This is a genomic window from Bacillus sp. ISL-39 (genome assembly GCF_018613295.1).
GTDB lineage: Bacteria > Bacillota > Bacilli > Bacillales > Cytobacillaceae > Mesobacillus.
The window spans coordinates 115,343-173,013 of record NZ_JAGGQM010000002.1 but is presented as its reverse complement, the minus strand read 5'-3'; the positions used below and the strand labels follow the sequence as shown (position 1 = coordinate 173,013).

Annotated in this window: 54 protein-coding genes and 4 pseudogenes; 41 read left to right on the top strand and 17 right to left on the bottom strand. The window is 41.5% G+C overall.

The genetic code is table 11. The annotated features are described in order from the left end of the window. Positions 1 to 200: 200 nt before the first annotated feature. Positions 201 to 533, top strand: coding sequence for a hypothetical protein (locus tag J7E37_RS02515; RefSeq protein ID WP_215022260.1), 333 nt, complete (start codon positions 201 to 203; stop codon positions 531 to 533). 68 nt (positions 534 to 601) lie between these two features. Here the strand turns inward: J7E37_RS02515 and J7E37_RS02510 are convergent, their stop codons facing one another. Then, positions 602 to 2,056: an ATP-binding protein gene (locus tag J7E37_RS02510; RefSeq protein WP_215022258.1), complete on the bottom strand. Its 1,455-nt coding sequence runs from the start codon at positions 2,054 to 2,056 to the stop codon at positions 602 to 604. Between the two features lie 195 nt (positions 2,057 to 2,251). On the opposite strand from J7E37_RS02510, the pseudogene J7E37_RS02505 reads away from it, so the two are divergent. Together J7E37_RS02505 and J7E37_RS02500 are read left to right on the top strand one after the other, a co-directional pair. Further along, positions 2,252 to 2,781, top strand: a pseudogene (locus tag J7E37_RS02505) (sigma-70 family RNA polymerase sigma factor). 398 nt (positions 2,782 to 3,179) lie between these two features. Then, entirely contained in the window at positions 3,180 to 4,652 is a 1,473-nt protein-coding gene (locus tag J7E37_RS02500) for a substrate-binding domain-containing protein (protein ID WP_215022256.1), read from the top strand. 169 nt (positions 4,653 to 4,821) lie between these two features. Here the strand turns inward: J7E37_RS02500 and J7E37_RS02495 are convergent. Continuing rightward, a pseudogene (locus J7E37_RS02495) lies at positions 4,822 to 5,359 on the bottom strand (AIM24 family protein). A 392-nt stretch (positions 5,360 to 5,751) separates the two neighbouring features. Here J7E37_RS02495 and J7E37_RS02490 point away from each other — a divergent pair. From J7E37_RS02490 to J7E37_RS02465, 6 genes are all read left to right on the top strand, one after another. Next, positions 5,752 to 6,018, top strand: a complete 267-nt coding sequence (locus J7E37_RS02490) for a heterocycloanthracin/sonorensin family bacteriocin (protein ID WP_215022254.1) — start codon at positions 5,752 to 5,754, stop codon at positions 6,016 to 6,018. A gap of 149 nt (positions 6,019 to 6,167) precedes the next feature. Beyond that, positions 6,168 to 8,072: a putative thiazole-containing bacteriocin maturation protein gene (locus J7E37_RS02485; RefSeq protein WP_215022252.1), complete on the top strand. Its 1,905-nt coding sequence runs from the start codon at positions 6,168 to 6,170 to the stop codon at positions 8,070 to 8,072. Next, on the top strand, positions 8,069 to 10,018 hold the full coding sequence (locus tag J7E37_RS02480; protein ID WP_215022250.1) for a TOMM precursor leader peptide-binding protein: 1,950 nt from the start codon (positions 8,069 to 8,071) through the stop codon (positions 10,016 to 10,018). The genes J7E37_RS02485 and J7E37_RS02480 overlap by 4 nt, the downstream gene beginning before the upstream one ends. A gap of 11 nt (positions 10,019 to 10,029) precedes the next feature. Further along, positions 10,030 to 11,586, top strand: a complete 1,557-nt coding sequence (locus J7E37_RS02475; RefSeq protein WP_215022249.1) for a SagB family peptide dehydrogenase — start codon at positions 10,030 to 10,032, stop codon at positions 11,584 to 11,586. A gap of 169 nt (positions 11,587 to 11,755) precedes the next feature. Then, positions 11,756 to 12,052, top strand: coding sequence for a hypothetical protein (locus J7E37_RS02470; protein ID WP_215022248.1), 297 nt, complete (start codon positions 11,756 to 11,758; stop codon positions 12,050 to 12,052). Between the two features lie 163 nt (positions 12,053 to 12,215). Next, positions 12,216 to 13,730, top strand: coding sequence for a flavin-containing monooxygenase (locus J7E37_RS02465; RefSeq protein ID WP_215022247.1), 1,515 nt, complete (start codon positions 12,216 to 12,218; stop codon positions 13,728 to 13,730). Positions 13,731 to 13,742: 12 nt separating this feature from the next. Here the strand turns inward: J7E37_RS02465 and J7E37_RS02460 are convergent, their stop codons facing one another. Together J7E37_RS02460 and J7E37_RS02455 are read right to left on the bottom strand one after the other, a co-directional pair. Beyond that, positions 13,743 to 14,282: an MEDS domain-containing protein gene (locus tag J7E37_RS02460; protein ID WP_215022246.1), complete on the bottom strand. Its 540-nt coding sequence runs from the start codon at positions 14,280 to 14,282 to the stop codon at positions 13,743 to 13,745. 179 nt (positions 14,283 to 14,461) lie between these two features. Next, positions 14,462 to 15,221 (bottom strand): annotated as a pseudogene (locus J7E37_RS02455) (MBL fold metallo-hydrolase). A 118-nt stretch (positions 15,222 to 15,339) separates the two neighbouring features. Between J7E37_RS02455 and J7E37_RS02450 the strand changes: the two are divergent. The 3 genes and pseudogenes from J7E37_RS02450 (at position 15,340) to J7E37_RS02440 (ending at position 17,971) form a co-directional block, all read left to right on the top strand. Beyond that, positions 15,340 to 15,752, top strand: a pseudogene (locus tag J7E37_RS02450) (Lrp/AsnC family transcriptional regulator). A 312-nt stretch (positions 15,753 to 16,064) separates the two neighbouring features. Then, positions 16,065 to 17,312, top strand: a complete 1,248-nt coding sequence (locus tag J7E37_RS02445; RefSeq protein WP_215022245.1) for a cysteine desulfurase-like protein — start codon at positions 16,065 to 16,067, stop codon at positions 17,310 to 17,312. 269 nt (positions 17,313 to 17,581) lie between these two features. Next, entirely contained in the window at positions 17,582 to 17,971 is a 390-nt protein-coding gene (locus J7E37_RS02440; RefSeq protein ID WP_215022244.1) for a YkvA family protein, read from the top strand. A gap of 395 nt (positions 17,972 to 18,366) precedes the next feature. Here the strand turns inward: J7E37_RS02440 and J7E37_RS02435 are convergent, their stop codons facing one another. From J7E37_RS02435 to J7E37_RS02425, 3 genes are all read right to left on the bottom strand, one after another. Then, on the bottom strand, positions 18,367 to 18,675 hold the full coding sequence (locus tag J7E37_RS02435) for a hypothetical protein (RefSeq protein WP_215022242.1): 309 nt from the start codon (positions 18,673 to 18,675) through the stop codon (positions 18,367 to 18,369). A 192-nt stretch (positions 18,676 to 18,867) separates the two neighbouring features. Further along, positions 18,868 to 19,401 (bottom strand): CBO0543 family protein, encoded by a 534-nt coding sequence (locus tag J7E37_RS02430; RefSeq protein WP_215022240.1) that lies wholly within the window; start codon positions 19,399 to 19,401, stop codon positions 18,868 to 18,870. A 231-nt stretch (positions 19,402 to 19,632) separates the two neighbouring features. Beyond that, on the bottom strand, positions 19,633 to 20,325 hold the full coding sequence (locus J7E37_RS02425) for a hypothetical protein (protein ID WP_215022238.1): 693 nt from the start codon (positions 20,323 to 20,325) through the stop codon (positions 19,633 to 19,635). A 469-nt stretch (positions 20,326 to 20,794) separates the two neighbouring features. Between J7E37_RS02425 and J7E37_RS02420 the strand changes: the two genes are divergently transcribed. The 8 genes from J7E37_RS02420 to J7E37_RS02385 all read left to right on the top strand — a co-directional run bounded on the left by J7E37_RS02420 (position 20,795) and on the right by J7E37_RS02385 (position 27,015). Further along, positions 20,795 to 21,148 carry an ArsR/SmtB family transcription factor gene (locus J7E37_RS02420; protein ID WP_214783612.1) on the top strand — a complete coding sequence of 118 codons (354 nt, stop codon included), beginning with the start codon at positions 20,795 to 20,797 and terminating at the stop codon, positions 21,146 to 21,148. A 4-nt stretch (positions 21,149 to 21,152) separates the two neighbouring features. Next, positions 21,153 to 23,273, top strand: a complete 2,121-nt coding sequence (locus J7E37_RS02415; protein ID WP_215022888.1) for a heavy metal translocating P-type ATPase — start codon at positions 21,153 to 21,155, stop codon at positions 23,271 to 23,273. Between the two features lie 42 nt (positions 23,274 to 23,315). Beyond that, entirely contained in the window at positions 23,316 to 23,948 is a 633-nt protein-coding gene (locus J7E37_RS02410; protein ID WP_215022236.1) for a class I SAM-dependent methyltransferase, read from the top strand. A gap of 101 nt (positions 23,949 to 24,049) precedes the next feature. Beyond that, the gene (locus J7E37_RS02405) at positions 24,050 to 24,592 is read left to right on the top strand and encodes a copper resistance CopC family protein (RefSeq protein ID WP_214782757.1); all 543 of its coding nucleotides are present in this window, start codon (positions 24,050 to 24,052) and stop codon (positions 24,590 to 24,592) included. Between the two features lies 1 nt (position 24,593). After that, on the top strand, positions 24,594 to 25,670 hold the full coding sequence (locus J7E37_RS02400; protein ID WP_215022234.1) for a copper resistance D family protein: 1,077 nt from the start codon (positions 24,594 to 24,596) through the stop codon (positions 25,668 to 25,670). Between the two features lie 261 nt (positions 25,671 to 25,931). Continuing rightward, complete coding sequence (locus J7E37_RS02395; RefSeq protein WP_214782763.1) at positions 25,932 to 26,222, top strand: hypothetical protein; 291 nt, start codon at positions 25,932 to 25,934, stop codon at positions 26,220 to 26,222. Further along, complete coding sequence (locus J7E37_RS02390) at positions 26,206 to 26,703, top strand: glycine/sarcosine/betaine reductase selenoprotein B family protein (protein ID WP_214782766.1); 498 nt, start codon at positions 26,206 to 26,208, stop codon at positions 26,701 to 26,703. The genes J7E37_RS02395 and J7E37_RS02390 overlap by 17 nt, the downstream gene beginning before the upstream one ends. A 27-nt stretch (positions 26,704 to 26,730) precedes the next feature. Then, positions 26,731 to 27,015, top strand: a complete 285-nt coding sequence (locus J7E37_RS02385) for a hypothetical protein (protein WP_214782769.1) — start codon at positions 26,731 to 26,733, stop codon at positions 27,013 to 27,015. 284 nt (positions 27,016 to 27,299) lie between these two features. Here J7E37_RS02385 and J7E37_RS02380 read toward each other — a convergent pair whose 3' ends face one another. Continuing rightward, positions 27,300 to 28,175: a LysM peptidoglycan-binding domain-containing protein gene (locus J7E37_RS02380; RefSeq protein WP_215022233.1), complete on the bottom strand. Its 876-nt coding sequence runs from the start codon at positions 28,173 to 28,175 to the stop codon at positions 27,300 to 27,302. A gap of 234 nt (positions 28,176 to 28,409) precedes the next feature. On the opposite strand from J7E37_RS02380, the gene spxA reads away from it, so the two are divergent. The 3 genes from spxA to J7E37_RS02365 all read left to right on the top strand — a co-directional run bounded on the left by spxA (position 28,410) and on the right by J7E37_RS02365 (position 29,711). Continuing rightward, complete coding sequence (spxA, locus tag J7E37_RS02375; RefSeq protein ID WP_214782775.1) at positions 28,410 to 28,805, top strand: transcriptional regulator SpxA; 396 nt, start codon at positions 28,410 to 28,412, stop codon at positions 28,803 to 28,805. A 78-nt stretch (positions 28,806 to 28,883) separates the two neighbouring features. Further along, positions 28,884 to 29,306: an RrF2 family transcriptional regulator gene (locus tag J7E37_RS02370; protein WP_214782778.1), complete on the top strand. Its 423-nt coding sequence runs from the start codon at positions 28,884 to 28,886 to the stop codon at positions 29,304 to 29,306. Positions 29,307 to 29,378: 72 nt separating this feature from the next. Then, entirely contained in the window at positions 29,379 to 29,711 is a 333-nt protein-coding gene (locus tag J7E37_RS02365) for an IDEAL domain-containing protein (protein WP_214782781.1), read from the top strand. Between the two features lie 120 nt (positions 29,712 to 29,831). Here the strand turns inward: J7E37_RS02365 and J7E37_RS02360 are convergent, their stop codons facing one another. Continuing rightward, entirely contained in the window at positions 29,832 to 30,512 is a 681-nt protein-coding gene (locus tag J7E37_RS02360) for a L,D-transpeptidase family protein (protein WP_215022232.1), read from the bottom strand. Positions 30,513 to 30,767: 255 nt separating this feature from the next. Here J7E37_RS02360 and J7E37_RS02355 point away from each other — a divergent pair, with 255 nt between their 5' ends. From J7E37_RS02355 to J7E37_RS02340, 4 genes are all read left to right on the top strand, one after another. Then, positions 30,768 to 31,460, top strand: a complete 693-nt coding sequence (locus J7E37_RS02355; RefSeq protein WP_214782787.1) for a DUF421 domain-containing protein — start codon at positions 30,768 to 30,770, stop codon at positions 31,458 to 31,460. 881 nt (positions 31,461 to 32,341) lie between these two features. Beyond that, positions 32,342 to 32,881, top strand: coding sequence for a hypothetical protein (locus tag J7E37_RS02350; protein ID WP_215022231.1), 540 nt, complete (start codon positions 32,342 to 32,344; stop codon positions 32,879 to 32,881). Between the two features lie 79 nt (positions 32,882 to 32,960). Beyond that, the gene (locus J7E37_RS02345; RefSeq protein ID WP_214782793.1) at positions 32,961 to 33,380 is read left to right on the top strand and encodes a hypothetical protein; all 420 of its coding nucleotides are present in this window, start codon (positions 32,961 to 32,963) and stop codon (positions 33,378 to 33,380) included. Positions 33,381 to 33,524: 144 nt separating this feature from the next. Then, positions 33,525 to 34,001, top strand: coding sequence for a hypothetical protein (locus J7E37_RS02340; RefSeq protein WP_214782796.1), 477 nt, complete (start codon positions 33,525 to 33,527; stop codon positions 33,999 to 34,001). Positions 34,002 to 34,319: 318 nt separating this feature from the next. On the opposite strand, the gene J7E37_RS02335 is transcribed toward J7E37_RS02340, so the two are convergent. Beyond that, a complete protein-coding gene (locus J7E37_RS02335; RefSeq protein WP_215022230.1) occupies positions 34,320 to 35,093 on the bottom strand; it encodes a FixH family protein in 774 nt (257 codons plus the stop codon). A 215-nt stretch (positions 35,094 to 35,308) separates the two neighbouring features. On the opposite strand from J7E37_RS02335, the gene J7E37_RS02330 reads away from it, so the two are divergent. Beyond that, on the top strand, positions 35,309 to 36,661 hold the full coding sequence (locus tag J7E37_RS02330; RefSeq protein WP_214782801.1) for a 3' terminal RNA ribose 2'-O-methyltransferase Hen1: 1,353 nt from the start codon (positions 35,309 to 35,311) through the stop codon (positions 36,659 to 36,661). Next, positions 36,658 to 39,249, top strand: coding sequence for a polynucleotide kinase-phosphatase (locus J7E37_RS02325; protein WP_215022229.1), 2,592 nt, complete (start codon positions 36,658 to 36,660; stop codon positions 39,247 to 39,249). The genes J7E37_RS02330 and J7E37_RS02325 overlap by 4 nt, the downstream gene beginning before the upstream one ends. Before the next feature lie 398 nt (positions 39,250 to 39,647). On the opposite strand, the gene J7E37_RS02320 is transcribed toward J7E37_RS02325, so the two are convergent. Beyond that, on the bottom strand, positions 39,648 to 39,842 hold the full coding sequence (locus tag J7E37_RS02320; RefSeq protein WP_215022228.1) for a hypothetical protein: 195 nt from the start codon (positions 39,840 to 39,842) through the stop codon (positions 39,648 to 39,650). Between the two features lie 176 nt (positions 39,843 to 40,018). Between J7E37_RS02320 and J7E37_RS02315 the strand changes: the two genes are divergently transcribed. Continuing rightward, entirely contained in the window at positions 40,019 to 41,221 is a 1,203-nt protein-coding gene (locus J7E37_RS02315; RefSeq protein WP_215022226.1) for a translocation protein TolB, read from the top strand. Between the two features lie 94 nt (positions 41,222 to 41,315). Beyond that, positions 41,316 to 42,173 carry an alpha/beta fold hydrolase gene (locus tag J7E37_RS02310; RefSeq protein ID WP_215022224.1) on the top strand — a complete coding sequence of 286 codons (858 nt, stop codon included), beginning with the start codon at positions 41,316 to 41,318 and terminating at the stop codon, positions 42,171 to 42,173. A 58-nt stretch (positions 42,174 to 42,231) separates the two neighbouring features. On the opposite strand, the gene J7E37_RS02305 is transcribed toward J7E37_RS02310, so the two are convergent. The 5 genes from J7E37_RS02305 to J7E37_RS02285 all read right to left on the bottom strand — a co-directional run bounded on the left by J7E37_RS02305 (position 42,232) and on the right by J7E37_RS02285 (position 48,297). Continuing rightward, positions 42,232 to 43,050: an MBL fold metallo-hydrolase gene (locus J7E37_RS02305; protein ID WP_215022886.1), complete on the bottom strand. Its 819-nt coding sequence runs from the start codon at positions 43,048 to 43,050 to the stop codon at positions 42,232 to 42,234. A 337-nt stretch (positions 43,051 to 43,387) separates the two neighbouring features. Beyond that, the gene (locus tag J7E37_RS02300; RefSeq protein WP_215022223.1) at positions 43,388 to 44,689 is read right to left on the bottom strand and encodes a DUF2254 domain-containing protein; all 1,302 of its coding nucleotides are present in this window, start codon (positions 44,687 to 44,689) and stop codon (positions 43,388 to 43,390) included. Positions 44,690 to 45,433: 744 nt separating this feature from the next. Next, complete coding sequence (locus tag J7E37_RS02295) at positions 45,434 to 46,372, bottom strand: endonuclease I family protein (protein WP_215022222.1); 939 nt, start codon at positions 46,370 to 46,372, stop codon at positions 45,434 to 45,436. Positions 46,373 to 46,477: 105 nt separating this feature from the next. Next, positions 46,478 to 47,230, bottom strand: a complete 753-nt coding sequence (locus J7E37_RS02290; protein WP_215022221.1) for a PD-(D/E)XK nuclease family protein — start codon at positions 47,228 to 47,230, stop codon at positions 46,478 to 46,480. Between the two features lie 20 nt (positions 47,231 to 47,250). Further along, positions 47,251 to 48,297, bottom strand: a complete 1,047-nt coding sequence (locus J7E37_RS02285) for an NAD(P)/FAD-dependent oxidoreductase (RefSeq protein WP_215022220.1) — start codon at positions 48,295 to 48,297, stop codon at positions 47,251 to 47,253. 180 nt (positions 48,298 to 48,477) lie between these two features. Here J7E37_RS02285 and J7E37_RS02280 point away from each other — a divergent pair, with 180 nt between their 5' ends. The 4 genes from J7E37_RS02280 (at position 48,478) to J7E37_RS02265 (ending at position 52,269) form a co-directional block, all read left to right on the top strand. Next, positions 48,478 to 49,323 (top strand): ABC transporter ATP-binding protein, encoded by an 846-nt coding sequence (locus J7E37_RS02280; RefSeq protein ID WP_215022219.1) that lies wholly within the window; start codon positions 48,478 to 48,480, stop codon positions 49,321 to 49,323. Beyond that, positions 49,274 to 50,194 (top strand): iron-hydroxamate ABC transporter substrate-binding protein, encoded by a 921-nt coding sequence (locus J7E37_RS02275; RefSeq protein ID WP_215022218.1) that lies wholly within the window; start codon positions 49,274 to 49,276, stop codon positions 50,192 to 50,194. Before J7E37_RS02280 ends, J7E37_RS02275 begins: the two co-directional genes overlap by 50 nt. 63 nt (positions 50,195 to 50,257) lie before the next feature. After that, positions 50,258 to 51,265, top strand: a complete 1,008-nt coding sequence (locus J7E37_RS02270) for a FecCD family ABC transporter permease (protein ID WP_214783621.1) — start codon at positions 50,258 to 50,260, stop codon at positions 51,263 to 51,265. After that, a complete protein-coding gene (locus J7E37_RS02265; RefSeq protein ID WP_215022217.1) occupies positions 51,262 to 52,269 on the top strand; it encodes a FecCD family ABC transporter permease in 1,008 nt (335 codons plus the stop codon). Before J7E37_RS02270 ends, J7E37_RS02265 begins: the two co-directional genes overlap by 4 nt. Positions 52,270 to 52,435: 166 nt before the next feature. On the opposite strand, the gene J7E37_RS02260 is transcribed toward J7E37_RS02265, so the two are convergent. Continuing rightward, entirely contained in the window at positions 52,436 to 52,981 is a 546-nt protein-coding gene (locus J7E37_RS02260; protein WP_215022215.1) for a CBO0543 family protein, read from the bottom strand. A gap of 245 nt (positions 52,982 to 53,226) precedes the next feature. On the opposite strand from J7E37_RS02260, the gene J7E37_RS02255 reads away from it, so the two are divergent. The 6 genes from J7E37_RS02255 (at position 53,227) to J7E37_RS02230 (ending at position 57,661) form a co-directional block, all read left to right on the top strand. Then, a complete protein-coding gene (locus J7E37_RS02255; RefSeq protein ID WP_214782837.1) occupies positions 53,227 to 54,246 on the top strand; it encodes an STAS domain-containing protein in 1,020 nt (339 codons plus the stop codon). 139 nt (positions 54,247 to 54,385) lie between these two features. Then, a complete protein-coding gene (locus J7E37_RS02250) occupies positions 54,386 to 54,811 on the top strand; it encodes a DMT family transporter (protein ID WP_215022213.1) in 426 nt (141 codons plus the stop codon). A 25-nt stretch (positions 54,812 to 54,836) separates the two neighbouring features. After that, the gene (locus J7E37_RS02245) at positions 54,837 to 55,535 is read left to right on the top strand and encodes a Crp/Fnr family transcriptional regulator (protein ID WP_215022212.1); all 699 of its coding nucleotides are present in this window, start codon (positions 54,837 to 54,839) and stop codon (positions 55,533 to 55,535) included. A gap of 18 nt (positions 55,536 to 55,553) precedes the next feature. Then, on the top strand, positions 55,554 to 56,048 hold the full coding sequence (locus tag J7E37_RS02240) for a DMT family transporter (protein WP_215022211.1): 495 nt from the start codon (positions 55,554 to 55,556) through the stop codon (positions 56,046 to 56,048). Between the two features lie 130 nt (positions 56,049 to 56,178). Further along, the gene (locus J7E37_RS22415; protein WP_214782849.1) at positions 56,179 to 57,006 is read left to right on the top strand and encodes an STAS domain-containing protein; all 828 of its coding nucleotides are present in this window, start codon (positions 56,179 to 56,181) and stop codon (positions 57,004 to 57,006) included. A 148-nt stretch (positions 57,007 to 57,154) separates the two neighbouring features. Continuing rightward, on the top strand, positions 57,155 to 57,661 hold the full coding sequence (locus tag J7E37_RS02230) for a hypothetical protein (protein WP_215022210.1): 507 nt from the start codon (positions 57,155 to 57,157) through the stop codon (positions 57,659 to 57,661). Positions 57,662 to 57,671: the final 10 nt, after the last annotated feature.

Sequence of the window (57,671 nt, the reverse complement as noted above, 5' to 3'; positions counted from 1 at the left end):
TAAAAAATCAGTCGTTCTCAGTCGTTAAAGGTTAGAGTATAATTTGAAAAAGTTATGAAGAATAGCAGTTTCCCCATTCGCTAATGAATCTGGCTGCTTCATTATGATGTTGTGGATAGAAGGAAGGGCAATTACAAAGATTAGATTTAGAAGTTAAATTAGGGAATTCTGCGTAATGAAAGTAATTAGGGTGGATGTAAATGAACAAACATAAAGAATTTTATAGGAGTATGTTGTTCAGGCTATTTAAAATAAAACCTAAAAATGCAGGATGGACATCATTTGCTCCATTAAAGATTGTACCTGAATATATAGTTGATGTGAATAAAGGTCAAGTTACTGGAATTGTAAAACATGCGGAGAGAGTCTATTTGACTGTCATCGTTCACGTTCCTAATAAGAGGATAATAACAAAAGGGTGTCTTAGAGGAATTCTTAAGCACACTAAGCCATTTAAAAAGCACCATTACATAGAAATGATAAAAGACGAGGCGGAATTTTTACTGCAGAATAAAAAATATCCAAACCGCTGACTCCATGTCAGTAAAAAATGCCGAACCCGTTTCTCACACACGGGTTCGGCATTCATTTTGCCAATTTATTATAAGTCATGACTGTGATCTTCCTGGCTGGAGGGGATATCATTTAAGGGTAGTGTAATTGTAACAGTGGTCCCTTCATCAACAATGCTTGAAAAATCAATTTTCCCCCCATGGTTTTTAATGATTTTTTGGCAAATCATCAATCCTAGTCCGGTTCCTTTTTCCTTTGTGCTATAGAAGGGTTCTCCCAATTTAGTCAGCCGGTCTTCTGGAATACCGGAGCCCTGGTCAATAACCTGGATTGAAGCAAGGCCAGTGTCTTTTGATATGGCAACGAGAATTTCGCCGCCTTTTGCCATTGCCTCAAGCGAATTTTGGATGAGATTGATTAATACCTGTTTTATTTTATCTGGCTCACAATTGATATATAAATTAGGTGTATCAGTTTTGACCTTTATGAAGGCATCTGATAAGGTTGCCTGGGGATTAAGCAAATTAACAATGCCGTTTACAAGGGAAATTAAGTCTACATGAGACAGATTGGAAGCTTGAGGCTTTGCAAGGACCAGCAAGTCTCCTACGATAGACTCTATACGAGCTAGTTCATCAAGGATGATTTCTGCATAATCTTCTGCTTCTTCTGCAGGATGCTCACTCAAAAGCTGGGTAAAGCCTTTTATTGCAGTCAATGGATTCCTGATTTCATGCGCGATCCCGGCTGCCATTTGGCCGATCACAGAAAGTTTTTCAGCTACCTGCAGCTGGTCCTCTGTTTTCCTTTGTTCTGTAATATCCTTGATGATGACAAGGGAAACATCCCTATTCTTGAAGACCGTTGGAATGAGCTGCACCTCAGCCCTCTTCGAATCATTATCTTTACGGATTAAACTGATTTCAAGGTCACTGGAGTCTCTTGAATCCAGGCTTTCTTTAAGCAGCTTATAGTCCTGGGGGTCAGTATAGTCATACAATGACGTGCCAATTATTTCTTCAAAACTGGTTGCGCCCATTAATTTTTTACCTTGTTCATTAATGTAAGTCCACACTCCGTTTTTTGTGATAATGCCCATGGTATCCTTGGAATGCTCAAGGAACAATCGATCTCTCCTTTGATGTTCTTTTAATTTTTCCTCCCGATTTACGCGATTCGTAACATTTCTAGAAATAAGCACGATTTCAGTCTGACAAAGACCCTTCGTGCTGCTTGATTCCAGCCACAGATAATCGCCTTCTTTCCGTCTGAAACGAAACAGGATCTCTCCATAACGAAATGCAGAGAAATATTGCTCTAATTTTTCCTGGTCCAATGGATGGCAAAAACTGAAAATGGATTGATCATTAAGCTCTGCCGATGTGTAACCAAAAAGAGTTTCACAGGAAGGCGATGAATATGTAAATCTTCCATCCAGGGAATGACAGGAGAGAAAATCTCTTGCGTTGATCAGTGCAAAGCTTAAATCACGGATATCTTTTATAACTGGGGCATAGGCTTGTTGAGTTTCTGCTTTCATCATTAAAAAGCCTCCCTAACAATTTATTTCTGAATAATATGTTAATGCGATTGAAATCCTCTTTCTATTTTACTAGACGAAAGAGAAATAGGACGAATATTATTTAAAATTTTTAAAAATTAGAACTTTTATCCTGTTTTGAATCACTAAAAATTTTTTGAAAAGTACGTCGTCTATAACTATGAAGGGGGAACGGTTGTGGATGAAATAACAGCAGAGATTAAAGAAATCGAGAATGCTGCAGAGGCTATAGATGAAATCCTGAACAAATATGGGAAAGAAATTCTGCAGCTCCCGTTTTCGTATGTAAAAAATAAGCAAATCGCCAAGGATTTGACTCTGGAAATTTTCGTAAAATGCTATAAATCACTTCATACATACAGCGGTAATCAAAGTTTCGGACCTGGCAGTGGAGAATTGCTTCCAATCACTGCAAGGATTATTTAAAAAGGTGGTATAACAAGAATGTCTTTACGACCGATTACCAGCCTATTTATGATTCAATACAAAGTGAAAGTGTCGAGCAATCGGTGATCCAGGGCGAAGAAGATGGGCAACTGGCATCAGCCGTCATGGAGCTGCCGGTTAACTATCGGGAAGCAATTTATCTTTTCTATTTTGAGGAGATGTCGATCAAGGAAATTTCCCTCGTGAAAGAGATAAAAGAGAACACAATCACCAATAGAGTTCATTGGTCCCTGATTTCTCCTCAAAATCTGGATATTTAGGTGACCAATAGGGTTCATTGGTGCCCTGTATTCTCAAAATCTGGATATTTACATCACCAATAGGGCTAATTGGTGCCCTGTATTCTCAAAATCTGGATATTTGGATCACCAATAGGGCTAATTGGTGCCATGTATTTTCAAAATCTGGATATTTGGATCACCAATAGGGCTAATTGGTGCCCTGTATTCTCAAAATCTGGATGTTTAGGTCATCAATTGTGTTCATTGGTGCCCCGTTTTATCAAAATCTAGTTTTTTATATCACCAATAGATTTCAATGTCGACTCCATTCATTTAGTTTCCAAAATTTATGGTTACTTTCACAATAACATATTTACTAAAATATTCATTTAGTGTAAAATTACACTAAATAAAATATATTACTGGGGGTCTTCGAAATGAAGAATGATGCCGGGTTTTTAATTATTTACTTAATACTTATGCCTCTTTTTCTATCATTTTTAGGGATGGCGGTTTTAGCAATTGAGAGTTACGGGCCGCCCATTATGGTATTGATCATCTCGATTCTTGCTCTGATTATAGGGTACCGTTTTGGAAAAAGGCCACAGGCTGTCTCGTTTCATGGTCGGTATCTTCCGGTTTATGCTCCTCTTTTACTGACGGTGTTGCTTGCTTCCATTGGGATGCTTATTTCCAAAGGGTTTTTCGGGCATCAGGTTTGGGGAATCTTCGTATTCGCGCTGTTCCCGTTTTTGCCGAATTCTTTTATTTCAGCTCTAATGGGAGAATTTATTCTTACATTTGCTGTGCCCTTCTCTTATTATTTATTCTTTTTGATCGGCTTTTTCGCTTCTGAACGGAGGAGCGAGACGAAAGTCAGCATCAAGAAGGGAAATCTGATCGCAGGCGTCGGTATTATTGTTGTGCTCTTGGCTGTGATTGGGTCAATCTATATTGAGCGGAGCAAGCATATCCTCCCGCCGTCATATGGGTTTAATTATGGCAATGGATTCTCGAGTGTTGACCTAGAACCGTACTATGTGACGAATCCAAATAATAAATTACCTAAGCTGGGAGGCCCGGCAAGTTTTAGTGTGGAAACTCAAAGTGATATGCCGATTTTGGATGGGGCAGAGGCAGCTTATCCAGTATATGCAGCATTCGCAAACGCGACATATAAGGAGATAAGAAGTAACAACACGCTTCCGACTGGTGAAGAGGTCGTTAGTTTTACGAATACGATCTATGCCTTTGAAAGACTAGTATCAGGTGAAGTAGACATATTTTTCGGTGCCCAGCCCTCGGCTTCGCAACAAAGCCTGGCAGAGAGTAAGGGGAAGGAAATCGTCCTCACTCCAATTGGGAAGGAAGCATTTGTGTTTTTTGTAAATGAAAAAAATCCAGTTGAAAGTCTGACTTCAGATGATATTAAATCAATCTACTCTGGTAAAATTGCCAATTGGAATGATGTCGGCGGTGAAAATAACAAGATTTTAGCCTTCCAGCGGCCGGCAGACTCTGGCAGCCAGACAATCATGGAAAAATTCATGGGTGATACGCCACTAATGCCCGCGCTGAAAGAAGAAGTGGCAGGAATGGGCGATTTGATGGAGGAGGTTGCCAACTATCGCAATTATAAGAACTCCCTCGGGTACTCATTCCGCTTTTTCACAACCGGCATGAACCCGAATGAAAAAATCAAACTGATCTCACTGGATGGAATAGAGCCATCACCAGAGAATATCGCGTCTGGTAAATATCCTTATGTGGTCAACTTATATGCTATCACGATAAAAGACAATCCGAAAAAATCGGTGCAGCCGATGCTTGAATGGATGCAGGGTCCCGAAGGCCAGAAGCTGATTGAGGAAATTGGTTATATACCATTGCAAGGTGAGGGTACAAATTAGAAATTGCCGCTGCATTGCCCGAAAAAGTGCCCAGAAGATGAAAACGGTAAAAGCAGAGAGCCCTGCAATACTAACTTGTTGCTTCCCGCTGCAGAGCCTTTGCGTAACACAATATTAATGTAAAAAAGGATGGTTCCGATATTTCAGGAACCATCCTTTTTTGTATACATTATTCGCCATCTATCATTCTGAAGACTCCGCCAAGGACACTGCCTTCGCCTTTGTTTTGTCCTCCAGCTTGTGAAGCGGCCGCAAATACTCTGCTGGCAAGGCGGCTGAATGGAAGTGATTGGATCCAAACAGTGCCTGGTCATCTGAGTGTTGCAAAGAAAAGACCTTCTCCGCCAAATAGTGCTGTCTTTTTACCATATGATCTTGCCGCCATTTTGGCTTAAGTCCATTGGAATAACCTTGCCAGGGTAAGGAGATGCGAAGGATACATGCTTCTTATCACGTCCAGTGTTCGTAAATGTGGTCATGAATAAGCTCCCACTAGTTAATAACCGTTTTCCGGCACCAAACAGTTTGCCAACCAAGCCGCCGCCACTACCGGAGCCTCCGCCAAAAATCGTCTCCATTTCAATTTGCTGATCCATCATCATCAGACTGCCGGCTTCAGCTACAACCGTTTCATTCGGATCGAGCTCAACCTCTACAAACTGCATGCCATCGCCGTAAATTTTATAATCAATTTCATGGTTTCTCAATGCTTTTCCCTCAAGAAACATCAACTTTACATTGGAAGTTGCAGAATTTTTGAAAGGGTATTACTTCGGGAATCATGAATAATTTTGGCTGTTATGCGTCAAGAATTTCATTTTAATGGTAAGCACTTGCTTTCCCTGTCTCAGCCCTAGTTTAAAGGCCGAAACAGTTAGGATTTTCGCCTTAAGAAGATCATCCGATTCATTTTAGAAATCCTCACAACTCAAAATAGGCTCTTGCATATGTGACAATGCCCACTTAGTCTACATAAATTGTTGAAGAGTATTCTTATTAATTAGTGTATTAACCTTATATACAGAAATATTTGCATATTGCTCAACGTTGTTTCTGGTTAAGTGGAGCCCTGTGAATTTATCGAGGAGGTAAATAAAGGATGAATAACTTTCAAAATGAACTGCAAATGCTGAATGTTGGTGATTTCCAGGCAACTCAGCCGGTTAGCTGGGATCAAAACCAGTACCATTCAGGAGATGAGCGGATTTTTCTAGGCCTGGGTGGTTTTGGCAGTTGCTTCGGTTTTTCTTGCTTCTTTAGCTGCTTTGGCTGCTTTAGCTGCTTTAGCTGTTTCCGTTGCGGAAGATGCGGACGCTGCGGTGGTTGCGGACGCTGTGGTGGTTGTGGCCGCTGCCATCGTGGATAAGTTAACCAATCCAGAATTTTGCCCCTGCGGAAGTTCTTGCAGGGGTTTTTCTTATTTCATCCCGAGACATAAGGGACAAATTGCGCTACATACGATGATAATGGAGTCAATGAAGTGAATAAAGGCATTTGCGCCTGAGGAGGAGTGAGATGGTGAAGCTGGACCCTTCTATGATATTGAAGGTGAAAAGAGATACGTTTTATCTCGCAGAACCGAACCGGGGTGTGTATTTAAGGAATAATTCATGTTCATTCCGTCTTGAAGGTAATGGTATTGACCAGTGGGTTGAAAAGCTGCTGCCAATGTTTAACGGGGAGTATTCGCTTGGGAAATTGACCGATGGCCTGCCTGAACCTTATAGGATGCAAGTTTTTCAAATTGCTGAGGTTCTTCTTGAGAATGGTTTTGTCCGGGATGTGAGCCAGGATGAACAGCATCAATTATCTGAGCAAGTCCTGAAAAAGTTCGCTTCGCAAATAGAGTTTGTTGACAATTTAGCTGGTTCTGGAGCATCAAGATTTGAGTCTTTTCGGAAAGCAAAGGTCCTGGCCGTCGGCTCTGGTCCTATGTTGAATTCAGTCGTATCAACTTTGCTGGAATCTGGTCTTCAGAAAGTGAATGTCGCTATTACAGAGGAAATCCCGACCAATAGAAAAAGGTTGGCTGAGATCGTGAATCATGCACGGAAGACGGATTTGGATGTAGAGTACGAGGAGCTTAATAGTAATGATTGGAGCGAGCTGCTAAGACCTTTCGACTCGGTCCTATACGTTTCACAAAATGGCAATGTTGAAGAATTGAAGGTTTTACAATCGATCTGCAGGGAGGAGAGAAAAACCTTCATACCCTCCATCCTGTTCAAAAAAACAGGCATAGCCGGTCCATTGATTGCTCCTGATTCAGAACTTTGCTGGGAGTCGGCGTGGAGGCGATTGCATTCTACTGTTTTGGAAAAAGAGCCTATAGAATCTGCCGTATCCTTGACCACTGGAGCATTGCTGGCTAACGTTATGACATTTGAATTATATAAAGAACTTACGGGCGTTACGAAAACTGAACAAAGAAACCGGGTCTATTTGCTAGATTTAGAAACTTTTGAGGGAAGATGGCATTCGGTTTTACCACATCCACTTGTAACTGGAGTTTTTTCATCCATAAAAGTAGGAGATCTAGAAAATCGGCTTGGCCAGGATGTTAGGAAAACTGAACCCGAAAAACTTCTGCAGTATATTAGTTTATTGACTTCAAAAGAGACTGGGATACTACATGAGTGGGAGGAGGGGGACCTTAAGCAGCTTCCGTTGGCACAATGCAGGGTCCAGGCAGCCGATCTGCTGTCAGATGGGCCGTCTGAATTACTGCCAGCAAGGATTTGTTCAGGGTTCACACATGAAGAAGCACGTACGGAGGCGGCGTTGACGGGGATTGAATCATATGCTGCCCGCCTGGCAGAAATGATTGAAAACGGCGGGATTCTGGGTGTCGGTGCCGGTGAAACTTTTGCGGAAGCTGTTGGGCGAGGTCTGCAAAAGTGTCTCACAAAAGAACTGGATAATCGAAAGCTCATTGAAAAAGAGTCGATCTCCCTTGTTGACCTCGAGCCGATTGAAGACCAGCGTTGTGCTTTTTATATAAAGGCTCTCACTACGATACAGGGAGCACCTCTAGCAGGGATCGGAAAGGAAGTTCGTGGTTTTCCTGTAATCTGGATCGGAACAAAGAGAGGCTGGTATGGAAGTGCTGGCCTGAATACGACTTTGGCATTAAGAAACGCTTTGCAGAATGCTTTATTCGATTTTCAAAATGAGTCAGCTGGGGATGGAGCTCAAGCCCTGCAAGAGCCAGAAGTTCATTTTTCAGAAAGAGGTATGCAAAGCTTGAAAATTCCAGAAGATACTGGAAGGATCCAGCGTGAAATCCTTCAGGCAGCCATTGAGGTTCTTAAACAGAACAAAACCCAAATGTCAGTGTATGAATTAAGCATTGAACCGATTTTCAATAAGCAACTTGAAGGGGTGTATGGTGTATCGCTGCGAGGGGAGGGATCGAGTTGAGTTCCTTCGTAATAATTATAGGAGAAGGCTGGCTGGCTGATTCGGTTGCTGAGGAATTATCCGCACGCTATCAAGTGTTCAGAAGGATTGATTTTGAGAATGGACTGCCCGAAAAGTCAGAGTTGATGCTTGTCCTTCATGATTATTGGAACCCCATAGCGCATCAAAAAGCTGAAGAAGCTGTAAAACTGACTGGTAGTCCCTGGCTCCGAGCCTTTGTTTCGTTTGGAGAGGGAATCATTGGGCCACTCGTCAGGCCTGGCACACCTGGATGTTCGCAATGTGCTGACCTGAGGAAGCTGCTTGGGGGGCAAGAGCGGAGCGAAATGCGTGAGGTGAAGCGAAAGCTGGAAGCCGAAAAAGAAACACCTACGGATTCATGGGCATCAAAAAATGGCCTTCTGCATCTCGTTCATTTAATTGTAACCGAAGCAGACCGGGTTCTAGCGGGCAAGAAGAGCCATTCGGCAGGACGGATGTATTTTACAGACTTAAAAACATTGAGTGGATCCTGGCATTCCTTCCTGGCAGATTCGCTGTGCCAGGTATGCAGTACCATTCCAGACGATTCAGCTTCGCTTGCGAAAATCGCATTAAATCCAAGTCCGAAGATCAATGCCGGCAGCTACCGATGTACACCGCTTGATAAGATGAAGGAAGTGCTCGTTGCCGATTATTTTGACAATCGGACAGGGCTGTTAAACAGTAAAATGTACGATTTGGTCACCCCATTCGCCGATGCGAGCGTCAATCTGCCAATGATTACTGGCGGCAATGAAGGCACAGCCGGCAGGACACAGTGCTACGCAGAAAGCGAATTGACTGCCATACTGGAAGGACTTGAGCGCCACTGTGGTCTTCAGCCCCGCGGGAAGCGGACCGTCATCCATGATAGTTACCGGAACCTCGAAAAGCAGGCATTGAACCCAGTAGAAGTAGGTATCCATGCAGATGAAGAATATGAAAAGCCCGGATTTCCTTTTCAAAAATTCGACCCAGACAGGCCGATGGATTGGGTTTGGGGCTACTCGCTGATAGAAGAGCGGGCGATTCTCGTACCAGAGCTGCTTTCCTATTATAGTCTTGGATGCGGGTCAGCCGGATTTGTCTATGAAACGTCAAATGGCTGTGCGCTTGGCGGAAGCAGGGAAGAGGCGATTTTCTACGGCATCATGGAAGTGGTAGAGCGTGATTCATTCCTGTTGTCCTGGTTTTCAAAATTGAAACTGCCACGCCTAGATCTTCAAACGGCTGAAGATGAAGAACTGCTATTGATGGCGGAGCGGATGCGAGCTGTAGCTGGATATGATTTATATTTATTTAATGCCACCATGGAGCATGATATTCCAAGTGTCTGGGCGCTGGCAAAGAACAGGAAGGATACAGGATTGAACATAATATGTGCAGCAGGGGCCCATCTGGATCCGGTTAAGGCTGCCAAAAGTGCTGTTCAGGAGCTCGCGGGTATGATGCTCAATCTCGATGGGAAATTGGAAGGGAACAAGGAGAAATACTTGCAAATGCTTGATGATGATTCACTAGTGCGGGAAATGGATGACCATGGAATGCTATACGGATTGCGGCAGGCAGAGGGTCGTCTAGGGTTCCTGCTCGATGATGACCGGCCATTACAAAGTTTTCAAGACGTTTTTCAAAAAGAATCGCGTCATGCGGACCTGACGGAGGATCTGAGGGATATCCTCATAGAATTCCGACGGTTGGAGCTCAATGTCATCGTTGTCGACCAGACTCCTCCCGAATTAAGGAAAAATGGGCTTTATTGTGTGAAAGTATTGATACCGGGGATGCTGCCAATGACCTTTGGGCACCATCTGACTCGCCTCAAAGGGCTTGAGCGGGTGCTGTACGTCCCGATGAAGCTTGGTTATGTGAATAAACCGTTGTCATTTGAAGAACTAAATCACTTTCCGCATCCGTTCCCTTAGGAGGCAGCAGGATGAATCTTGAACAATTTTTAATGGATCTTCAGTTTAATATAGAACGTGCCAATCAGGAAAACTGGGAACCTAACTGGGAAGACGCTCCACTACCATATAAACTTTATCGAGGATTGCCAGTAGTGCCTCTGTCAGGGGAGGTGCCTTTGTCCCTGGCAGAAAACAGCCAGCCAGCAACGCCGGGTATCAAGGAGATTGGACATTTCCTCTGGTATGTTTATGGAATTACGCAAGTAAGCGAGTCGCTTTTTTCTGATGAGCTATATCCAGCCCATACCTATAGGAGGCATGCTCCTTCGGGCGGGGGCCTTTATCCTAACGAACTTTATCTATATTTAAAGCTAGAGGATCTGCCTGAAGGGGTCTACCATTATGACCCAGCCCATCACCGCCTTGTTTTGCTTCGGGCTGGAAACTTCGATTCCTATATTGCTTCCGCTCTTGGAGACCGTTGCGATATCTCTTCCTGCTTTGGGACTGCATTCGTTTCTACGATGTTTTGGAAAAACTTCTTTAAATACAATAACTTTTCCTACCGGCTGCAAGGACTGGATGCTGGGGTACTGATGGGGCAGCTTCTGGCAACGGCAAAACGTTTTGGTTTCGCTTCTGGTGTTTACTTTCAGTATCTGGATTCGGCAATCAATCATCTTCTCGGATTATGTGAGCAGGAGGAGAGTGTATATTCAATTATTCCCCTATCAGTGGAAACGACCAACTGGTCTGCAAATGGAGCAGCATCACGCAATAACATAATGTCTGAGGATTTGAAAAGGGAACTGAAACCGATTGTATTTAAGAGATATGAAAGGTCGAGGAAAGTTTTAGAGTTTCCGAAATTAATAGCATTGAAAGAGGCCTCAAAACTGGAGTCGACCGAGTCGTTTAACAGGCTATGTAACCCGCCTTGTGAAGTAGAGGGAAATCGAAAGATCACACTCCCGCAAACTGAGTCATTACCATTCGATTTGGCAGAGGCAAGCAAAAAACGTTCTTCTCCAGAAATGGATTTTGTTTTAACCAGGATTAGTCAGCAGAAGCTGGCATCCCTACTGCAAGAGTCAATGGCAGCTTTTTCATACAGGAATGATTTGGACGAAATTTATTGCAGTCAGGATCCCAGAGTTTCAATATACGGCTGTTTCTATAATACAGATGGTATCCCCAATGGAGCCTACTACTACAACTTTGCAGAACATGCTTTACAAGAAATTCAGCAAGGGGACCATCGTTTGGGTTTACAAACAGGGTTGTCAATTGATAACGTCAACCTGATGCAGGTACCACTTTGCCTGCATGTCGCTGGCAATAAGGAATTTTTTCAAGGAGAATTAGGATACAGAGGCTACCGGATCTTACAAATGGAAGCAGGAATGCTTGTTCAAAATTTACTTTTAACAGCATCTGCACTTGGGTTAGGAGGCCATCCCCTGCTAGGGTTCGATGCAAGCAAGGCCGACGAGCTTTATCGAATGAAAGGAAAAACCAGCCTAATCCAGATACCAATCGGCTCATATCGACCACGGGCATGGTTAAAAGGGAGTTTGCATAGCTAGGAAAGCAGGTTGATAAAGAAAGGCAAGGGAGACATTCCCTTGCCTTTCTTTCGATGGACGGATCTCATTTTCAGCGAGAGGTGACCATGCAAAATGCTTTTTGTGCACCTTTTTCTAGTATGGACTCCAATGATACGGTAAAATTTCCTTCAAATTAATAGGAAAGTATGTGTATGAAAAGATTGAAAGTTTTCCAGGGTCATTGTTTGGAGAAGAAAGAAACTTGTGTAATTCCAATGCCACGCCGCCAATCGCCTCTTCGTTATCAAACACATTCTGGCCATCATGCATGTTTTTCGTCGGTATTATAACTTGGCAGGTAACAGGCAGTTTTGCTGAAAAATCAAGTGAAATGGACTTAATGACTTCCATGGCCATTTATAGTTTTCTTGCAGCGGCTCTATTTCTATTTATTTCAATAGTTATCTTTGTAAAAACCATAATTTCTAAAAGCAAAGTTTATTGACCAGGAAGCCAGAGACGGGACGTCCTGCTAGCTTCGTTTATTGAAGCGAAGCTAGCGTGAGAACCGTCTCTTTGTTTTTCTGGAATAAAAAACGCAGAGGTGATAAAATTTTATAACATTCAGAAACTTTAAGGAGAATAATTGTAAGCCAGGGGGCTGAGAGATGAAACCTATAAACAAAGCCAAAATCATCATTGTCGGAAGCGGTTTTGCCGGGATTGCAGCGGCTGTCAGACTAAAACAAACCGGGGAAAATGACTTTATCATTCTTGAGCGCAGTGATGACGTAGGAGGGGTATGGAGGGATAACCGTTATCCAGGCTGTGCATGTGATGTGGAGTCCCATCTATATTCCTTATCCTTTGCACCTAATCCAAATTGGAGCCGCAAATTCTCTTCACAACCCGAAATCTATGCCTACCTTCAGGATTGTGCCAAAAAGTTTGACCTGATGAGTCATGTACGCTTCCTTCATGAGGTTATAAGGATGGAGTGGAATGAGGACACTGGGGAGTGGTATGTTGCCACAGGACAGGGTGATTTTAGTGCTAAAATAGTCGTTGGGGCATTTGGCGCACTTAGCAATCCCGCTATTCCAAAGCTAAAAGGTTCAGATACTTTTGCAGGGGAGGCATTCCATTCCTCAAATTGGCCAAAGACCTTTAAACCAAAAGGAAAGCGGATCGCCGTCATCGGAACTGGCGCTTCGGCAATCCAGTTTATCCCAGCATTACAGCCTGAGGTGGACTACATGACAGTTTTTCAGAGGACGCCGGCCTGGGTAGTTGGCCGTCCTGATCAAAAAATATCCCCAACTAAGCAGAAGCTGTACAGCAAAATCCCGTTAATACAAAAAGTATCCCGGTTAGGCATTTATATCAGGCGTGAGTTACTTGGCATTGCTTTCAGGAATCCAAAGTATATGAAAATTGTAGAAAAAGCCGCCATCAGCAATATGTACCGTTCCATCAAGGATCCTGTACTAAGGGAGAAGCTTACACCAGATTATATAATAGGTTGTAAAAGGATTCTTCAATCAAATGTATACTATCCAGCTATGGCAGCAGCCAACGTAAATGTCGTTACTTCAGGAGTCGTCGAGGTAACCGAGGATTCCATCATTTCAGCGGACGGTACAGAGGCAAAGGTGGATACAATCATCTTTGGTACAGGTTTTCAGATAACAGATATCCCTTTCGCTAACTATATTTTTGGCAAGGATGGCCAGCGTTTAGCTGATGTTTGGGCTGGAAGTCCCAAGGCATATCTGGGGACAACTGTGTCGGGATTCCCGAATTTATTCATTATGCAAGGTCCGAATACCGGTCTTGGTCATACCTCGGTAATCTATATGATAGAAGCACAAATTAAACAGATGATCAAGGTTTTGAAGCACATGCAGAAAAATCAGCTTGACGTCATCGAGCCGAGTGTGGACGCTCAGAATGGGTTTGTGAAAAAAACAGAAACTTCGATGAAAGGAACTGTATGGACGAGCGGAGGTTGTAAAAGCTGGTATCTGGACCACACGGGAAGGAACAGCACTCTTTGGCCAGGTTCTACCTTTTCTTTTCGAAGATTAGCAGGCAGGGTAATTACGGGAGACTATATCGGCCATCAAGCTTCTGCAAAAATGAAGTACCTAGAAAATAATGAATCAGGCTCACCTGATAGGTGAGCCTGATTTCTTTCATCCTTCATCATTAATAATAAAGTTATGGCAATTTATAAGGCCTTCTATTAATTCTTGATTAACCCTTTCGGAATCGTAGGCACAAACAGCTAGAAATTTTGCTTCGGTCACAATGGTATCGGCTTCTTGTTCAGAAGCGATTAAATTTCTGTTGATCTGCTGCTCATCCCGCCATTCTACATGAGCCCAGCTGCGAATGACTACATCGAGGTCTGAATAACCTTCGATCAGGTTCGGAAGGAAATCATATATGGAATTTACGCTAAAGTCTCCCTTGGCATAATAAAAGTCATAATTATTGATGAACTTTACTTTTTCCAAACTGCCTTCATCAACTGACTCCATGAGCTTTTTAGTAATCAAGGGTATCATCCGGTCATTTTCTACAATGATGGAATATTCACCACGTTCCAGACCCGAAATGACGAAGTCAACCACTCGAGTAACATACCGTTCTTGGTTTCCAAAGAAATATAGTCCGTGTCCCTTGGTAAGGCCTGCAAGTTCATTAACTTTCATTAACTGCGTACTTTCCAAATTAGCACCCCATCGAATAAAACAGATTATCAATAAAGTGTATCATACTTGGTTGTTAATATGTATTTACTTTCAAATTCTTTGTATTGGAACATTTTTTGTTTCTCCTTAGTTTTAATTACAGTAAAAGCTCAGGGCCTTTTAGAAGGCTCCCGAGCTTTTGTGTGCACTGCTGGTTATTAAAATCTATATGACTCACCGTCATTTGGGACGATAACACTTGAGGAGATCCCTTTTTCATCAACAAAACTTTTCAATTCTTCCCTTGAGAGTGTCCAGTGGTTGACAGCTTCCATATGGCTGGCGATTATTATTGCAGAGGGAGCGGCTTTTTGCACTTCATACACGTCGTCTTTACCCATGACGAGTGATCCACCTTCAAGGAATTGATTATCTCCTGCATTTACAACAATGATTTCTGGCGTGTGGGTATCGATGGCTTCTTGTACACCTTCATACCAGACAGTGTCTCCCGCGACATATAAGGTTTTCTCGGTATCGTGTTTAAATATAACACCACACACGAGGCCGGCAAGTTTTAATATTTCCCCTCTGCCATGCTCGCCTTTTGTTTTAATTAATTGAATGCCTTCGAAAACTGTATCTTCCTGTAAAACCTCAATATTTTTAAAACCGTCATTTTGGACTGCATTGGCATCTTCCTCATTTTGTACGAACATTTTTAGATTCTTCGGAAGCGCCTCTTTGGCAGCCTCATCATAGTGGTCGAGGTGTAAATGAGTTACAATGACAGCATCTATATCATCGATCATTTCATCAATGGACACCGGCAAGCTGACTAAAGGATTATTCTGGTCTTGCCTTAATGAATTGGGAAAGGGAGGATATGCTCCTTTCTGCCAAAAATGGATCGATTAAAAACTTCTTCCCAGCATATTGCACAACCAAAGTTGCATTTCGAATTGGTTGTAAATTCATATTCATTAGCTCCTTTTCTATAATGTATATATAGTTTATAATAAGACCGCTTTTGACTTACATAGTGAAAATCAAGTCTTTTTCTTCTTTTACTTGATTATTGAAAGGATTTGAGACAATGTTGGATTCCACCGATATGAGAATTATAGATGAGCTTACCATGAAAAGCCGGATCACCATGAAGGAACTTGGTGAAAAGGTCCATTTGACTGGCCAGGCTGCTTCAGCAAGGGTCGCCAAGTTAGAGGATCACGGAATCATTGAAGGGTATACCATTAAAATGAACCAAATAAAAATGGGGTATCCAATTCATACAATCATACATATTTTTACGAAAACGACGAATCATCAGCCTTACCTCACGTTCCTGACAGAAAAAAAACATACGTGATGAACAATTATAAAGTCAGTGGGGAAAGCTGTTACCTTTTAGAATGCAAATTTCCATCCAATGAAATTTTGGATGAATTTCTGACAGACTTGAGCAATTATGTGAGCTATAAGCTTTCGATTGTAATTAATAAGCGGTGATGGAGAGCGCCTAATTCCTTCATTCAAGACCGGACATCCATACCCTTGTCTCCGTCCATGAATACCTTTGGTAATATGGGGGTGAGAGGATGGATAGAAAAGAGGGTGATTTAGCTGATTTCTTTTGCGTCCATGAAGTAAATAGCGTTCCATTTATTCCTAAGATTAAGGATCATTCCTTTTCGAGAAGAAGCAGATGAGGAGCCGTTGTTTATGGTTCCTCTTTCGTTTGTCGAAAGATTAAAACTGCAATATTTAGAAAATTATGACATAATAATGTTGATATCAGTTTGGCAGAAGGAGTGATGGGGGTTGGCTAATTTATTTCCAATTGAACAGGTGAGGGAAAGATTCCCGGCATTAAATCGAAAAGACGATGGAAAACAAGTGATTTACTTTGACGGGCCGGGCGGTACACAAATGGTCGATTTTGCAATGGAGTCTATGTATCGGTACATAAGGAATGGCATGGCAAATCTTCATGGGACCTTCAACACCAGTGCTGACACAGATAGTATGCTGGACAAAGCCAGGGAGGCTGTTGCGGATTTGCTTGGATGCCAGGCGAATGAAGTGGCGTTTGGTGCCAATATGACGACACATGCTTTTGCGATTGCACGGAGTCTGGCTGGTTTTATCAATGAGGGTGATGAGATTGTGGTCACAGAGCTAGACCATCGTGCGAATGTTGATCCATGGATTACCCTTGCGAGGGACTGTGGAGCAACGGTAAAATTCATCGAACTGGATCATGAAACTTTTACTTTGAAATTAGATGATTTAGACGGAATCATTACAGATAAAACAAAGCTGGTGGCCGCTGGAATGTCATCGAATGTGACAGGGACTGTAACGGATTTAAAGCCAATAATTGAACGTGCGAGGGAAGTTGGCGCCCTGGCGGTTGTTGATGCTGTACATGGAGTGCCGCATTTATCAATGGATGTTCAAAAGTTTGGGTGTGACATCCTGCTATGTTCAGCTTATAAATTTTTCGGGCCGCATGTCGGCATCGCTGTGGTGAGGGAGAGTTTATTTGAAAAACTTCAGGTCTACAAGCTGAAGCCTGCACCTGCCCAAATACCTTACAAGCTTGAAACAGGAACTCAGAATCATGAAGGCATCGCCGGGGTGATGGGAGCTATTCAGTTTATCGAAGAGCTGGGATATGGTGAAACGAGAAGGGAACGATTGGTGTCCGGAATGCAAGCAATCGATGAATATGAAAGTGGACTTGCATTAGAAGTGGAAAGCTTTTTGCACAGCCTCCCGGAAGTGACACTATATCGCGCAGCTTCTGGGCGGAGGACACCAACATTTGCTTTTACTATTGAAGGTCACAACTCCCGCGAGGTCACGGCATGGCTTTCGGAAAAATACAATATGTGTGTCGCAGATGGGGACTTCTATGCCTCCACGATGGCTGAGGTACTCGATGTCTATCCAACAGGCGGATGGGTGCGGATCGGGTTGGCTCCATATAATACCATGGAAGAAATCCAGCAATTTAAAGAAGCATTAGCAGCTTTCATCGAACAGCATCAGCAGAATGTGGTTTGATTGAACGTTATTTTGCAGTAGGGGAATGAAAGATGTTCGGCATGGGACAGTCTGATGAAGACCGAAGCTGCTTGTTAAATAAAGGCTGTTTTCGTAAAGATTGTTGTTAAAATCCTAAAGCCGATTTTAACGTAATGTAAGCCATTTTGCAGGTCGGTATTAAGTTTGCATGCTCTTTTCTGACAAAAGCTTGAGGAGTCTGGCCATTGTGCCAGGCTCTGTTTATTTATATAGTAATAGATAATTAATAGAAAGCCGGAGGGAATATTATGGGGAAAGCTAGGCAAACATTTAAAAAGCGGATGAGCAAAATCAAAGAAGACATCTTTATTGTAGCTGAGGCATACAAACATCCCGATACACCTTTCTATGCAAAACTAATCGCAATAATAGTTGTCGCCTATGCCTTCAGTCCCATCGATTTAATTCCTGACTTTATTCCGATCCTTGGGTATCTGGATGATTTGATCCTGATCCCCTTAGGAATTGCCATTCTTTTAAAAATACTGCCAGATCAGGTTATACAGGATTCACGTGAAAAAGTGGCTGCTGCAGGGAAGGTTAAACAGAAGAATTGGATAGCAGGTGCGGTGATCATTCTGCTGTGGGGTCTTTTGTTATATTGGCTAGTTAATTTTATTGTTATTAAGTTGATATAGAAACCTTTTAACATCTTATACGTAGAGATTATCATTGAATTTATTGTAGGTGATAGCATGATACGCTCAGAAAAAACCTTTACAGAATACAAATAATAATAGATACACAATACTTTACTGAGTATTCATTTCTTGCAATGAGGAATTTAACTCCATTTAGCAGGCCAAAAAAAGGAATTATCAAAAAAGGAATTACTGGAACTGTCTTCATGAAGTGGGGGCAGAAATAGTTCACTCCCGATATAAACCAATCAGGAATTGAAGATTTTACAGCTCCAGATCAGCCACATATACTGATCCCGTACAAAAAAGGTCGTAAACCGGTATAAAATTATAGGCTGAGTTGAACAGCATTTAAGAAATATAAATAATACCGAATAAATTTACCCTATTATTTAGTAACTTTTATATCTTACATACTCATAGTTTGAAGTGGGGATCTGTTTTAGGATCTTGCCTTCCTGGTCACGGTGAATTTCATATTCCCTGTAGGTTTCAACGATATATCCGTCTACCTCCTTGTCGAGAGACTCTATGTGCAGGTACTCAAATTCAGGTAAGATAGTCTCTAAAATGTCATTGTGGACACTGGCGTCGGTCTCCAAATATTCGAGCTCAGCGTTTTTTTGGACATTTTGGGGATAGGCAAAAACCAGGTATATACAGAATAGCAAGAGAGCGGATAATCCTAATATTCGCATCAATTTAATGGCTCCTTTTATTCAAGTTACATTAAACCTTATGCCTGTCCAGGGAGGATTATAACCCGGTGATATTTGTAGATGATTTTCTATGGGCCAGTTTGATGCAAATTCAGTGAAGGGTTATTTACTGTAATGAACTTAAAAACTAAAATTTCGATGAACTAGAAAGGATGGACGCTTGGGGGTGTAAAATTAATTTGCTGTCCATTTCTGAATAATGAACCTAGCTGCAATACCAGTGACTATATAAAAAGCAAATGAATATATGTATTTCCATTTTAAATATGTAACTGTTCCAAGCATAACTGAAATAGGTTCACCAATAAATGCAAAAATGACAGCTTGAAAAACAAGGGCGATACTAAATGTTTTCCATGTATGAAAATATTGATATATCAACATGCATGACACTGGTATAATGGAAAAGTCGAATGGTAATGCAAGAAGACCAACTGGAACAAATTTAGTCGGGTAAATCCAAGCACATAATTCACTGCCTAGATCATCAATAAAGGCAGTAATAATAATGACAATTAGACCAAAACTCCAAACCTTAAGGGTATGCTCTCTATCAAGAAGTTTTACGAATATCATCCATGGTACAACAAAAATAAAGACAAGGAACCACCAACCCCAAGTAAACAAGGAGTGTTCCAACCAATTTTCAATAGCTAAATTTGAGTATTCTTGTTGATAAAAGAGTAACTCTTTTACTGCGTCATCCAAATAAGCCATCTCCATTTTTTTCTTATTAGTGTTACATTTTATTTATTAATAATTTAATTTTGCTTTTTAGAATGATAACCGGTCAAACGCTTTATAAGTAAGTAAATCAATATCATTAGCAAGTTATAGCTAGTATCATACACAAAGATTGTGAAAATCTTCATTTATAAAAGGCCCAAAAGGTAAGACGCTGCCAATAAAAAACTGCCATAAGGCAGTTTTTTTAAATGTTTAATGAAGTCTGTTATTCGCAATATTGTTATCTGCTATATCATTCATTTTTTCCACAGCTTGTTCCACCATTTCATCGACAATCATGACTACGTCTGTATCATACTTTTCGATATTCGATACGTTGAATTGAAGTTTCTCTGCATAAGGGGCTGGTCTATTCATCATAAAGGCGGAAGTTTCCTCACAATATTTATCACGGGCTTCTTCTGCACTTAATTTGCCTGTTACAATATCATTCATTAAGTTAAGAGCAAGAATATTGGCTGCCTCCATATCACAACGGGAAGATACTTCTCCTCTTGTTCTCTCAACGATGACACTGCCATCAAATTTCGCAAGTTCACTGAACATCTCAGGCGGAACGGTGTAGTTGATATAATTTTCAATTACATCGGTGTGAGGCTGTGGAAAGTCGTGTGGAATTTCATCACGATAAACAATGGTGCGCTTCCATGGTCCATTGTTATACCAGATCAGCCTGCTCTGGGTTGCCTCGTTAGGCGGACCATATTGTTGGATTGTATGATTTGCTTGGTTTTTAGACATAGCGTTCCAATCATTTATAATACTTTCGACCATGTTTATCCCGACTACAGTATCGGTCGTCTTTTCAGCACCTCCGAAGGTTTGTACCTTTAAATCACTTCCCATTGCTGTTACCGCAGTTTTTAATTTTTCTTCTTGTTCCAAAATATATCCCTCTTCTCATATATAGTTTTTTTATTTTTTGATAGGTATGCACGATATATACCGTTTCTTTTTTAAATTCAGCTTAAGGGTGCAGTGAAATTGAAAATACGTCCAAGAAATGAAGGTATTTGACTATCTACGGGAAAGAACATGGAGCTTCAAGAATTCTTAGGTAACATCAAAGCAGAGTTTAGTAAGGCTCTAGCAAAGAGAGAATTTGCCTTTTTCTACGACAGTACTAGAGTGAAAAGACCAATTAGTCTTTTCACTTTTTTATGTACTGGGAATATTGGCAGTAGGCAGTAAATCTGGACAAAAACGAGCATTGCCAGAGTTTTGCAAAACAATAAAAGGATAAAACGAAATTAAACAAACAATCGTTTGACCGTTTGCCGATTTTTAACATATACTTATAATCAAACGAATATTTGAATAAAGGGTGGTGAATGAGTTGAAGCAAATCAAAGATATGTGTGAGATCACCTGTGTGGATGAGGGAAAAGTATCTCGAGTAAAAAATTCTCTTTCTCAGCAAAATACAATGGCTGTAGCTCAGATATTTAAAGCATTGGCCGATGATACAAGAATTAAAATTGCCTTCTCATTAAGTGAGGAAGATGAGCTTTGTGTCTGTGATGTTGCCAATATCGTCGGCTGCTCCACAGCAACTGCCTCGCACCATCTAAGGCTTTTGCGGAATTTAGGCCTGGCTAAATATCGCAAAGAGGGCAAGCTGGTGTTCTATTCACTCGACGATGAGCATGTAAAGCAATTGATCCAGGTTGCTTTTGCCCACCAGAAGGAGGTTCAATCACATGAGTAATGCTATGACAGAAAAAGATGTGCAAAAAAGTGTATACCGTGTCCAGGGTTTTACCTGAGCAGGCTGTGCCACAAAGTTCGAAACGAACGTAAAACACCTGGATGGTGTTTCTGATGCAAGTGTAAATTTCGGCGCCTCGAAGCTGACGGTATATGGAAATACAACGATAGAAGAGCTTGAAAAAGCTGGGGCTTTTGAAAATATAAAGGTCATTCCCGAGAAACAGCGATTTGAAGAAAAGAAAGAGCCTTTCTTACAAAAACATAGTCCGGTCATTGGATCTCTGATCTTTCTGATTATAGGCTGGATGGCAGGAGAATTGAACGGAGAAGGCAGCGTTCCATCTGTTTTGGCTTACGCAGCCTCCATGCTGATTGGCGGGTCCCGCCTGTTTCTGACTGGATTGAAGAACCTTGGCCGGCTTGAGTTTGATATGAAAACACTGATGACCATTGCTGTGATTGGTGCTGCGGCCATTGGCGAATGGGGGGAAGGGGCTATGGTAGTCATCCTTTTTGCAATCAGTGAGGCGCTTGAAACGTATTCAATGGATAAAGCAAGACAGTCCATTCGGTCACTGATGAATATCGCTCCTAAAGAAGCATTGATCCGCAGAGGAAATCAAGAACAACTGGTGAAAGTGGATGATATTGAAATCGGAGATATCATGATCGTCAAGCCAGGGAAAAAAATTGCCATGGATGGAATGGTGGTAAAAGGAATTTCATCTGTCAATCAGGCGGCAATAACCGGTGAATCAATACCTGTAGCAAAAGAAAGCGAGGATGAAGTATTTGCCGGAACCTTGAATGAGGAAGGCGTCCTTGAAGTCAGAGTGACAAAGCGAGTGGATGATACAACTATTGCTAAAATCATTCACCTTGTCGAGGAAGCGCAGGCAGAACGTGCTCCTTCCCAGGCATTTGTTGACCGGTTCGCAAAATATTATACTCCGTTAATTATGTTGATTGCATTAGGGGTTGCGATAGTTCCTCCTTTGTTATTAGGAGCAGATTGGAGCTCATGGATTTATCAAGGTCTGGCAGTATTGGTTGTTGGCTGCCCATGCGCCCTGATCATTTCTACACCTGTTTCGATTGTGACTGCCATCGGAAATGCAGCGCGAAACGGGGTGCTGATCAAAGGTGGAATCCATCTGGAAGAAATGGGTGCAATCAAAGCAATCGCTTTTGATAAGACCGGCACTTTGACAAAAGGCGTTCCTGTTGTCACAGATTATCTGCCGCAAAAAGCCGAAGATTCTAATGAATTATTAAAGATTATTGCTGCCCTAGAAAACAATTCCCAGCATCCATTGGCCTCCTCCATCATGAGGAAAGCCGAGGAAGAGAACCTATCCTACCAAGGTATGGCGGTAGAAGGATTTAACTCTATAACAGGTAAAGGCATTAAAGGCGAGGTCAAAGGAACAGCCTATTATGTGGGCAGCCCTAATTTATTTGAAGAGCTGAACGGTATTCCTTCCAGCATAAAAGAACAGATATCAAGTTTGCAAAACGAAGGCAAAACAGTAATGGTTGCCGGAACATCCCAATCTGTTCTGGCTTTAATTGCAGTGGCTGACAAAATGAGGGAGAACACTCATAAAGTGATCAAGAGTCTCCATGATTTGGGCATTCAAAAGACCATCATGCTGACTGGAGATAACGAAGGTACAGCACGCGCGATTGGAAAAGAAGCCGGGGTTACGGATGTTAAAGCAGACCTGCTTCCTCAAGATAAATTGAGTTATATAAAAGAATTTAGAAGTCAGTATGACAGGGTTGCAATGGTGGGGGATGGTGTGAATGATGCACCTGCACTTGCGGCTTCCACGGTTGGAGTTGCCATGGGAGGAGCCGGAACAGACACAGCGCTGGAAATTGCTGATATTGCCCTAATGGCAGATGACCTAGGCAAACTTCCTTTCACGGTGAAATTAAGCAGAAGAGCGTTAAATATCATTAAACAAAACATTACCTTTTCATTAGGGATTAAACTGGTTGCTCTGTTGCTTGTCATTCCTGGCTGGCTAACGCTCTGGATCGCGATTTTTGCCGATATGGGGGCGACTCTGATTGTAACACTCAATGCATTGCGGCTTCTTGGAGTAAAAGATAAGTAAGGCTTCCCACACTGGGAAGCCTTTCCTGTAGGAGGAGAATATATGAACAATACATGGAACCGGTTTATATATAAATGCGCGGCACCGTTTTATGACAGACTTTTCAATTCAGGGATATTTTTAAAAGCAAGAAAGCAAATATTTAAAGATATTGACGTGAAATCTGGAAGTAAAATACTATATGTAGGCGTTGGAACGGGGGCTGACTTGCCCTATTTATTGAATAATGGGCATGAAATAACGGCAATCGATTATTCAGAGGATATGTTGAGAATGGCGCAAGAGACCTATCGGGACTCTTCGATTACATTTCTTCGGATGGATGCCCAACATCTCGATTTTGAAAAAGAATCCTTTGATTTTGTCATTGGCAGCTTGATATTAAGCGTAGTCCCCGATCCTCAGCAAGCTTTCAGGGAAATCATTAGGGTATTAAAAAGCAATGGTAGATTTTTAATCTTCGATAAGTTCGTCCCTGCCAATAAAAAAGTCCCCGTTCGGCAACGGCTGCTTCGGCCTTTGGTAAAACTGTTCGGAACCGATATTGGACTGGATTTTAATTTAATCCACGCCCCTGTTTCGGATGAATCAATAATCTTACAAGATGAGGAAGTAATGCTAAACGGACTATACCGGAGAATCACAGGAGTTAAGAGGAGAGAGAAACGAATTTAAATCCTTGTATTTCTATGGATTTATAATAGTATAATATAAAAATTGAGTCCTCTTAAAATCTTGCTTTGCAAACAATCTAAATAATATGTCAGGAGCACCTAATGTCAAAAACCTTTTTTTTACTCGTTCTTTTGTTAACAATACCTTTTTCCGCATATGCACATTCTGAACTCAAATCTTCGATGCCGGAGGCGAACCAGATTCTGACCGAAGATCTACATGAAGTGAGTCTGACCTTTGCAGGGAAAATTGAATCATTAAGCACGATGACGTTAACAAAGGATAACAGGGAGCAATCTTTCAAGAATATTAGTATACAAGGCAATCAAATGAAAGGGTTCTTGGAAACACCTCTTGAATCAGGAACTTATATCATTAATTGGGAAATTGCTGGGGAGGATGGCCATCCAATCACTGGTAAAATTCCTTTCACTGTCCAAAAGAAACAGGGGGCGGCGGTTGACTCAGATATTGAGAAACCAGGCGGAGGACAGGAAATAGATACAGAGAAAGTGAAAGAGGGTATAGAACATCCTTTAACTAAGCCTAACTTGCCAATGACATCCGCTGGATACATTATCCCGATTGTCGCACTAGGGCTGTTGGGACTAGGGCTGTTCTTCCTGTTTGGAAGGAATAGATAAAATGATTGCTTTGACCCCGCTCTCAGAATTAGGCTCTTATCTTGTCTTTTCTATTTTAGCTGGACATGTGGCTTTGCAATTTGTGCCAGTATCAAAGAAGCCGGCAATTCATATACCTAAAAAAGTTTTACTGCTATCCTGTTTAGGCATTTATTTATTTACTTTTGGACCAGTCGCCCAAGTGATATCCTATTTCAGCGGCAGTGTTGGGTTTACACTCGCAGTATATTCTGTTTTGACGGATTTTGAAGTGGGAAAGGCATGGCTGTTTATTGGATTGATGTCTGTTCTTTTATGGTTTTCCCTTTTATTTAATGCATCTAAATATATACAGGCAGCCATACTGCTGTTAATGATTCTGGCGGTTGGATACGCAAGCCATGTCGCTTCGCTTTCGGGTTGGGCAGGATTCTCATCCCATTCCATCCACTTTCTGGCGGTTACTCTCTGGATAGGGATATTATTTCATGTTGCCTGGTTTGCCAAAGATCAATCCAATTGGTCAAGTTTCTTAAGCTGGTTTACTCCTTTTGCAATCACTAGCTTTTTGATTATCTTAATAAGCGGCCTGACTCTTATGTCCTATGTAGTTAAGCCCGAAGACTATGTCAGTTCCTGGGCTGTGCCGTATGGCCACACCTTGCTATTAAAACATATAAGCATTATTCCGATCTTATTTTTTGCATTTTTGAACGGCCTGCTGGCGAGAAAATCCAGATTCAGTGATTACTTTGATCCGAGTCCCTGGCTGAAAATTGAAAGTATTATGATTTTGATTGCGTTCTATTTTACTTCCATATTGGGAACATTGTCTCCGCCACATGAGGTGGACTTTACAATCAAGACAGAGGGGGCATTTCCTTGGGTTGAGTGGATCCTGGGGATTAATATACTTTCAACACAGACACTTGAATTTATCCCAATGCTGCCATCCATACTGCTATTCATTATTTCAATCTTGTTTTTAACCCTTATTTTCATTAGTTTCAAAAAGGTAAAACCATTGGTTGCCCTTTTCTTTGGACTAAGTTTTATTTTTGCCATGTATTTTGGCTTATTACTGTCTCTATCTTTTTGATTTTTAGGATGGGTTCCTTAAAGCCATGGAAAAGCAAGCCGGCTTTTGCGGCTTGCTTTTAAAGGGAGTTTCTATTCTGTTAAGGCATAAATCCGAGTCAATCTCCGTCTTGTTTTTTGCTGACTGGCATCATGCAGATTATTTTCAAAATTTAATCGGGGCTGTAGAAGCCAAAAATTGACCAGCAGTTAAGCAACAAATTATTGTTCTTTTTATTTGAAAAGTGATACTATTACGGAAATTGAGGAAAGGAGTATATCAATGTCACTCCCTTATTTAAAAGAAGCTATAAAGAATGGCGATAATGAAAAGTTGATTCGTTATGTAAGGCTGCACTTTGGTGATGGAAATGAAGATGCTGGGCGGAAAGAGATTGATAAGTCTTGGATTGAGGCCCTTAAACTATTGCTGGAATCACCGGAGACAGACCGGGAATTTATTTATGATACACTTGAAAATAAAGATGCTGAAACTTTAGCGCATTTATATTTTAGTCTGCATTTTTATCTGCTAAAAAGATCGGGGGAATGGATACATGACGGAAACCTCTAAAAAAGGGCAACTGCGTCCCGGCGTGTGGAATACAGTTAACGAGCGTTATCCTGGATCGATGATAACAAAAGATGATTTTGTCCCGTTAGCCTTTTTGGATAAGCCATTATCAGAATCTAAATTAACATTCGTAAGTTCAGCTGGTGTACAGCCCGTGGGCACAATGCCTTTTGACACTGTTCATCCTATAGGAGATTATACATATCGAAAGGTTCCAACCCATTTAAAACCTGACCAGCTGGAAATTCATCAATTAAAGTACCCCACAATAGGTGCAAATCAGGATATAAATGTGATTTTTCCCATTGAACGGTTACAGGAATTAGCTGAAGAAGGAGTCATAGGAGGACTCACGGAAAACTTTTTTTCTTTTATTGGATATAATATGGACCCTGAACAACTTGAACGAAAATTAGCGGAAGATATCGCTGAAGCGGTAGTGAAAGATAATGCGGATATAGCTTTATTAAGCCCTGCGTGACCGATTTGACATCAATCTGTCGCGCTCGTGCAGCGCGCTTTAGAACGAAGGGGAATTCCAACTGTTTCACTATCTGTAGCCCTGGATATAACAGAGCATGCTAAGCCCCCAAGAGCAGTGTTTTTACCTTTCATGATGGGACACCATTTTGGAGTGCCATATCACAAAGAACTTCAGCGAAAAATTATTATTGAGTCTCTAGAACATTTAGTGCAGGCAAAGAAAAGTGGAGAGATTAAATTTCCTCCTTTTACCTGGGCAGAAGCAAGAAAAGAAGGTATTAAAATTAAGAAATCAATGGGATTAAAATAAATAAACGGTTCCCTGTGCAGCAGGCTTTTTAAATAAGTCAACTGCGCAGGTTTTTTAATTTACTATAACTTACAATATGAAAAGATAACCCATGATGATTAAGAGGCTCTCCAGACGACGGCACTTGTAAAAACTATTGGAAGTATACTTAACAAAAAAATCAGTAACCAAATATGGATAATGGTTTTTCCTAGAAGGTGAATTCAAGCTTTCAACAATGAGGTTTAGCAGGCTGCAGTACCGATGTGAAGTAACAAAAAAACCGCCCAATGGCGGCCTTTCCTCTAATTATCTAATCTGCTTAAGTCATAATATTGAACGGACTTCCCATCCCGGTCGAATTGGATGGTCAGCTGGTTCTTGTTAAATTGGTAGATGAATTGTGCGCAAGCCGCGCTTTCGTAGCAAGTGACGTTATGCACTTGGTTTGGATAGCCGTACTCATTAATTACTTGACTCTTCTGGGTCGGAAGGGTACTGAGTTTTAAAAATTCTGGGTAAACTTGCAGCCCGAATACAGAACCATTCTCCATGTTGAACTTCACGCGTACTCCGGCACCTTCACCAGTGTAATACAACGATCTGATATTCAACTGGTCCTCTATTTTAGCTGGCTTCCCGAATTGCTGCAAAAGCTGGCTGTAGTTGGAACCAATGTAAACACCATGAACTTGAAGGCTCTTATTCGTGTCGATGTAGGCATCTTTAATACCGGTTTTACGTAACAGCTCTTTTTGCTTCTCAGCATTTGCTTTTTCCGAAAAAACTCCAGCCTGAATGCGGTAAAAGGTTTTATCGTTAATGGTCTTTGTAATGACTGTTGCTTCAATTCCTTTCTTTTTAAGATAAGCGATCTGCTTTGTTGCATTGACTTTCTTGGTAAAAGAACCACCCACAACAGCATACATTAGCTCCGATTCGGTAAAGCTAGGGAGCAGCAATTTTTGGCCAATATAAATCGTATTGTTCTTCAAGCCGTTGAAACCCTTTAACTCCTCGACAGTCAGGTTGTATTTCTTAGAAAGGCTGTATAACGTATCGCCTTTTTTAACAGTGACTGCATGATCATCTGCATAGCCAGAACCGTTGGTAAAAAAGAGTAAGGAACCGATCAACAAAAGACTCAAACCGAATTGCATAAAACGTTTTATTTTCTTCATTTTTTATCACCTCAAATAGTTTGACGAGTGGATTCCGACAGAGTTTCGAACGGATAAGCCTATTTTTAATGAGATAAAAAATTGTGTCATAATGGGAGGGGGAAAGAAACGACTATTGACTTTTTTAACTGTAAAGTTTAATATTACAGTATCGCTATTTTAGATAAAAAAGAGAACCTATTGCAGTTTATCTGTAATTTTTATTTTTACAGTTGAACGAAGGAGCTGTGGATTATGGTAACTTTATATATCACATCAAGCTGTGCTTCCTGCCGGAAAGCAAAAGCATGGCTGCAGGAACATCAGATTGAATATACTGAAAGAAATATCGTGTCAGAGCCGCTCACCGTTGATGAAATCAAATCCATTCTTCGGCTGACTGAGGATGGAACGGAAGACATCATCTCGACAAACTCAAAAACCTATAAGCAGCTGGATATGGATATTGACTCTCTTCCGCTGAATCAGTTATACGATTTAATCATCAAAAATCCGCAAATGCTGCGCCGTCCGATTATCCAGGACCATAAGCGATTGCAGGTTGGGTATAATGAGGAAGAAATTCGCAGTTTCTTGCCACGCAAGCTGCGTACATTCCCCAGCTTTGAGTGGGAAAACATCGCGAATTAGTTCTTTAATACTTTTTGCTTGGAATTTATCTGGATGAAATGTAGAATGTAGCATAACAAATCTGTTAGGAGGCAGGCAATGAACAGCGATTTTACTCTTGCCATTCACAGTTTAACCTTACTTGCTCTGCAGCCGGACAGAATGTCGACAAGCGAAGCGATCTCGGAGAGTGCAGGGGTTCATCCTGTACGGATCCGCAAAGTGCTGGGCCTGTTAAAAAAACATGGATTTATCAAATCAAAAGAGGGAACTGGCGGCGGATTCATTTTTGCACTGGATTTAAATGAGGTGAACCTCTGGGATATCTATAAATTGACCTCCGAAGGGGCACTGCAGCCTAAGTGTCCGGACTCTAATGAAAAATGTGTTGTCGGGGCGAATATGCACAAAGTGCTGTTTGCTATTTTCCTGGGTGCTGAAGAACATTTGGGAGAATATTTGAAGCAGTATTCCATAAAGGAAATAGTCGACCTGGTCAAAGAAACGAACTGTTGTGACTAAGGAGCACGCTGGCCTTCTTAGCTGGTAAATGTAATGAAAAATATTACAGATTCTATTAAAGAGGTGACATATATGTTTTCCAATAATGACACGATTTTAAGAGTAGGCGATTGGATCAAGGGGAAATCCAGGGATGGAGAATTATTCATCGGATATATAGAGTCACTTGATATTTTGGATGATAAAGTAAATGCAACAATCACATCAAGTGATGATGAATCAATGATAGGCAAGACGATTCCAATGGCCACAAACGGAGTAAAAAAATTGCCCGACCCGAAGGTGAAAAACAAAGAACAAATTCAATATCTCATTGATCTGGCGCTTGCCACTGGCGATGAAGAATGGTTCTTGGAGCTTTCCGAGAAGCTGAACTCGATGAGAGAGCTTGTTAAAGGTGTGTAAAGATGAAGACGGTCCTTCCTTTAGGAGGGACCGTCTCTTTTTATACTGATGCTACTTTATTCCGAGTGCCTTTTTGGTGGCTGGCCCTGCGATTCCATCCACCGTGAGCTTTTTCGCTTTTTAGAAATTCTTTACGGCTGCTTCCGTAGCTGGACCGAATACTCCGTCGATTCCTTTTGTACTGTATCCTCTATTTGTCAGCGCCTGCTGCAGCTGCTTCACTTCTGGACCTCGCATCCCTTTTTTAAGCACAGTGCTTGTTGGTACAGCTGACACTGGTACGGAAGCCTGACCGGTAACTTTATAACCATTAGCGGACGCAATCGCATTGAAGGATTTTTTGGATGATGTGATGACAACCGGGGTGTCTACCTTAACCTGGTCATAAAGCCATTGCACTTCGTTGTCGTACATCCTGATGCAGCCGGCACTGACGTATCCGCCGATTGATTTAGGGTTGTTATTGCCGTGGATCGCATACGTTGTTCCCCATGTTCCTCTAGCATTTATCCCCAACCATCTGTCGCCAAGCGGATTTCTTGGGTCACCGCCAGGGATTTTTCCACTGTAATATGGGCGATTCTTGATTTTGTTAACGATCTTGAACTTGCCCTCAGGCGTATAGGATGCTTTCCTGCCGGTTCCCACCTTAAACGTTTTTACCAGTTTATTATTTTTATAATAAGCTAGTTGATTGATAGACTTGTTGATGATAATCAAATCCCCGCCGGCAGCCTCTGCAGGTGCCTCAAAGAACACCAAAGATACAAGAAGCATCAATGATACCAGCCACTTTTTCATTCCCCATCCCCCTTTTTTCATTTGCAGGCCCATCTGCCTAACAGTCTATGGCCATGCGGTGTTAGTAAAGGTATTTACATCTTTATAAACGGTTTTTCCTCATAAAAGTTACATGTTTTACCGTTATGTGGAATTTATTTGTTTCTTGTTTTTATGACATATGTAAGACATTTTGTCGATTTATGAAGGTTTTTTTAAAAATAGCGGTTCAATTTCGAAAAATCTTCCCATAATGGGAAAGAAGGAGTGGGAGTGTTGAATCATTACTTATCAATCGCAGTAGAATTAACGAGCGGGTTTGTCTTTTTATTTATCATGACAAAATTGCAGGGGAAGACGCAGTTCTCTCAAATCACACCGTTTGATTTTATTTCTGCTATTATCCTGGGTGAACTGGTAGGAAATGCAATTTATGACCACGAAGTGAAAATAGGCGAAATTGCCTTTGCTGTTGCATTGTGGGGAGTGCTAGTTTATGTAACAGAGACTGTTACGCAAAAATTTCTCTATTCGCGGAAATTACTTGAGGGCGAGCCGAACATTGTGGTCCGCAAGGGAAAGATTAAATTCGAGGCCTTGAAAAAAGCAAAGCTGGATATCAATCAACTGCAAAGTCTTGTCAGACAGCAAGGTTATTTTTCACTTCGCGAAGTGGAATATGCCATCATCGAAACGAACGGAATGGTCAGTGTCCTCCCCAAAGCGGATTATGACACGCCTAAAAATAGCGATATGAAAATCAAAGCAGACGATCCAAGCCTGCCAGTCAACATGATCCTTGATGGAGAAGTGGTTAGAGAAAATCTTAAAGAAGCCGGTGTCGATGAGCAATGGCTGAAAAATGAGTTAGAGAAACAGAAAATCCATCAAGTTGAAGATGTGCTATTTGCCGAATGGATGCAGAATGAGCCACTTTATGTTTTGAAATATGAGAAGAAGGCGAATTGAGCTAGGCTGAGTCAGGTTCTTGCTGACTCAGCCTTTTGGTATGCGCTATTTTGAAGTTTTGCTTCTTTAATTATTGACCTGAATTGGTTTAAGTTGAATCGAATTTTATTCAACCGGAAATATAATTGGATCAACCGGAAATATAATTGGATCAACCGGAAATAAAATTGGGTTAACCGGGAATATAATTGGTTCAACCGGAAATAAAATTGGATTAACCGGGAATATAATTGGTTCAACCAGGAATATATCATGTTCAACCCGGGCAAAGTTGGCCTAACACTTAAATAAATCTGGCCACCCGTTAAATTAATCATGCCAACCCTATAAATAACGCTGCCAAGCGTAAAATTTCAAAGAATTAAGGGTTGAAATACAAAAAGCTGAACCAAGGTGCAGCTTTTTACTGTTTATGAGCTTATCCATTAAAAAAACAGCAGAGTAAAAGAAGTATTAAGAAAAAATCGCACAAACCAGTAAGGTTACAGACACTAATCCTTTTTAGCTGACTTAGTAATATTTGAACTTCTGCCATTTACTTGGATATGGTCAGAAAAAACGCCACGCTTCCCCCTGATAGAGGCACGAAAATGGGGGAAATGCAGAAAAAGCGTTATCTATCCGCCCTATGGAGGCGCAAAAATGCGGAAATGCAGAAAAAAGTGTGATCCATCCGCCTTTTGGAGGCATGAAATGGTAATTAGAGGTTTTAGTGTTGTGTTTATAAACTTAGACTTCACGAAGGCTTACAAATTATGGTTAAATAAAAGTATTATATTCGCGTTAAGTTTTCTTAGGCAGTATCCTTTAAATCTTGATAGATTGTAAGGAATTCTACGAAACTGACGAAAAGGTGAGTATTAAGGGAGAAGGAGTTTACGATGACTAAAAGAATTCGTCTTCTTATGATTATAGGTATTGCCTTCCTTGGAGGATATTTTCTAAACTTAAAAGATGATACTAAAGAAATCGAAAGGATTGTCCATACAATTAATGAACCTTTATTGAGTATGGCACATGTGGAATTTTTGGATAAAAACCATGCCATTGCCTTTTATGAATCGGTTCCAACAGGTGAATTATATTTTGGAACAGCTATTTTCAAGAAAGGAATATTGGGATGGGAATCCTTAGGTTCGTTTTCCAGTCAGATACCTAAAGACAAGAAATTAGATTGGGGCTACTCTAATTTGGAACAATATGAGTTTGCCGGTTATACCGATTTTATTAGAGGTAAGATTTTATCACCTGAGATTGAGAAAGTAAAAGTTGTTACGAAAGAAGGCAATGAATACGAAGCTAGGATTATTGAATACAACAATAGTGAGCGGTTTTGGTTCTTGATTTCCAAAGGGGAAGAACTGTTAGGTGCTACCATTCTAGGTATATCTAAGGATGGAAAAATCCTTGAGGAATTATAAATTGAAATTATTTTATACCGCATAAGGAAACTAATCCGGAAAATTCCATCTGTTTATATATAGCGGGGGAGGAAAAACAATGTACGTTAATAAAGTTGTGTTTGGATTGCTGTTACTGACTTTACTGTTGACGGGCTGCGTAAGTGAGCCTCGAGAAATTATCAGGGTAGATATGCGAAATAAGGAAAATGATCAATATGAAACTGTAAAAACAATCATGAATTCAGACGAAGTAACGGAAGTCAAAAACATACTTAATGAAGTTAAGTGGCAGGATGGTAATTGGGCTACTACAAGAGATCCTGCTTATATAATCTATTTTTTCTTGGATCAACACGAAACAGAAGGAAAACAAGCACCCTCTGCAGTTTACGAACTTTACGTTCAACCTAATGATATGATGGTAGGAATTCTATCCGATAGTGAAAAGTATGCAAAGTTAAGTGAGGAAGATTCACAAAAGCTGATGTCTATTTTGACTTATGTGGACAATAACTGAAAGAGTGTGAGTTTTTTAAACTAGCATGCAGGATAGCAATCATCATAAGGCAGGTTCTACTCCTTTTTATCCTGCTTGGGATTGTGCGTGCAAGGTTAGAGATATCCAAGCTATGAGATATCGTCTAAATTTATGGGGGATATAATGATAAAGAATAGTGCACTTATAGTATTTGGAATCATCATGATTTTAGCTGCTTGCTCATCCGAAGATAAATCTTTTAATGACAATGAAAATCGCAGGGAAAAAGAAAGAATTGATGTGACCAAGGATGTTAATATGATATCAATAACCGGGAACGGTTTAGGTTTATTTTCAGAAACTGAGGACCAGCTAAAGGAGGGAAAAGTAGTATTTAAACAAACTGAAGAAATCGAAGTTATTTTAAAAGCAATAAAGGATGCCTCCGCTCATTCGGGTCCAATGACTGATGAAGGTGAAAATTTCCAACTAGTACTTTCCTACAAAGATGATACCACTGACATAATACTCTTATGGCTCTATCCTGACAGAAATTCAGGGAGAATCCAAAGAGAAAATTACACTGGACCAATGTACTTACTTAGCAAAAAAGATGTACAAATTATTGTGAACTTGATAGATAAAAAGGTATCGCAATAATCTAAATGAGCAACAAAAATACCTCATCCAATTTTATATGTAAGCCATTAAGGTAATTTAAAATGGGAATCAAATAATGAAACGTTATTAAATAATAAAAAAGTGGCTAGTGTATGTGGAGTTATTTTATATGCTAGATTTTTCATGATCAACCAATCTTGTGAAGAAATAAACTTAAAGTAAATGGGTGCTTATGTAGGAAAAGCCTTTTTTAAAAGCGAAAAAATAAGATATACAAAAAATGGCGTGTCCTACTTATGTTAGTTCACACGCCATTTTCTTTTTCATTTATGTGATAGGTGACATAACTTAGTTGTTTTATTGTGGAACTACTTCAACCGTTTTTTCGATATGGTCATGGATATTGCCTTTTTCTACATGTATTTTCACATTGAAACGTCCTTTTACAGGGAAGGTGTAATCGGCGGAATAAGTGCCGGGTGAAGCTTCCTTCGTATCGATGAACTTATGTGTTGTTTCGTTTTCTTCCCAGATTTCAAAGCGGGCTCTTGCACCGGCAATAATATGTTCTTCCTGAGTTACGTTGACAGTCAGCTTAGCTGGCTGGTTGCTTTTTATCACCGATGGCGCAAGAAATTCGAATGAAACCTTGCTATTATGATGATCGTGATGTTCATGGTCGGTATGTTGATCCGTTTTTTCAATTTCCTCGTTCGATCCTTGATCGTCCTCCGACTCACTGCCGAGGACAGTCACTTCTTCCTTGGGCATACTATGCATCCGGTTTGCGGTAATGTGTGCAACGATAAAATAGTTCCCGCCTTCGCTGAAGGTTTTCTTGATTGAATAGGTACCGTCATTTTCGTTATGAGCCGGTATTATTTCATGGTCTTCTTGACCAGATTTCCATATTTCAAATTTAACCTCATCTGCCTTCGTTACGTTTTCCTCACCCTGAATGATTTTCGCTTTAATTGTAACTTCCTGATTTGTTTCGATTTTCTCTGGAGTAATAATTGATACTTCCAGAAGTTCAGGGATCTTTTCAAGTGACCCATTTTCATGATTTTGGCCAGCAGAACAGGCTGTTAACAACAATAAGATAATCATACTAAAAAAACTTTTTTTCATAATCTTCGGACTCCATTCATCTATTTAGGTTCTTAACAATAATAAGTTGTAAATGTGATAAATACGTGAAATCGCTCAGAAGTGTAAAATTTAGAGTTCCGTGGATTAGTCAAAGAAAAAGGCTGAAATCTGTATTTTTGCAGCGTTCACTCTCTTTCTTTTTTGTAGTTACGCAGTTATATTAAAATAAAGAAACGGACGAAAAGAGGTGCATTATGCAGTTAACGATACGGGCTGTTGGTGAGAATGTTCAGGTGATTTCTCACTTGTTGGCGAAAAATCCAAATAATTTGTATGAACGGAATCAGAAAGGCCATGCTGTTAGGCTGTTTTTCAGCTCTTTTACGGAACGGGAGGTTGAAGCAACGGTGTTTGTTGCACCGGACTCTCTTGAACTGGTAAAAAACCAGGGGAATCAATATGATATAACTCATTACATAAATGACCGGGAGTTTGCGGTCAGCAGCATTTTCATTTCATTAATCAGGAATGCACTTGGGACTGCGCTTAATGGACAGCCAAAGGAAGACTACATTAAGTGGGTGAAGCATCCATTTGATCTTGAAATAAGTTTTGGCCCGGTGGCTTCGGGACTATCGGATCTGCAAATCGTTGACTTATTCGAACCGCTCGGATTTGATGTGAGCATCAACCGGCCAAAAATTGAGTATAGTTTCAAGCTGAAATCCAAAAGCACTGTCAGGTTTATCACTCTTAAAGGCAGGACAACACTGCAAATGGCTTTGCGGCAGATTTTTGTGCTCATCCCCGTATTGGACAATTACAAGCATTATTTTATCGATGAAAAAGAGATTGAGAAACTTAAACGTTATGGAGAGGGCTGGCTGGATGACCACCCGCAAAAATCCTTTATTTTAAAGAAGGCATTGCGATTCAAAAATGTGTATGAGCTGGTTGAAGGACAGGAAAAAGACGCTGCTGCTCCTGAGATGAAAAAAATCCGTCTAAATGATATGCGTTATGAAAAAATCGTGGAAACTGTGAAGGATTTTGAGGATAAGGAAAGCATCGTCGACCTTGGTTCTGGTGAAGGCAAGCTGAGCACAAGGCTGGGCTTTATCCCTGGTGTGAAAGAAATTCTCGCTGTCGAGCCTTCAGAAGACGCATCGATCCGGGCGATGGAGCGATTCGCCCAGGCAGAGGGGAAAGATGATTTTATCAAACCAACCCAGCTATGGGGTTCGCTATTTTACTATGATGAGCGGTTAAAAGGGAAAGATGTCGTCATTTTATGTGAAGTGATTGAGCATATCGATGAGGACCGGCTTCCGAAAGTGTTCCAGACGATCCTGCAAGACTATCGTCCAAAGAACCTCGTGGTGACCACACCGAACAAGGAATATAATGCTCTGTATGAAATGGATACGAAATTCAGGCATGGCGACCATCGTTTTGAGTGGACAAGGGAAGAGTTCGAGGCCTGGTGCAGCGCCAGGAATACCGAAGGAGATTATGAGTTGATTTTCGACGGAATTGGCGAGTTGGACGAACAATTCGGCTTTCCAACTCAAATGTGTATCTTTAAAAGAAAGGAGGTTTCGGAATGAGAATTTCAGTGCCGCACGCAGGAATCGTTTTGCTTGTTGGACCATCCAACAGCGGGAAGACAACATTGCTTGAAAAATGGAAGGACGAATTAATCATCGCGCCATCCGAAGTAGTCAGTTCCGATCAATTCCGCGCGCTTGTCAGTGACAAGGAGTTTATGGACTGGCGAAACATGCCGAAGGAAGAAGCAGACATCCTGTTTGACGAATACAGCTTGATCTCGAAAGAAGCTTTTACCATGATGGACAGCATGATCCGCACCAGGTGCAGACTGAATAAGCTAACCTTTGTGGATGCTACCCATCTTCAGCCAGATGATCGAAAAAGATATATCGCGATGGCCAGGGAGAATCATGTCCCGATTATTTCCATCGTTCTCGATGTGCCTGAAAAAGTTCTGCTGGAAAGGGACGAGCAGCGGGAGAATCCCCGCGGTAAACGTCGGGTCAAACAGCAATATCAGGTCTTCACACGGGAAAAACGCTTTATGAAAAAAGAAGGAATCAGGTCCGTATACTTTGTGAAGGAAATCGACCAGCTTGAACTGACAAGACGCAGCCATCCACTTGAACTGGAAGCAGATGCTGGGATTGACATCATAGGGGACATCCACGGCTGTTATGATCAGTTGATCGAACTTCTGGAAAAACTCGGCTACAAAAAAGATGATGAGGATTCTTATTTGCACCCGGATGGCAGGAAGTTCCTCTCTATTGGGGATGTCATGAGCCGCGGTCCGGGATCGCTTAAGAGCATGATGTTCTTTTACCGCCATGTCCAGAAAGGGCTGGCCTATATGATCGACACCAACCATGGCTGGAAGATTGCCAGGTGGCTTGATGGAAGAAAAGTCACCCTGTCGCATGGCGATGAAAAGGTTGAGCAAGAATTTTTGCAGTATGAAGAAGAGAATGGGGCAGAAGCGGCAGAAGAGTGGAAAAGCAAGCTGAAGGAATTTCTTCTTCAAGCACCGTCGCATTATATTCTGAAAAAGAACGGCATTCCTGCAGTAGTCTGTGCGCATGCAGGTATTAAAGATGAGTTTATTGGCAAGCAATCGCCGGAAATCAGTGATTATTGCCGTTATGGAGATACTGATGGTTTTGATGAAAAAGGAAAACCGGTGCGGAAAGACTGGTTCATCGGACACAGCACAAGCCAGCTGATCGTCTGGGGCCATGATCCGAAGCCTCAGCCGCTGAAAATCAATAATAGTCTCAATATTGACCAGGGTGTTGTTTTCGGCGGAAAGCTCACGGCCTTCCGCTATCCGGAGAAGCAGATTGTTTCCGTACAGGCGCAGGAGGATTATTCTGGAGTCTCTGATAATCCGCTCCGTGAATGGGAAAAAAACCGCCTGAACCAGCCGAATATCGGTAAATTCCTGAATGGCTATTCTGTGCTGACCGAAGAATTTGGCGAGGTGGCAGTTCCGGCTGAAACGGTCAAACCTGCGATCGATGCAGTCTCGCACCACACAATCCCGATCGAGCAGCTGCTCTATATTCCGCCAACGATGAGCCCGACGCCGGTGCCATCAAATTTGGAACATTTCCTGGAACATCCTCAGGAAGCCATTAATTATTATCGAAGCAACGGAATCGGAAAAATGGTTGCCGAGAAAAAACATATGGGCAGCCGTGGGATCCTGCTGCTGTTCAGGGATCTTGAAGCAGCGAAAAAACACGTTGGAATCGAAACACTTGGTGTTATTTATACAAGGACGGGCAGAAGGTTTTTCGAGAAGGATCTTGAGGAAGAGATTATTCGCAAACTGAACGAGGATTTGCATCGTCACGATTATTTTTGCAGTAATCAAACGGATTATGTCCTGCTGGACGCTGAAATCATGCCCTGGAACCTGAAAGCAAAGGAATTAATCAGCAATCAGTATGCACATGTCGCCGAGAATGCGATCATGGATCGGTCGATGATGATCGAAAAATTAACAGAAGCAGCAAAAGATAAACAGGACTTGGCAGCCTGGGTCGATGAATACAAGGGAAAATTAAGCAATGCAAAAGAGTTCGCAGAAGTTTTCCAGGGGTACTGCTGGGATGTCGTCACACTTGATGATATCCAGATTGCTCCGTTCCATGTGCTCGCCCACAGCAGCAGGACGTTCTTTGATGAAACGCATGAGTGGCATATGAAAATGAATCACCAGTTTGCTCTCTATTCAAGCTTGTTTGTCGCTACGGAATACAAAGTCATCGACAGTCCGGCCAGTGAGGCAGAAGTGATTGAGTGGTGGGAAGAGATGACGAAGGATGGACATGAGGGAATCGTCATCAAGCCGGAGCGATATATTTCGAGAAGCAGAGGTCAATTGCTTCAGCCAGCAATCAAGGTGAGAGGCAGCAAATACCTAAAAATCATTTATGGAATGGATTATTTGCACCCGGAAAATCTGAAACGACTAAAAAAGCGTAATACCGGCAAAAAACAGAAGCTTGCATTGAAAGAATTCGCGCTTGGAATCGAAGGAATCCGCCGATTCGTGAACGGAGAATCCATCGAGAGAGTTCACGAGTGCGTCCTTGCCACCCTGGCAATGGAACAAGATGCCGTGGATCCGCGTTTGTAGGAGATTGTTTGAAGCTGAACCAGGTTCATCACGGTTCAGCTTTTTTGTGCAACCATATGAGGTCAATCCAACCAAGAATATATATACTGCAACCGTAAATAAAACTGATGTAACCGTAAATAAAACTGACGCAACCGTAAATAAAACTAACGCAACCGTAAATAAAACTGATGTAACCGTAAATAAACCTACAGGAACCATAAGCAAAAGAGTTTGAACCGTAAGTAAAATTTGCGAAACCTAGTTTTTTTTCTAAACAATGATGCTTTCTTACAAGGAAAGGATATAAAAGTGGCTCAGTTGAAAACTTTTGGTGCATCGGTTACATATGGAAAATGAATCTGTTGCTTTGCTAATTAATTTTCAATGAAAGTATAAAACCCTGCAAATGCAGGGTTTTATCTATGGTCCAGCCGCTTCGTCTGGATCCACCAATCAATATGGTCTGAGTTAAAGACAAATAGATTTTTAGTAGGTCTGAGGTGCGGGATGTCTTTCTCAGCAATGAATTGCTGGATTTGTTCCTCGGTCAGCGGATAGCCTGCCGAGGCCAGGTATGCGACCAGGTTGGGAATTCCATAGATTTTGCTCACCTAACCACCTCCCGCAAAACCCTCCTTACCCCTCAAGAAAGGAAAGCTCAGCAGAAAGTACTTAGCAAGCAAGCCGGCTAGCATAGATTTTATTTACCCTTTTTTGAATTAAAATAACCTGCTAAATAAGAATCCTCCCCAAGGCACAGGACATTCTATTAACAGGAGGGATGTTCTTGAGACTGAGGATAGTATTGTACATAATGTTCATTTATTTTGTACCAATAGAAGTAAATGCTGAAGCACCGCTGACTGCTGCTTTTGTCCGTGACCATCAGTTGTGGATCAAAACCGAAGAAGAAGAAGTTCAGGTGACGAAGGGGCGATATGTGCAAACGCCGAAATGGTCCCATGATGGGCGGTTTATTGCCTATATTGATGGAGATGCACATGGTGAGAAATCGGATTTATTCATTTACGATACGAAGGAAAAAGAGAGCTTTCAGCCGTATCAAATTGAGACGTCTGATTATAAATGGTCACCGATTAAAAACCAATTAGCCTATAATTCTCATGGTGTATTGAATGTTACGAAAATGAAGGATGGCAGGCCAAAGGGCTTCGAAAATGTGGCCCTGGGAGTGAGTGGCTTTGAATGGTTCCCAAATGAAAAGGAATTCATCGTTTCCTCTCCATCCAGTTTGCGGCCAACCGGGTGGGGACCAGTTCCACTGTATAAAATACCGATCAATGCAAACCTGGATAAAAATAAAATGGAATCATTTTATACTATTAAAACAAGTGAACCCGATTTGTTCGGAATCAATGCTGACTTTTTCAAGTGGAGTCAGGATGGAAAATGGGTTGCCTTCCTTTTGATCCCGACGGCTTCATGGTCGATGGATAGCAATACATTATGTGTCCTTTCCAGCGAGGGAAAACAATTTCAATCGGTGGGGAATATGCTGGGTTTTAAAGACTGGATGAAGTGGGCGCCATCAGCCAATCAACTTGCCTATATTTCTGGTGAAGGACGTTTTTATGTGGAAAACAAGAAAACCACCATTGCGGACATGCCGGCTGCAATCCAGCAAAAACAGTACACACCTGAAGGCTATGTTGATCTTGATTTAGATTGGTACTCTCCTGATAAAGTGATTGTAGCTCGTTCGAAAGAAAACAAAGAGTGGGATGAAGGCCCTGTTCCAACTATGTTCACAGCACTGTATGCTATCGATATAAAAACGGATGAACAGACACAAATTTCTCATCCAAAGAAGAACGAACTCGATCGCCAGCCACAAGTAGTCGGAACAAATATTACCTGGCTTCGTCAGGATGGCAAAAAGATTGATTTATGGATGAAAAAGGGATTGGATGGCCAGGAGTATAAATGGATCGAGAACATTGAAGAAGGGCCTGTCTTTTTACAGCCATAAGAATAACCAACAAATGCGTTAGTCCCAATGGAGGATTAACGCTGTTTCTGTGGAATTATTTTACTTATAGAACTATAACAAGAAGGAGAAGGATATGTGGGAACCACGGTTGATTCAGACGGAGAGGGGACAGTTCGAGGTATTTGTGGCAGGTGAGGGGGCACCGCTTTGTGTGACGCATCTGTATAGCGAGTTTAATCATCGGGGAAATTATTTTGCGGATTTGTTTGCTGACTTTTTCACAGTCTATCTTGTGAATTTGAAGGAAGCAGGGAAGTCTGCGAGAGTACAAGAGGAAGAAGAGCTAAGCATGAGTCAGTCTGTTGAGGATTTGGAAGCGATTCGGAAGGCCATCGGTTTTGAACAATGGAATTTTGGTGGACATTCCACCGGCGGGATGTTAGGGCTGGCGTATGCTGCTCAACAACCTGGTTCATTAAAAAGTCTGATAGTAGGCGGGGCATCAGCTACAAATCAATATATGGAGCATGGAGCTAGCATTTACAGTACTAAAAACCCTGTAAATAAAAGATTGAAGGAAATCTTCTCCATTCTTAAATCAAGTGACTCAACAAGAGAAGCAAGAATGGAGGCGGGCAGAGAATGGACCGAAATGTCATTGTTTGATCCAGGCCGCTTTGATGAGTATTTTTCTAAGCCAAGCAGTGGAAAAGTGGTTCAGCAGCGATTGGATTATTTTTCGTATAAAGAACTTCCATCTTTCGATATTAGACAGGCCATTTCAAAAATCGATACGCCAACGATTGTTTATTGCGGCAGGCATGACTCGCAATGTCCTCTTGTTTTTTCAGAAGAAATACACCATCTGATCCCTGCTTCGAAATTTTATGTCTTTGAAAAAAGCAATCATTCCCCCTTCCTGGAGGAAAAGGAAAATTTCAAAGAAATGATTAAGGTTTTTTATGAAATGAGCAAGGGGTTTCAAACTTGAGATTGAGATGGAATAAAGAGAAAGGCCTGCCTTAATGCAGGCAAGCCATTCTAACCATCTATTTTTCCCCATCCACATATTTTCCGTAATCGGGGATGGCGATATTGTCGAATTCATCAACGAGCTTTCTGAGGTTTTCTCTTAAAGTCTCAGCTGCCATCGGGATTCCGTGCCCGGTGATGGCGTAAGCAGGCTGCAAGGCCTCAAGCTTCTGGACTGAAGTGCGGGCTGCTTCCCAATCGGTCGTCAAGTAGCGGGGAGGACCGCTTATTTCCTGGTCCTGAGTCAGCACGCTGTACAGTGATTCTTGTTTGACTGTGACAAAAGCATCGCCGGCAATCAGTACTCGGTCGGACTCCCTGAACAGTGACACATGTCCGGGTGTATGCCCCGGAGTATGCAGCCATGTCCAACCGGCCATATGCGGTATCGTTCCATCCTCGTTCAGTGTCTGTACATGGGTTCCAAGATCAATTCCCTCATGCGGAAAAGTAGGGGACATCTTAGCAACCAGGCCGCCCTCCACACTGGCATCCGGCTTCGGATAATCTTCTTGTCCTGTTAAAAATGGAAGCTCAAGCTGGTGGGCATAGACAGGAACCTGCCAGCGGTCGACTAAGTCGATTATTGCGCCTACATGATCAAAATGTCCGTGTGTTAAAATGATTGCCTTTGGCCTTGCTCCTTCACCAAAAATCTCTTCAGCGGCATCGATGATTTTATCAGCGGACTTTGGCATTCCGGCATCAATCAGCACCCAGTCACCAGGTTCTTCGGAAACGCGGACAAAACAAACGTTTACAATCTGGACAGTAAGGCTGTATACACCTGCCGCACCATTCTGAATCATCCCGCTCATTGTTGAAGTCATAGGCATATAACGTTCGGTTGAAGAGCTTTCTTTCACTAGTAAAACCTCCCATATATGAGCATCTTTTTGAGTATACCCTGTGTAAGGCCCTAGTATGCTACATGTTCGGTGTAAAAAGGACCTTGGAGATTCGTGTTGGGAATTCATTTACGGTAAATCGCAGAATAATCCTGAACGGAGAAACCCAATGGGGAAATTGAATTGGTTTGTAGAAAGAAAAGATATTATATGGTGAGTGGATACAGAAACCTAAGCGGGAGGCTTAGGTTTCTGTTTTGAAGATTATTTGAACTGCATTAGGAATATAAGCTGCCATACAGTGTTGAAAGATATCATAAATTACTTAATCATTAACAGGCTTTAACAGTTTGTCTACCCGTTGTTTTTTCTTATCTAAAAGTGCCTTATCCAATTCAGGAAATGAATCAACGTCCGCCTTTTCCATAACATATTCACTAAAGTCCTTTACCTTTTTCCGAATAGAATAGGTGTTTTCCTCGGCAATTTCTATTAAGCTATCATAAATGGCAAGAACGACAGAGATATCATCTTTGCCATGGTGAATAATCTGGTAAAAGGATAGTCTTAAAAGCTCTTCAAATGGTCTCTGCGGGATTGAAACAATAGTTTGATTCTCATCATTCTTGTAATTTAGATAACAACCATCCAGCTTAGCTGCCTCCTTAAGGCTGCTTCCCATATGTTGAATACACTCTATAGCAGTGTTGGGGTCGTTCACACCTGGCGAAATGGCCCGAAGCCCGATCTCAGCCAATTTTTGAAGCCCAAAGCCAACATCCTGCATTGTTGTTCTGTTATTCCCTACACTGATCTTCTGTTTTAAATAGCGAGGCGGCTTTTGGCCGTTATAATAAATCTTCATAATTACAGAGGAGCGGGAAATATAACTGCCGACAGGTTTGGTTACTTCAATGAAACTATTGTTTTCCCTGGCCCAATCTGCCAGTTCGTCACCCTGTATTAACTGAATATACCCGAAAATGTCTGCAGTCAAATTTAAGCAGTCCGTATAATGCTCTCCTTTTTGGGGAGTACTGGTACATAGGGAAAGTCGGTCGGTCTCCTCGATTTTATTTAATCCACTTGCGATCGTCTCGCTGAGATCAGCGGCGATTTTTTCTATTAGTTTATTAACCTGAATGGAGGTAGCAACATAGTGGATGAAATAAGCAAAAAAGGCAAGGCAAACGACAGCCACCAGTGTTCCAATAGAAGGAGAGAACGTTTTGTTTTCCACGAGATCATTTTTCATAAATAAAAGCGTTCCTATTGAATAGACAAACCCACCAATAAAAACCCCCATTACCCTTTTAGTAACAGAATCTGTAATAAAGGTTTGCAGTGTCCTCGGGGAAAACTGTGAAGAGTAGGTCGTCAATACAACCATAATGATGGAAAATGTAATAGTAGTCATTGTCAATAAGGAGCCAGCGATCGTTGATAAAACAATCTGGGCAAGACTTACATCCACCAGAAAGTGTTTTAGGATGGTATTATGCCATTCGTTGAAAAAGTGTATATCAAGCTGGATGGATACTGCAGCAAGGATAAATCCTGCAAGGGTATACAGGGCGGGAACCACCCAAATTTTATTTTTTACTCCCAAATACCATTGATTATTCAAGTCCAAACCTCCCAATACAAATTGACTAATGAAGAACTATAGCCATCATTGAGTTATCGTAAACTCGTATATTGATATATCTTTAATGTGAGGCGTTGTCAATATAAGTCTATCTTTATATTCATTCGTTTTTTATTGTTTTTTCCTAATGGAAGCGTGGGGAAATTTACCACTTTATTAAAAGTCTAATTCGCATAATAATTATCTTACGAACAGATTAACATTTTAGGAATGATGAATTTAAATGGAAATAGTTTTCCTTTCAGTCTTTTTAATAGTATTGGGTATACTTTGTATAATGACGGCAATCTTCATTAAAAAAAAGGACCTAAAAGAGGTTGGTCCAGGTATACCAACAAATGTTGTCGAGTTTTTCTTAATGGTTCTTTACATGCTATTTCCATCTATAGTTAAGAGGATTTTAATTTTCCTATTAGGATTTGGTTTTATGGCAGGAGCGTTCTTCCTGTTATTCTCATAATTGTTTCTAATGCGTTAATCCAGGAAGGATTGACGTTTTTTTGTTGCCTTTTTATTTTGCGGAACATGTGCCCGAAATGAAGAGGCTCCATGAATTTCGGTAAGAAGTTGGCGGAACATGTGCCCGAAAAGAAGAGGCTTCATGAATTTCGGTAAGAAGTTGATGGAACATGTGCCCGAAGGAAAATCAACGAGAGTATTGAAAAGTGACTTATACGCAACTAATAAATACAAAAAGCTGAACCAGAACATATTGGCTCAGCTTTACCATGGAAATTCAATCTTCTTTGCTAACTCCGGGAAATCGATAAACGGGTTGCGGTTTCCCTGGATATAGTAGATGGCCTGGTTCCGGTGCTTTTCATAAAGGGTGGGCGGGAATTCTTCATTCCAGCGAGTGAGCAGCGCGATGTCGACCTTCTTTTTGAATTCTCTTTTCACTCTTTTTGGATACCTGAGGAAAAAGTACAGCATCGCCCGGGCGGAAGCTCCTTTGCCGTGCTCAGGTTCGAATTCGAATCCTGTCGTGACTCCGCAGTTATTCTGTATAGGTTCATTTCCCGATTCTGGGTTATAGAAATCAAAGTCGGCAAACGGGTAGTTGGAGCGGGAAATGTTGCAATCAGGTTCGCAGACAAACAGGTGATGCAGGTCACCCTTCATCGGTTCAGCACCCTCGAACCAGGATTGCGGGACAATATGCTCGGTGTTCATCTTAAAATGATCCTCAAATACCTTAAGTTCCTTAATTGAATCAAAGCCATTCACCTGGATTTTCCGGGAACGCCTTCTAAACTCATCGTACTTCTCTCTTAGAGTTTCATTATCCTCAATAAGCAATGACTCAGGATCCTTCATCTGGCTTGAATAGATACTCTTAGCAGATCCGTCAGGATATAAATCGACCCAGGTGTACAGATACAGATCCTTTGCAAGGAAGTAGGGGAGCTGGTTCTTATGTGACTGGAATACGATTGTATGAAATTTGTAAAACAGGGCCAGACCGGACAAATCAAGATCCTGTGCACCGCGGTAATATTTCTTGATATCAAGCTCATCCTGGTCAGGGTCGTAGTATAGCTGCTGATTGCTCTGAATGTCGCGGCGATTTTCCTTCAGAATTGTCAGCAGCTTTTTCAGGTCCAGCGAATCGTACTTGTGCTCCCAGCTCTCCTGTTGCCGTAGCTTTTTATATTTAGACATAACAAACTCCTCATTCTCGTCATCGTATCCCTATTTTACCCTTTAAAAGATTGTCCTTCAAAGACCTGAGGGGGATAAAATGCTTGGACTTAGAGTTTTTAATGATTAATGCAAGTAACCAGAATTCTTCTTTTCGTCTCTCAGTTCATTTTTAAAGTTACAGTCATCCTCGAATACACATTGACTGCAATTCTGAGAGGAAACGATATTGGTATATTCTTTGGGCTTTCTTATGTTCTCTTTGAGTTCATTAAAGTAAGCTTTGGCTAGCTGGACATCGTTTTCTTCAGGGTTATATTGAAAAAGAGTGCCATCAAGAAGGGTGATGATTTCAACCTTCTCAGGGAGCACCCCGAAAGCTGAATTGGAAAACAGTATTGTTAAATATGTATACAGTTTTACCATTGAATCATCTGCATCCAGCAGATATTTTGTAACGGTGAAGCTGCGGTCACTCCAATTCCCGACCTCAAATTTGATTGAAACATTGATTTCCTCAATGGAGGTTTGGAATTGATCATACAGGAATAGAGAGGAGCTTTCAATCTCCCTATTCACCAAGACCTGCAGCAAATGATCCGTTATTTTTGCCAGAGTTGTATAGTAATGAGCTTTATCCTGAAATAAATGAAGAGGGATTTGGTCCCAGTACTGCTGGATCAATCTTAGTACAGCGATTTTGCTCCTTGCGCCATGTGGCAGACTATAGTATTGATGGACAATTTGATTAACCGAATTTTGTACGACCTGGCGCCAACTATATTCGCTTAACTTCTTGCCGGTCACGAATCGGTGATAAAATTTGTACGGACATTGCAGAAATGTTTCCAAATGATAATCGGCCAGTTTTTCCCGCAAGAGCAATCCCCCCTTAAAAATCAATTGATTAACTCAAGAATCATTTCCTTGTTTCTCTCTGAAAAAACTTTATTATGGGATGACACCATGGCAGAATGAGAAGCTGCCGGTTCAATGAACTGTTTTGCTTTATTTACCGCATTGGCTGCATCCTGGAATGTCCCGGCAATCAAATTCAATTTGCCTTCATGCTTTAAAATATCCCCTGCAGCAAACAGGCCAGGTACGGACGTTTCACTCGTAGGTGTTCCGTCAATGTAAAAACCATCAATCATCCTCGGTTCAAGCTCGCTATTCTCAAGCAAGGATGCATCCTGATCAAATCCATGGTTGACCAAAACATCATCAACAGGAAGGCGAAGAACTTCACCGGTAATCTGGTTTGTTATTTCGACTTCGGCAATGGATGTCCGGTTTTCATCAGCATTTAAACTGCTGATACATGAATGGAATAAACATTCCACAGAGCTGTTCAGCAACTGTGTGACCTGTGATTCATGGCCGGAGAAACATTCCCTCCTGTGCACTAGGTAAATCTTTTTTGCTACCGGTTCTAACGCATTGGCCCAATCGATTGCAGAATTGCCCCCACCAGAAATGACAACTGTCCGATCCTTGAAATACTTCAGGGAATTGACCATATAGTGCAGATTGGACACCTCGAATTTTTCCGCCCCTTCGAGCTTCAGTTTTTGTGGCTTTAAAATTCCACTTCCAATAGAAACGATGACCGATTTTGAATAATGGACTTTTCCAGAAGCAGCTTTTAGTAAAAATAAATCCCGATCCTTGCTGATGGATTCTATTTTTTCATTCAGTACAACATCAGGGCTGAATGTCATCGCCTGTTCTTTTAATTGTTTAATTAGATTTGCGCCTGTTATCGGTCCAATGCCGCCAACATCCCAGATTACTTTTTCAGGATAAACATGGATTTTTCCGCCCAGATCGGACTGGGCTTCAATAATCTTTGTTTTCATTTCACGCAAGCCAGAATAAAAGGCTGAATATAATCCGGCAGGCCCGCCGCCAATAATCGTAATATCATAGACTTCAATGTTTTCCATTGGAAACACTCCTTGAATGTATTGTGCAAATCCTTTTTGTATACGGTAAAGAAATCATGAAAAATGAAATTTTCACAAATCTGTCATTGACTGAGAAAAATAATAGCTTTATAGTATACATTGTAAACGACACTGATAATCATTATCAACGAGAAAATGAAAAACTTTGGAGGAATGATGATGGTCCGCTTATACACAGACCAATTAAAAGTGGGATATGGGGAACGGACAATCGTGAAAAATCTGACTTTAGAGATCCCTGATCAGAAAATCACGATTATCATCGGCCCAAATGGGTGCGGAAAATCGACATTGCTAAAATCGATGTCACGAATCATTCCCCATCAGTCTGGTTCTATATTCCTGGATGGGTCGAGTATCTCAAAAGAAGACACAAAAACCCTGGCAAGAAAGATGGCCATTCTTCCCCAGACCCCCGAAAGCGCAGCTGGCCTGACGGTAGGGGAATTAGTCTCATATGGACGCTTTCCTTATCAAAAAGGATTCGGAAGGCTGACGAAAAAGGATATCGAGACCATTGATTGGGCCCTTGAAGTAACGGGCACGGCGAGTTACAAATACGAGCCAGTCGATTCGTTATCCGGTGGACAGCGACAGCGTGTCTGGATCGCACTCGCCCTCGCACAGGAAACAGAAATGATTTTCCTTGATGAACCGACCACATATCTTGACATGGCACATCAGCTTGAAATCCTAGAGCTCCTGCAAAAGCTGAACAAAGAGCAGGGCCGGACAATTGTAATGGTGCTTCATGACTTAAACCATGCCGCAAGATTTGCCGATCACCTGGTCGCCTTGAAAGCGGGAAGCATCGTGAAAACTGGGTCAAGTGAAGAGGTCATCAAAAAGGAAGTACTCAGGGAAGTTTTCCAGATTGACGCTGAAATCGGCAGAGATCCGCGCACGAATAAACCAATCTGCATCACGTACAACTTACTAAAAGGAGAAGAAGACAATGAAGAAATTACTTATGCCATTCCTGCTTATGCTGGTGCTTGTTCTTAGTGCTTGCGGAGGAGAAGAAAAGCAAGAAAATACAGGTGAGAAAAAGGAAGAAGATAAGCCTCAAACCATTACTTATGAATCTGAAAATGGACCAGTAGAAGTACCTGCAGATCCAGAAAGAGTCATCGTCCTTTCTTCCTTTGCCGGAAATGTAATGGCTCTTGATGTGCCAATCGTGGGAGTTGACTCATGGTCAAAAATGAATCCGCGCTTTGAAGAATTGCAGGATGTTGAAGAAGTAACAGATGAAAACCTGGAGAAGATTATTGAGCTAAATCCAGATCTGATCATTGGTCTATCTAACATCAAGAATGTCGATAAGCTGAAAGAAATCGCGCCTACTGTTACTTTTACCTACGGAAAGCTAGGGTATCTTGAGCAGCATTTGGAAATCGGGAAGGTTTTAAATAAAGAAAAAGAAGCCCAGGAGTGGATCGATAACTTTAAGGCCGACTCAAAAGCTGCCGGAGAAGAGATCAAAGCAAAAATCGGAGAAGATGCGACGGTTTCTGTCATTGAGAACTTCGACAAGGAACTGTATGTATTCGGTGATAACTGGGCAAGAGGAACAGAAATCCTGTATCAGGAAATGGGCTTGAATATGCCTGAAAAAGTAAAAGATGCAGCACTTAAGCCTGGTTACTATGCGATTTCGCCTGAAGTTCTGTCTGAATACGCCGGTGATTACGTGATATTCAGCAAGAACGCTGAGGGAGATACTTCCTTCCAGCAAACAGAGACTTATAAAAATATTCCTGCCGTAAAGAATAACCGTGTATTTGAAGTGAATGCAAAGGAATTCTATTTCAATGATCCTTTAACACTTGAATACCAACTTGAATTCTTTAAAAATTCATTCTTGGAACAATAATAAGAAGCAGGAGGAATTCTTTTAAGGAATTCCTCTTCTTGCTATCAGAAAGATGAGATGCAGATGATAACCCCAAACAGCTCGCTTTCCATGCTCATAAAGTTCGCTGCAGGTGTACTCGTCCTGGCTGCCAGTTTCATGACGGCCATGGTTTTCGGGGCGGCTGACACGACCATCAAAGAGATTTGGCTGGCGCTTACTTCAACTGTTAAAACAGATACCATCACCATGATCAGGGAAATACGCCTGCCGAGGGAAGTTGGCGCCATTTTCGTAGGGGCTGCCCTTTCGGTAGCGGGTGCAATCATGCAGGGCTTGACGAGAAACCCGCTGGCAGATCCGGGTCTGCTTGGACTGACCGCAGGTGCCAATGCTGCACTTGCTTTGATTATGGCGCTCAGTCCTGGAGCCGGTTACCTTGCCATCACTATTGCTTGTTTTATCGGGGCTGCAGTTGGTGTCATTCTTGTTTTTGGGATTGGCGCGTTAAAAAAAGGCGGATTCTCTCCATTACGGATTGTATTGGCCGGAGCTGCGGTGTCAGCCTTTCTGTTTGCGGTAGCAGAAGGAATTGGTCTCTATTTTAAAATTTCAAAGGATGTTTCGATGTGGACTGCCGGAGGCCTGATGGGTACTTCATGGGCACAATTGAAAATTATTATGCCGTTTATCCTCGTCGGAATGCTGGCTGCTTTTTACCTGTCGAGACAATTGACGATTTTGAGCTTGAGTGAGGAAGTAGCAGTAGGGCTTGGCCAGAAGACCAACTTGATTAAACTGATCTTATTCATCGTAATTATTTTACTGGCAGGGTCAGCTGTAGCGCTAGTCGGCAACATGGCTTTCATCGGACTTATGGTCCCGCACATCGTCAGGATGATTGTCGGCACAGATTATCGGTTTGTCCTTCCGATGTCTGCCTTATTTGGAGCATCCTTCATGCTTATTGCGGATACATTAGGCCGGACAATCAACGCTCCTTATGAGACGCCGATCTATGCGATCATTTCCATGCTCGGACTGCCGTTCTTCCTGTTCATTGTCCGTAAAGGAGGGAAGAGCTTCACATGATCCATCCATCCATTATTAAGAAACAAAGATTCATAGTTGTGATTCTACTCCTTTTAATTGTGTTAACCATGATTGCGAGTCTTGGCCTTGGTTATTCTTCCGTTTCGTATGACCGGATTTTGCCAACGATATTGGGAAATGGCACTTTTAAAGAAGAGTTTGTCTTGTTTGAGATCAGACTTCCGAGGATTATTGTAACGCTCCTTGCCGGGATGGCCCTGGCAATTTCAGGGGCGATTTTACAAGGATTGACCCGTAATGATCTGGCGGATCCGGGAATCATCGGCATCAATTCCGGAGCAGGCCTGGGAATTGCCGTGTTCTTTCTCTTCTTCCCAATTGATGCTGCTTCGTTTGCCTATATGCTACCTTTGGTCGCGTTCGCTGGTGCTTTGCTGACGGCTGTTCTCATTTATTTGTTTTCTTATAAAAAGGGAATCGGGCTTCAGCCTGTAAGATTGATTCTTGTAGGAATAGGGTTTTCGATGGCTTTGTCAGGAGCTATGATAGTCATTATTTCCGCAGCGGAGAGACAAAAAGTTGATTTCATCGCCCGCTGGCTTGCAGGAAATATCTGGGGAACAGATTGGCCCTTTATATGGGCACTTTTGCCTTGGTTATTATTATTGATCCCATTCACCCTGTTTAAAGCCAATCGCTTGAACCTTTTGAACTTAAGCGATCCTGTCGCCATCGGAGTAGGGGTATCGATTGAAAAAGAACGAATTGTCCTGCTTTTAACGGCTGTTGCATTGGCCGCCTCAGCCGTGTCGGTAACAGGCGGAATCGCCTTCATCGGGTTGATGGCTCCACACCTTGCCAAAGCAATGATTGGTCCAAGGAACCAATTATTTTTGCCAATAGCGGTATTGATCGGTGGATGGCTGTTGCTGTTCGCAGACACCATCGGCCGCAACCTGCTAGAGCCGGAAGGAATCCCGGCAGGAATCATGACTGCGCTGATAGGAGCACCATATTTTGTGTATTTGTTACTGCGAAAATAGGCAGACAGGCTGTCGGGAAAAAGCCCGGCAGCTTTTGTATTATTTGAAGTATATCTATTGTCAGATCCTATCACTCTTAATACGATAAAAATGATATGGGGATCACAAATAGGAAAACAAAAAACCCACCAAGGATGCACCATGAATGGGTATTGAAAAGTATATACTATGAGACTTCATCGAACTTCTTTCGGGCAGTGAGCCAATGAGCGATAAGGTATATAACAAGATATATTGGAATGGAATAAAAAAAATTCCAATTCAGGGGCTTATAAATATCAGTAAATACGAGTAAAGGCTCGCCTATAAACGCTGTTAATAAAGCAAAGGATAATGCTTTTTTAATTGGTGAGTATCTCGGCTTAAATTGTATTAGAGACATAATAATAACCGGCATTAAAGCCAAATCATAGGGAATGTATGCAGGAATGAAAGGGAAAACCTCATATCGATATGACCATAATCCTAGTTGTACACCTATGGCATCAAAGGAAACAGAAAAGGTCATCACGAAGAAGCCTGCTGTAAGCAATCTATATCGACTCTCTTTTTTATGGTATTTAAACCAGAATAACCAAGTAAGGATTGTAGTTAATAAACCGAACCACCAGCGCCAGGTGAAAAGGCTTTCATTCATCCAGAGCTCAATAACCTGTTGGACAATTTCGTGAGTTTCTCTCGAGTAATGATCCATTTTTTCTATTGTAGTCAATATTCCCACCCAATTGTGAAAGAGTTTAAAGCCTTACCATTATGGGCATATTATCGATATTTATTCCTTGAGTTGTTGTTTAATCGATGGTTTGAAGAAAACATAAAACCTTCATTTCCTTACAGTATGAATAAAGATTATTTGGTAAGGTCATTGAAAACAAACCAGTTTAGACCATTAGATTGGAATTCCACATTTATTTCAGATAGAATTAAACTAATTCACAATATTAAGGGAGTCTTATAATGGTCAATTCTAACCATCAGATAAAAGTGAACAAAAATGAGTTTGTCTGGAATTTACAGGAGGGGGAGCTGACATTTGATGGTGCTCCTGCTTTGCTTTTCTGGGATTCAGCCATCGAGCTGTTTTTGAATACGATTGAAGAAATTTCCGGGAATGATGTATCGAAGACCGTATATGAAGTGACCGGGTTCCGGATGGGGCATCTTGTAAGTTCCTATTACGAAGGCAGGACAGACGTGGTTAAGCTGTTGAGTGAATACAGTGATATATATAAAAGTGCTGGCTGGGGAGTCGCTGAGATTCAAGAGTACTCTTATGAAGAGAAACGGGCGGTCGTCAGGATTCGTAACAGCTGGGAACATCGAATTTTCAAGGTGGCTGGTAAAAATAAAGCCGGTGTCCTGCTTCCAAGCCATTGGGCAGGCATTTTCAGCGGGCTCTTCAAGCAGGACATGTGGTATAAAATGGTGAAAAGCCAGCACGAAGGCCATGATTATGATGAAGTGGAGATTTTTCCTTCATCCGTGACCATTTCACAAAACATCCATAAGCTAGCCCGAAAGAAAGAACAGGAAAGCATCATGGAATTGGAGCAGAAAGTAGAAGCACGAACGAAAGAGCTTAACTCTCTCGTTCAGGAGCTCAGCTCTCCAGTCATCCCAGTCTTGAATGGTATTCTGGTCATTCCGCTGATTGGACAATATAACGAAGATCGACTCAGCAGCCTGATGGAAAAAGCCTTGGTGGAACTCAAGAGGCTGAAGGCCAAATACTTATTGATCGACTTAACCGGTATTAAGCATGTCGATCCTTACACAATCCATGGTATTCAAAAGCTGATCCAATCCGTTCGCCTGATTGGAGGCCAATGCTTTATTGTCGGAGTATCCGCGGAGCTGAGCCTCAAAATCCTGGGTTCAAATGTTAATTTAGAGGGGATTCAATCCTTTTCGAATCTGCAGCAGGGCGTGGAATATGCCATCCAGCAGAATGGATATGAATTGGTTAAAAAGAAATAATTTTTCGAGCTGGACCGGGAATTTCCTGGTTCAGCTTTTTTCTGAAATGAAACTTTTTACATATTAGGACATATGTCCTTCCTTAGCTAGCTTGTTCTGTCATTTAATTATTACAAACATAAGGTTTGGGGAGAGAGAGATGAAAGGTTTGATTTTTGCTTTATTAGGGGGAGCTTTTATTACGCTGCAGGGTGTGGCCAATGCGAGAATCAGCCAGGATATTGGTACATGGCAGACGGCTTCGCTTACACAGCTTACCGGATTTTTGACTGCATTCTTTGTCTTGATCTTTGCTGCAAAGGGACAGTGGCAGGGATTAAGGAAAGTGAAGCCTCTTTACTTGATTGGCGGGATGTTTGGAGCAATTGTTGTCTTTGGAAACGTTACGGCGATCCATTACATTGGCGTTACATTAACGGTCTCCGCGATGTTGATTGCCCAGCTGGGGATGACCTTCCTGATAGACCGTAATGGATGGTTCGAGGTAAAGAAGCAAAAAATGAGGATGCCTCAGCTGATTGGTATTACACTGATGGTTTTAGGTGTGGTCATCCTGGGCTGGTAATCGAAAAAAAGGCAGGGAAAGCTGTATGAAGGAATTACATGCTAGGGAAAAGATAGAAGGATATTTGCGGTCTTACAAGGTTGAAACATTATTTACTGACGAAATTATTCCATACTTAACATTATTCGAATTTGAAAAAGGCGAACAGATTTGTTCGCAGGGTGAGCCTGTTGAGTACCTATATATACTGGTAAAGGGGAAAGTGAAGATTTTTACCACTTCAGAAGATGGCAAGACATTAATCCTTTCCTTTAAAACTCCAATAGAAGTCATAGGAGATATTGAATACGTACAGGAAATCGACACGATCAATACGGTGGAAGCTGTTTCTCAGGTCGTCATGATTGGAGTCCGCCAAACTGTGGTGCGAAGATTTTTAAAAGACCACTCACCGTTCCTGCAATTTTTGTTAAAAATCATCACAAGGAAATTCTATATTAAATCCCAGTTCATGCGACATAACATCCTTTACCCGGTTGAAACCCGGTTAGCGAGCTATCTCGTGTCTGTCGCCTATGATGAAAACGAAGCGCTCGTCAACGGGAAGGTCAGTACATCGAACCTGACCGACATTGCTAATTTAATTGGAACAAGCTACAGGCATCTTAATAGAGTCATAAAGGATTTCTGTATAAAGGGCCTTGTGGAGCGGAATAACGGTGCAATTGTAATCAAGGATCTGGAGGGATTAAAGTCCCTGGCTAAGGAAGATCTTTATGAGTAAAAATTTGGAGGACAAACTATGCTAGTAGGCTTACTATTTGCAATAATTGCCGGCACGCTTGTTGGCATGCAGAATATTTTTAACAGCAAGGTCAATGAAAAAGCGGGATCGTGGATGACAACCACATTAGTTTTGGGATTGGGTTTCCTGGCATCCTTCATCCTTGGACTGTTCTTTGAAGGCGGCCAAATGTTCAATCTGCAGGAAATGAAAAGATGGTACTGGTTCAGCGGATTGCTCGGAATCGGGGTCGTTGCCGGCATCGTACAAGCTATAAGGTATCTAGGGCCGACTTTTGCGATATCGATTGTGTTGACTTCGCAACTTGGATTCGCAGTATTGTGGGATTCTTTAGGCTGGATGGGATTGGAGAAGGTTCCTTTTACGTGGCAGCAGTTCCTTGGTGTACTTGTTATAACAGCAGGAGTGATTGTCTTTAAATGGAGCGAAGGAAGCAAAGAAAAGGATAATGTTATCACTTCCAAGCTCGATAAAAAAGCAGAAATCTCTTAATGAAAAACTTTCGCGGCAGCTCGCTAACTGCCGTTTTTTTTGTTGAAGGTAGTTGAAATTATATATAACTATCTAAACGTGGTATAATCTTTAAAAAGAAAAAGCGGATCTAATTATAGGAGCTGAATTTGTGAATTCCATCGAAAGATTTTCTAAATACCTCATCGACCATGCAGAAGCGATCAGTAGGGAAATTACAGATTATAACCTGAAAAAGCTTGAAATCAATCTGCCTGAAGAAATTATCCAACAAACAATAAATACAAACATAGCCTTTCTGGAGTTTCTCGGTGAGACATTAAAACTGTCAAAAGAAACAGTGGCTGAGAAATTTATTGATTGGTATGAAGTTAGACAAGCAAATAAGCCTGAATATCAATTCAGCCATGAAGAACTTGCAAGTATCCTTAAGCCATATGCAGAAACACGGCTCCAACTGATCGAAATGATGACGAAAATATCAATCGGAGAGGGGCTTTCAACCGAAGAAGTAGTGTTCGTCAATAACCGGGTAAGCTACTTGCTTGATTTAAGTATTACGGAAACAATGATTGAACGCGAAAAACTCGCGAATGAAGAGAACACTAAGAACCAAAAAATCATCACAAATCTATCATCCCCAATCGTTCCTCTCGCAGAGGACATGGCCATCCTTCCATTGATCGGCGAATTTGATTTCGAACGCAGTGACCATATCTTAACCGATGTAATCCCAAAAATAAGTGGACTCAGAATCAAGAATCTGATCATCGACTTTTCTGGTATCGCCATGATTGATGCAGAAATCGCCGCGCGCATCTTCAATATCAATAAAGTCCTGAGACTGATCGGAATCGAAACGATGCTGACAGGCATTCGACCTGAACTCGCAGTCGATGTCATTAACACAGGAATCGATTTCTCTCAATTAAACACTTATGGAACCGTACAGCAGGCGATTCTGGCGAATAGAGCATAGGAGGAAGGTAGGGGAAAAGAGTACATCTACCGGACTCCTAATGTAAAAAGACCATCTCTCACACATTAGATTTGGTCTTTTTTTATTTCAGAAAACTTTTATCTAACCGAAACATTTTTACATATTTGTTCGTATTAGGATTATGGAGGTGTTTGATATCAAAATTTCTAGAATCGTGTTGTCACTTCTTTTATCCGGGGTTGTTTTGTTCGTCGCTGGCTGCTCTTCACCTGTTAAGTCAACAACACAAGATTCAAACATCAGTGCTATCAAGACAGTTTTAGAGCATCAGTTCACAGGACCTGATCCAGAATTTATTGAAGGATCGGACAACATCGAAAAACTTGAACAATATTATGAAAAACGCTATAAACCTTATTTTACAGAAGAGCGGTACAATAGCTTCATTGCAACCTTAGCTTACCATTATGTCCTTGTCGCTCATAATAACCATAAGCAAATAAAGGTTGATAAAGTAAGTGTTGAAAAGGATGAAGATACTTATAATTTTAAAGTGACCGTATTGTACGGAAAGGAAGACAGCGGTCAGAATTCTGCTGAGGTTACAGGCCGAGCCAAATTCAATGAGGAAGGCAAAATCACTCATATTCAATACTTGAACGAGGGTGAATTAACTGAAAAGTTGATGAATTAAACTCAAAGAG

Coding starts and splice junctions, on each gene's coding strand:
- J7E37_RS02515 (WP_215022260.1), top strand. CDS start 201: ATGAACAAACATAAAGAATTTTATAGGAGTATGTTGTTCAGGCTATTT.
- J7E37_RS02510 (WP_215022258.1), bottom strand. CDS start 2,056: ATGATGAAAGCAGAAACTCAACAAGCCTATGCCCCAGTTATAAAAGAT.
- J7E37_RS02500 (WP_215022256.1), top strand. CDS start 3,180: ATGAAGAATGATGCCGGGTTTTTAATTATTTACTTAATACTTATGCCT.
- J7E37_RS02490 (WP_215022254.1), top strand. CDS start 5,752: ATGAATAACTTTCAAAATGAACTGCAAATGCTGAATGTTGGTGATTTC.
- J7E37_RS02485 (WP_215022252.1), top strand. CDS start 6,168: ATGGTGAAGCTGGACCCTTCTATGATATTGAAGGTGAAAAGAGATACG.
- J7E37_RS02475 (WP_215022249.1), top strand. CDS start 10,030: ATGAATCTTGAACAATTTTTAATGGATCTTCAGTTTAATATAGAACGT.
- J7E37_RS02465 (WP_215022247.1), top strand. CDS start 12,216: ATGAAACCTATAAACAAAGCCAAAATCATCATTGTCGGAAGCGGTTTT.
- J7E37_RS02440 (WP_215022244.1), top strand. CDS start 17,582: ATGGGGAAAGCTAGGCAAACATTTAAAAAGCGGATGAGCAAAATCAAA.
- J7E37_RS02420 (WP_214783612.1), top strand. CDS start 20,795: ATGTGTGAGATCACCTGTGTGGATGAGGGAAAAGTATCTCGAGTAAAA.
- J7E37_RS02410 (WP_215022236.1), top strand. CDS start 23,316: ATGAACAATACATGGAACCGGTTTATATATAAATGCGCGGCACCGTTT.
- J7E37_RS02405 (WP_214782757.1), top strand. CDS start 24,050: ATGTCAAAAACCTTTTTTTTACTCGTTCTTTTGTTAACAATACCTTTT.
- J7E37_RS02400 (WP_215022234.1), top strand. CDS start 24,594: ATGATTGCTTTGACCCCGCTCTCAGAATTAGGCTCTTATCTTGTCTTT.
- J7E37_RS02395 (WP_214782763.1), top strand. CDS start 25,932: ATGTCACTCCCTTATTTAAAAGAAGCTATAAAGAATGGCGATAATGAA.
- J7E37_RS02390 (WP_214782766.1), top strand. CDS start 26,206: ATGACGGAAACCTCTAAAAAAGGGCAACTGCGTCCCGGCGTGTGGAAT.
- J7E37_RS02380 (WP_215022233.1), bottom strand. CDS start 28,175: ATGAAGAAAATAAAACGTTTTATGCAATTCGGTTTGAGTCTTTTGTTG.
- spxA (WP_214782775.1), top strand. CDS start 28,410: ATGGTAACTTTATATATCACATCAAGCTGTGCTTCCTGCCGGAAAGCA.
- J7E37_RS02370 (WP_214782778.1), top strand. CDS start 28,884: ATGAACAGCGATTTTACTCTTGCCATTCACAGTTTAACCTTACTTGCT.
- J7E37_RS02365 (WP_214782781.1), top strand. CDS start 29,379: ATGTTTTCCAATAATGACACGATTTTAAGAGTAGGCGATTGGATCAAG.
- J7E37_RS02360 (WP_215022232.1), bottom strand. CDS start 30,512: ATGAAAAAGTGGCTGGTATCATTGATGCTTCTTGTATCTTTGGTGTTC.
- J7E37_RS02350 (WP_215022231.1), top strand. CDS start 32,342: ATGACTAAAAGAATTCGTCTTCTTATGATTATAGGTATTGCCTTCCTT.
- J7E37_RS02345 (WP_214782793.1), top strand. CDS start 32,961: ATGTACGTTAATAAAGTTGTGTTTGGATTGCTGTTACTGACTTTACTG.
- J7E37_RS02340 (WP_214782796.1), top strand. CDS start 33,525: ATGATAAAGAATAGTGCACTTATAGTATTTGGAATCATCATGATTTTA.
- J7E37_RS02335 (WP_215022230.1), bottom strand. CDS start 35,093: ATGAAAAAAAGTTTTTTTAGTATGATTATCTTATTGTTGTTAACAGCC.
- J7E37_RS02330 (WP_214782801.1), top strand. CDS start 35,309: ATGCAGTTAACGATACGGGCTGTTGGTGAGAATGTTCAGGTGATTTCT.
- J7E37_RS02325 (WP_215022229.1), top strand. CDS start 36,658: ATGAGAATTTCAGTGCCGCACGCAGGAATCGTTTTGCTTGTTGGACCA.
- J7E37_RS02310 (WP_215022224.1), top strand. CDS start 41,316: ATGTGGGAACCACGGTTGATTCAGACGGAGAGGGGACAGTTCGAGGTA.
- J7E37_RS02305 (WP_215022886.1), bottom strand. CDS start 43,050: ATGCCTATGACTTCAACAATGAGCGGGATGATTCAGAATGGTGCGGCA.
- J7E37_RS02295 (WP_215022222.1), bottom strand. CDS start 46,372: ATGTCTAAATATAAAAAGCTACGGCAACAGGAGAGCTGGGAGCACAAG.
- J7E37_RS02285 (WP_215022220.1), bottom strand. CDS start 48,297: ATGGAAAACATTGAAGTCTATGATATTACGATTATTGGCGGCGGGCCT.
- J7E37_RS02280 (WP_215022219.1), top strand. CDS start 48,478: ATGGTCCGCTTATACACAGACCAATTAAAAGTGGGATATGGGGAACGG.
- J7E37_RS02275 (WP_215022218.1), top strand. CDS start 49,274: ATGAAGAAATTACTTATGCCATTCCTGCTTATGCTGGTGCTTGTTCTT.
- J7E37_RS02270 (WP_214783621.1), top strand. CDS start 50,258: ATGATAACCCCAAACAGCTCGCTTTCCATGCTCATAAAGTTCGCTGCA.
- J7E37_RS02265 (WP_215022217.1), top strand. CDS start 51,262: ATGATCCATCCATCCATTATTAAGAAACAAAGATTCATAGTTGTGATT.
- J7E37_RS02255 (WP_214782837.1), top strand. CDS start 53,227: ATGGTCAATTCTAACCATCAGATAAAAGTGAACAAAAATGAGTTTGTC.
- J7E37_RS02250 (WP_215022213.1), top strand. CDS start 54,386: ATGAAAGGTTTGATTTTTGCTTTATTAGGGGGAGCTTTTATTACGCTG.
- J7E37_RS02245 (WP_215022212.1), top strand. CDS start 54,837: ATGAAGGAATTACATGCTAGGGAAAAGATAGAAGGATATTTGCGGTCT.
- J7E37_RS02240 (WP_215022211.1), top strand. CDS start 55,554: ATGCTAGTAGGCTTACTATTTGCAATAATTGCCGGCACGCTTGTTGGC.